The sequence below is a fragment of the Haloparvum alkalitolerans genome (genome assembly GCF_050122995.1).
Lineage (GTDB): Archaea > Halobacteriota > Halobacteria > Halobacteriales > Haloferacaceae > Haloparvum > Haloparvum alkalitolerans.
In genome coordinates this window covers 162,534-217,205 of the sequence record NZ_JBNLIA010000004.1, presented here as the reverse complement: position 1 = coordinate 217,205, position 54,672 = coordinate 162,534, and the positions used below count along the sequence as shown (strand labels likewise).

52 protein-coding genes and 3 tRNA genes (2 of these 55 running past the window's edge) are annotated in these 54,672 nt (G+C 71.9%); 23 read left to right on the top strand and 32 right to left on the bottom strand.

Annotation, left to right across the window (positions count from 1 at the left end; genetic code table 11):
- Both ACQE3L_RS06735 and ACQE3L_RS06730 read left to right on the top strand, forming a co-directional pair.
- Positions 1-34, top strand: the end of a protein-coding gene (locus ACQE3L_RS06735; RefSeq protein ID WP_058366132.1) for a DUF5785 family protein. It extends 284 nt beyond the left edge of the window; the window shows 34 of its 318 coding nt (coding positions 285-318); the start codon falls outside the window, past its left edge; it ends in the stop codon at positions 32-34.
- 136 nt (positions 35-170) lie between these two features.
- On the top strand, positions 171-908 hold the full coding sequence (locus ACQE3L_RS06730) for a methyltransferase domain-containing protein (protein ID WP_426962998.1): 738 nt from the start codon (positions 171-173) through the stop codon (positions 906-908).
- Between the two features lie 67 nt (positions 909-975).
- On the opposite strand, the gene ACQE3L_RS06725 is transcribed toward ACQE3L_RS06730, so the two are convergent.
- The gene (locus tag ACQE3L_RS06725; protein WP_426962997.1) at positions 976-2,259 is read right to left on the bottom strand and encodes an MFS transporter; all 1,284 of its coding nucleotides are present in this window, start codon (positions 2,257-2,259) and stop codon (positions 976-978) included.
- Between the two features lie 151 nt (positions 2,260-2,410).
- On the opposite strand from ACQE3L_RS06725, the gene ACQE3L_RS06720 reads away from it, so the two are divergent.
- Complete coding sequence (locus ACQE3L_RS06720) at positions 2,411-2,854, top strand: acyl-CoA thioesterase (protein WP_426962996.1); 444 nt, start codon at positions 2,411-2,413, stop codon at positions 2,852-2,854.
- 391 nt (positions 2,855-3,245) lie between these two features.
- Here ACQE3L_RS06720 and ACQE3L_RS06715 read toward each other — a convergent pair.
- Positions 3,246-3,319: transfer RNA gene (locus tag ACQE3L_RS06715), tRNA-Lys, on the bottom strand.
- Positions 3,320-3,524: 205 nt separating this feature from the next.
- Between ACQE3L_RS06715 and ACQE3L_RS06710 the strand changes: the two genes are divergently transcribed.
- Entirely contained in the window at positions 3,525-4,994 is a 1,470-nt protein-coding gene (locus ACQE3L_RS06710) for a DHH family phosphoesterase (protein ID WP_426962995.1), read from the top strand.
- A 35-nt stretch (positions 4,995-5,029) separates the two neighbouring features.
- Here the strand turns inward: ACQE3L_RS06710 and ACQE3L_RS06705 are convergent, their stop codons facing one another.
- The 5 genes from ACQE3L_RS06705 to ACQE3L_RS06685 form a co-directional block, all read right to left on the bottom strand.
- Positions 5,030-5,647 carry an RAD55 family ATPase gene (locus ACQE3L_RS06705; RefSeq protein ID WP_426962994.1) on the bottom strand — a complete coding sequence of 206 codons (618 nt, stop codon included), beginning with the start codon at positions 5,645-5,647 and terminating at the stop codon, positions 5,030-5,032.
- Between the two features lie 3 nt (positions 5,648-5,650).
- Entirely contained in the window at positions 5,651-5,947 is a 297-nt protein-coding gene (locus ACQE3L_RS06700; protein ID WP_058366126.1) for a PRC-barrel domain-containing protein, read from the bottom strand.
- Between the two features lie 84 nt (positions 5,948-6,031).
- Positions 6,032-8,287 (bottom strand): LUD domain-containing protein, encoded by a 2,256-nt coding sequence (locus ACQE3L_RS06695; protein ID WP_426962993.1) that lies wholly within the window; start codon positions 8,285-8,287, stop codon positions 6,032-6,034.
- Positions 8,280-8,840: an LUD domain-containing protein gene (locus ACQE3L_RS06690; RefSeq protein WP_426962992.1), complete on the bottom strand. Its 561-nt coding sequence runs from the start codon at positions 8,838-8,840 to the stop codon at positions 8,280-8,282. The genes ACQE3L_RS06695 and ACQE3L_RS06690 overlap by 8 nt, the downstream gene beginning before the upstream one ends.
- A 189-nt stretch (positions 8,841-9,029) precedes the next feature.
- Complete coding sequence (locus ACQE3L_RS06685; RefSeq protein WP_058366123.1) at positions 9,030-9,287, bottom strand: hypothetical protein; 258 nt, start codon at positions 9,285-9,287, stop codon at positions 9,030-9,032.
- A gap of 138 nt (positions 9,288-9,425) precedes the next feature.
- On the opposite strand from ACQE3L_RS06685, the gene ACQE3L_RS06680 reads away from it, so the two are divergent.
- Positions 9,426-10,229 carry an inositol monophosphatase family protein gene (locus ACQE3L_RS06680; protein ID WP_426962991.1) on the top strand — a complete coding sequence of 268 codons (804 nt, stop codon included), beginning with the start codon at positions 9,426-9,428 and terminating at the stop codon, positions 10,227-10,229.
- A 31-nt stretch (positions 10,230-10,260) separates the two neighbouring features.
- Here ACQE3L_RS06680 and ACQE3L_RS06675 read toward each other — a convergent pair whose 3' ends face one another.
- Positions 10,261-11,484: an HD domain-containing protein gene (locus ACQE3L_RS06675; protein ID WP_426962989.1), complete on the bottom strand. Its 1,224-nt coding sequence runs from the start codon at positions 11,482-11,484 to the stop codon at positions 10,261-10,263.
- 138 nt (positions 11,485-11,622) lie between these two features.
- On the opposite strand from ACQE3L_RS06675, the gene ACQE3L_RS06670 reads away from it, so the two are divergent.
- From ACQE3L_RS06670 to ACQE3L_RS06660, 3 genes are all read left to right on the top strand, one after another.
- Positions 11,623-12,225, top strand: coding sequence for a metal-dependent hydrolase (locus ACQE3L_RS06670; protein ID WP_426962988.1), 603 nt, complete (start codon positions 11,623-11,625; stop codon positions 12,223-12,225).
- A gap of 134 nt (positions 12,226-12,359) precedes the next feature.
- Positions 12,360-13,127, top strand: coding sequence for an archaeal proteasome endopeptidase complex subunit alpha (psmA, locus tag ACQE3L_RS06665; protein ID WP_426962986.1), 768 nt, complete (start codon positions 12,360-12,362; stop codon positions 13,125-13,127).
- Positions 13,128-13,204: 77 nt separating this feature from the next.
- Positions 13,205-14,056 (top strand): MOSC domain-containing protein, encoded by an 852-nt coding sequence (locus tag ACQE3L_RS06660; RefSeq protein WP_426962985.1) that lies wholly within the window; start codon positions 13,205-13,207, stop codon positions 14,054-14,056.
- A 154-nt stretch (positions 14,057-14,210) separates the two neighbouring features.
- On the opposite strand, the gene ACQE3L_RS06655 is transcribed toward ACQE3L_RS06660, so the two are convergent.
- Positions 14,211-14,945: an SDR family oxidoreductase gene (locus ACQE3L_RS06655; protein WP_426962984.1), complete on the bottom strand. Its 735-nt coding sequence runs from the start codon at positions 14,943-14,945 to the stop codon at positions 14,211-14,213.
- 120 nt (positions 14,946-15,065) lie between these two features.
- On the opposite strand from ACQE3L_RS06655, the gene ACQE3L_RS06650 reads away from it, so the two are divergent.
- From ACQE3L_RS06650 to ACQE3L_RS06635, 4 genes are all read left to right on the top strand, one after another.
- Positions 15,066-16,217, top strand: a complete 1,152-nt coding sequence (locus ACQE3L_RS06650) for a metal-dependent hydrolase family protein (protein ID WP_426962983.1) — start codon at positions 15,066-15,068, stop codon at positions 16,215-16,217.
- 96 nt (positions 16,218-16,313) lie between these two features.
- The gene (locus ACQE3L_RS06645; protein WP_426962982.1) at positions 16,314-17,645 is read left to right on the top strand and encodes a helix-turn-helix transcriptional regulator; all 1,332 of its coding nucleotides are present in this window, start codon (positions 16,314-16,316) and stop codon (positions 17,643-17,645) included.
- A 105-nt stretch (positions 17,646-17,750) separates the two neighbouring features.
- Positions 17,751-17,825, top strand: a tRNA-Glu gene (locus ACQE3L_RS06640).
- A 200-nt stretch (positions 17,826-18,025) separates the two neighbouring features.
- Positions 18,026-18,100 (top strand) — tRNA-Glu (locus ACQE3L_RS06635).
- A 60-nt stretch (positions 18,101-18,160) separates the two neighbouring features.
- Here the strand turns inward: ACQE3L_RS06635 and ACQE3L_RS06630 are convergent.
- Positions 18,161-19,195, bottom strand: coding sequence for a glycosyltransferase (locus ACQE3L_RS06630; protein ID WP_426962981.1), 1,035 nt, complete (start codon positions 19,193-19,195; stop codon positions 18,161-18,163).
- A gap of 46 nt (positions 19,196-19,241) precedes the next feature.
- Positions 19,242-20,195, bottom strand: a complete 954-nt coding sequence (locus ACQE3L_RS06625) for a glycosyltransferase (protein WP_426962980.1) — start codon at positions 20,193-20,195, stop codon at positions 19,242-19,244.
- A 128-nt stretch (positions 20,196-20,323) separates the two neighbouring features.
- Between ACQE3L_RS06625 and ACQE3L_RS06620 the strand changes: the two genes are divergently transcribed.
- The 5 genes from ACQE3L_RS06620 (at position 20,324) to ACQE3L_RS06600 (ending at position 26,065) form a co-directional block, all read left to right on the top strand.
- Positions 20,324-21,715 (top strand): sulfatase, encoded by a 1,392-nt coding sequence (locus ACQE3L_RS06620; RefSeq protein WP_426962979.1) that lies wholly within the window; start codon positions 20,324-20,326, stop codon positions 21,713-21,715.
- A 180-nt stretch (positions 21,716-21,895) separates the two neighbouring features.
- Complete coding sequence (locus ACQE3L_RS06615; RefSeq protein WP_426962978.1) at positions 21,896-22,897, top strand: lysylphosphatidylglycerol synthase transmembrane domain-containing protein; 1,002 nt, start codon at positions 21,896-21,898, stop codon at positions 22,895-22,897.
- 109 nt (positions 22,898-23,006) lie between these two features.
- On the top strand, positions 23,007-24,395 hold the full coding sequence (locus ACQE3L_RS06610; RefSeq protein ID WP_426962977.1) for a glycoside hydrolase family 68 protein: 1,389 nt from the start codon (positions 23,007-23,009) through the stop codon (positions 24,393-24,395).
- Positions 24,396-24,658: 263 nt separating this feature from the next.
- Complete coding sequence (locus ACQE3L_RS06605) at positions 24,659-25,138, top strand: redoxin domain-containing protein (RefSeq protein ID WP_426962976.1); 480 nt, start codon at positions 24,659-24,661, stop codon at positions 25,136-25,138.
- A 153-nt stretch (positions 25,139-25,291) separates the two neighbouring features.
- On the top strand, positions 25,292-26,065 hold the full coding sequence (locus ACQE3L_RS06600; RefSeq protein ID WP_426963106.1) for an aldo/keto reductase: 774 nt from the start codon (positions 25,292-25,294) through the stop codon (positions 26,063-26,065).
- 29 nt (positions 26,066-26,094) lie between these two features.
- Here the strand turns inward: ACQE3L_RS06600 and ACQE3L_RS06595 are convergent, their stop codons facing one another.
- The 11 genes from ACQE3L_RS06595 to ACQE3L_RS06545 all read right to left on the bottom strand — a co-directional run bounded on the left by ACQE3L_RS06595 (position 26,095) and on the right by ACQE3L_RS06545 (position 36,437).
- Positions 26,095-26,310, bottom strand: a complete 216-nt coding sequence (locus ACQE3L_RS06595; protein ID WP_426962975.1) for a hypothetical protein — start codon at positions 26,308-26,310, stop codon at positions 26,095-26,097.
- A gap of 57 nt (positions 26,311-26,367) precedes the next feature.
- Complete coding sequence (locus tag ACQE3L_RS06590) at positions 26,368-27,438, bottom strand: GNAT family N-acetyltransferase (RefSeq protein WP_426962974.1); 1,071 nt, start codon at positions 27,436-27,438, stop codon at positions 26,368-26,370.
- Positions 27,439-28,734: a Glu-tRNA(Gln) amidotransferase subunit GatD gene (gene gatD, locus ACQE3L_RS06585; protein WP_426962973.1), complete on the bottom strand. Its 1,296-nt coding sequence runs from the start codon at positions 28,732-28,734 to the stop codon at positions 27,439-27,441. It lies immediately after the preceding gene.
- A 187-nt stretch (positions 28,735-28,921) separates the two neighbouring features.
- Positions 28,922-29,257, bottom strand: a complete 336-nt coding sequence (rpl12p, locus tag ACQE3L_RS06580; RefSeq protein ID WP_426962972.1) for a 50S ribosomal protein P1 — start codon at positions 29,255-29,257, stop codon at positions 28,922-28,924.
- Between the two features lie 18 nt (positions 29,258-29,275).
- Positions 29,276-30,313: a 50S ribosomal protein L10 gene (locus ACQE3L_RS06575; protein ID WP_426962971.1), complete on the bottom strand. Its 1,038-nt coding sequence runs from the start codon at positions 30,311-30,313 to the stop codon at positions 29,276-29,278.
- A complete protein-coding gene (locus tag ACQE3L_RS06570; protein WP_426962970.1) occupies positions 30,310-30,948 on the bottom strand; it encodes a 50S ribosomal protein L1 in 639 nt (212 codons plus the stop codon). The genes ACQE3L_RS06575 and ACQE3L_RS06570 overlap by 4 nt, the downstream gene beginning before the upstream one ends.
- 245 nt (positions 30,949-31,193) lie before the next feature.
- A complete protein-coding gene (locus ACQE3L_RS06565; RefSeq protein ID WP_426962969.1) occupies positions 31,194-31,490 on the bottom strand; it encodes a DUF7976 family protein in 297 nt (98 codons plus the stop codon).
- 3 nt (positions 31,491-31,493) lie between these two features.
- Positions 31,494-32,531: an Mrp/NBP35 family ATP-binding protein gene (locus tag ACQE3L_RS06560; RefSeq protein ID WP_426962968.1), complete on the bottom strand. Its 1,038-nt coding sequence runs from the start codon at positions 32,529-32,531 to the stop codon at positions 31,494-31,496.
- A 98-nt stretch (positions 32,532-32,629) separates the two neighbouring features.
- Positions 32,630-33,427: an isopentenyl phosphate kinase gene (locus tag ACQE3L_RS06555; protein ID WP_426962967.1), complete on the bottom strand. Its 798-nt coding sequence runs from the start codon at positions 33,425-33,427 to the stop codon at positions 32,630-32,632.
- The gene (mvk, locus tag ACQE3L_RS06550) at positions 33,427-34,443 is read right to left on the bottom strand and encodes a mevalonate kinase (RefSeq protein WP_426962966.1); all 1,017 of its coding nucleotides are present in this window, start codon (positions 34,441-34,443) and stop codon (positions 33,427-33,429) included. The genes ACQE3L_RS06555 and mvk overlap by 1 nt, the downstream gene beginning before the upstream one ends.
- Positions 34,444-35,495: 1,052 nt before the next feature.
- Entirely contained in the window at positions 35,496-36,437 is a 942-nt protein-coding gene (locus tag ACQE3L_RS06545; protein ID WP_426962965.1) for an HFX_2341 family transcriptional regulator, read from the bottom strand.
- A gap of 152 nt (positions 36,438-36,589) precedes the next feature.
- Between ACQE3L_RS06545 and ACQE3L_RS06540 the strand changes: the two genes are divergently transcribed.
- The 3 genes from ACQE3L_RS06540 (at position 36,590) to mutL (ending at position 42,078) form a co-directional block, all read left to right on the top strand.
- On the top strand, positions 36,590-37,489 hold the full coding sequence (locus ACQE3L_RS06540) for a COX15/CtaA family protein (protein WP_426962964.1): 900 nt from the start codon (positions 36,590-36,592) through the stop codon (positions 37,487-37,489).
- 81 nt (positions 37,490-37,570) lie between these two features.
- On the top strand, positions 37,571-40,384 hold the full coding sequence (mutS, locus tag ACQE3L_RS06535) for a DNA mismatch repair protein MutS (protein WP_426962963.1): 2,814 nt from the start codon (positions 37,571-37,573) through the stop codon (positions 40,382-40,384).
- Positions 40,381-42,078 (top strand): DNA mismatch repair endonuclease MutL, encoded by a 1,698-nt coding sequence (gene mutL, locus ACQE3L_RS06530; protein ID WP_426962962.1) that lies wholly within the window; start codon positions 40,381-40,383, stop codon positions 42,076-42,078. Before mutS ends, mutL begins: the two co-directional genes overlap by 4 nt.
- A 400-nt stretch (positions 42,079-42,478) precedes the next feature.
- Here mutL and ACQE3L_RS06525 read toward each other — a convergent pair whose 3' ends face one another.
- From ACQE3L_RS06525 to ACQE3L_RS06505, 5 genes are all read right to left on the bottom strand, one after another.
- Entirely contained in the window at positions 42,479-42,862 is a 384-nt protein-coding gene (locus ACQE3L_RS06525; RefSeq protein WP_426962961.1) for a DUF7573 domain-containing protein, read from the bottom strand.
- Between the two features lie 6 nt (positions 42,863-42,868).
- Positions 42,869-44,557, bottom strand: coding sequence for a lysine--tRNA ligase (gene lysS, locus ACQE3L_RS06520; RefSeq protein ID WP_426962960.1), 1,689 nt, complete (start codon positions 44,555-44,557; stop codon positions 42,869-42,871).
- Positions 44,558-45,277 (bottom strand): UMP kinase, encoded by a 720-nt coding sequence (gene pyrH / locus ACQE3L_RS06515; protein ID WP_426962959.1) that lies wholly within the window; start codon positions 45,275-45,277, stop codon positions 44,558-44,560.
- Positions 45,278-45,373: 96 nt separating this feature from the next.
- Positions 45,374-46,033: an HAD family hydrolase gene (locus tag ACQE3L_RS06510; protein WP_426962958.1), complete on the bottom strand. Its 660-nt coding sequence runs from the start codon at positions 46,031-46,033 to the stop codon at positions 45,374-45,376.
- A gap of 106 nt (positions 46,034-46,139) precedes the next feature.
- Positions 46,140-47,873 carry a Rieske (2Fe-2S) protein gene (locus ACQE3L_RS06505; RefSeq protein ID WP_426962957.1) on the bottom strand — a complete coding sequence of 578 codons (1,734 nt, stop codon included), beginning with the start codon at positions 47,871-47,873 and terminating at the stop codon, positions 46,140-46,142.
- Positions 47,874-47,990: 117 nt separating this feature from the next.
- Here ACQE3L_RS06505 and ACQE3L_RS06500 point away from each other — a divergent pair, with 117 nt between their 5' ends.
- On the top strand, positions 47,991-48,899 hold the full coding sequence (locus ACQE3L_RS06500; protein WP_426962956.1) for a CehA/McbA family metallohydrolase: 909 nt from the start codon (positions 47,991-47,993) through the stop codon (positions 48,897-48,899).
- Between the two features lie 112 nt (positions 48,900-49,011).
- Positions 49,012-49,842 carry an alpha/beta fold hydrolase gene (locus ACQE3L_RS06495; protein WP_426962955.1) on the top strand — a complete coding sequence of 277 codons (831 nt, stop codon included), beginning with the start codon at positions 49,012-49,014 and terminating at the stop codon, positions 49,840-49,842.
- Positions 49,843-49,877: 35 nt separating this feature from the next.
- Here ACQE3L_RS06495 and carA read toward each other — a convergent pair whose 3' ends face one another.
- The gene (carA, locus tag ACQE3L_RS06490; protein ID WP_426962954.1) at positions 49,878-50,939 is read right to left on the bottom strand and encodes a glutamine-hydrolyzing carbamoyl-phosphate synthase small subunit; all 1,062 of its coding nucleotides are present in this window, start codon (positions 50,937-50,939) and stop codon (positions 49,878-49,880) included.
- Between the two features lie 96 nt (positions 50,940-51,035).
- Between carA and ACQE3L_RS06485 the strand changes: the two genes are divergently transcribed.
- Positions 51,036-51,449 (top strand): Lrp/AsnC family transcriptional regulator, encoded by a 414-nt coding sequence (locus ACQE3L_RS06485; protein ID WP_426962953.1) that lies wholly within the window; start codon positions 51,036-51,038, stop codon positions 51,447-51,449.
- Between the two features lie 67 nt (positions 51,450-51,516).
- Here ACQE3L_RS06485 and ACQE3L_RS06480 read toward each other — a convergent pair whose 3' ends face one another.
- The 4 genes from ACQE3L_RS06480 to ACQE3L_RS06465 form a co-directional block, all read right to left on the bottom strand.
- Positions 51,517-52,050, bottom strand: a complete 534-nt coding sequence (locus ACQE3L_RS06480) for a cob(I)yrinic acid a,c-diamide adenosyltransferase (RefSeq protein ID WP_426962952.1) — start codon at positions 52,048-52,050, stop codon at positions 51,517-51,519.
- Entirely contained in the window at positions 52,047-52,286 is a 240-nt protein-coding gene (locus tag ACQE3L_RS06475) for a glutaredoxin family protein (protein ID WP_426962951.1), read from the bottom strand. Before ACQE3L_RS06475 ends, ACQE3L_RS06480 begins: the two co-directional genes overlap by 4 nt.
- Positions 52,287-52,356: 70 nt before the next feature.
- Complete coding sequence (locus ACQE3L_RS06470) at positions 52,357-54,402, bottom strand: ATP-binding protein (protein ID WP_426962950.1); 2,046 nt, start codon at positions 54,400-54,402, stop codon at positions 52,357-52,359.
- Positions 54,395-54,672, bottom strand: partial view of a hypothetical protein gene (locus ACQE3L_RS06465; protein WP_426962949.1) — the 3' portion only. 2,389 nt of this gene lie beyond the right edge of the window; 278 of the gene's 2,667 nt are visible here — the last part of the coding sequence; its start codon lies off the right edge, out of view — the gene reads right to left on this strand; its stop codon occupies positions 54,395-54,397. The genes ACQE3L_RS06470 and ACQE3L_RS06465 overlap by 8 nt, the downstream gene beginning before the upstream one ends.

Genomic DNA, 54,672 nt, shown 5'->3' with positions numbered 1-54,672 from the left:
GGGCCCCGAACAGTTCGTCGACGGCTCGGCCTGAACGCGGCCGGCGTTCTCGACCGTTCTCTCGCGTGGACTTCCGATCGGCGAGCGGCCGCTCAGTCCTCGGTAGCGCCACTGCGTCTCGGTACCGCCTCTCACGCAGCCTTTTGGCCGCGGACGGCGACGCCTCCGACATGCCGCACGTCGGCCCCGACGCGTTCGGCCGCGCCATCCGCGACCACGGCCGCGGCGAGCGCGACGCGCCCCTGATCCACCGCGACGGCGACGAGACGCGCGAGCACCCCGTCGAGGCGTTCTACTTCACGCCGCCGGACCCCGACGACCCCGGCCAGCGGTGGCTCGACGACCGGCTTCGGGGACCGCTCGTCGACCTCGGGGCGGGGGCCGGGCGCCACGCGCGCTACTATCAGGAGCGGTTCGAGACGGTCGCGGTCGAGCCGAGCCCCGCCCTCGTGGAGACGATGCGCGAGCGCGGCGTCCGGGACGCTCGCGAGGGCGACATGTTCGACCTCCCCGCGCAGTTCCCGGCCGACCGGTTCGGCTCGGCGCTGGCCAACGGGACCCAGCTCGGGCTGGCGCCCTCACAGCGCGCGCTCCGGAAGTTTCTCGGCGACCTCGCGCACGTGACGACGAGCGACGCGACCGCGGTGGTCGACTGCTACGACCCGGAGTACGAGGCGACGCGCGAACTGCTCGGCTACCGCGCGGACCCCGAGCCGGGGGTCGGTCGCCGCGTCATGTGGTTCGAGTACGAGGGCGACGCCGACCCCGCGCTCGTCTTCCGGCTGTTCGCGCCCGAGAAACTGCGGGAGGCGGCGGTCGGAACCGCGTGGGCGGTCGCGGACGTGCGCCGCGGCGACGGCGAGAGCACCCACCACTACCGGGCGGCGCTGGCGAAGCGGGACGCCTGAACCGGCGGAGTCCCGCCGACGGAGCGGCCGGGCGCCGCTCACCGCGCGGATGGTCCGAGCCGCGCGCTCACCACGCCGTCAGCGCGCGCCGTCCGTAGTCGTTGAGGAGGATGGCGAGGAACGCGAGCACCCCGGTGATCGCGAACGCGCCGCCGACGTAGAACACCGAGTCCATGCTCACCTCGACCATGAGCCACCCGGCGAGCATCGGGCCGACGACCGACCCCGGCCGCCAGACCAGTTCTCGGATGCCGAAGCTGGAGGCGACGCCGCCGTCGTCGGTTCCCTCGTCCGCGAACAGCGCCATGCTGGCCGGCTCGCGGAAGGAGTCGACCACGCCCAGCAGCCCCGAGAGCCCCACGAGCGGGAGGTAGGCGGGCGGCGTCTCGCCCAGAAGCGGGAGCGAGGCGGGGACGCCGAGCGCGGCGCCGACCTCCGGCGCGAAGGGAATGGCGAGCGCGACGAGGCCGTACCCGCCGCCGCCACAGAAGACGAACAGGGCGCGGCCGTGGTCGTCCGAGAGCCGGCCGGTGAACAGCTGGCCGACCATGTTGGTCCCCTTCTCCATCGCGACGGTGACCGCGACCGCGAGGCCCGCGACGCCGAGCCCGCCGGCGGCCATCGTCGTCCCCGCGTAGATGGGGATCCACGTCCGGACCATCGTCACCGCGAACGCGTACTGGAACCGGAAGCTCGTGATCGTCAACAGCTTGCGGTTGAGCGCGAGGTCGCTGAACGGGAACCCCTCGACGCGGGTCTCGTCGGCGTCGAGGTAGACGTAGAGGCCGGCCCACGCGACCGCCATCATCGCGACGATGAGCGTGAAGATGGGGTCGAAGCCGAGGGCGTCGTAGATGGCGCCGGCCGACAGCGAGCCGAGGATCGAGGCGGCGAAGGACGCGGCGTTGGCGCGGCCGATGTGGTGCGCGCGCGTTCCCACGTCCGCGATCTGGCCCACCAGCGAGAGGCTCATCAGGCCCGCGCCGGTGACGGCGACGCCCTGCAAGGCCCTGACGAGGATAAAGGAGAGCGAGGAGTCGACGACCGGGAACAGCGCGTAGACGGCCGCGCCGACCCCGAGCGTCCACAGCAGCACCGAGCGCTTGTCGAAGCGGTCGCCGGCCCACGCCAGCGGGACGACGGCGACCGTCTGCGCGAACGTGAAGCCGGTCGTGTAGAGCCCGATGACGAACCCGGCGCTGATGGTGACGCCGAGGACCGTCGTCGCCTGCGGGTCGAGCGTGTTGATGTAGGTCGGCAGCAGCGTCAGCAGCGTGACGAACCCGAATCCCTCCGCGAAGCGAGTCAGGTAGAGCGCGTAGAACTGCAACCGGTCGTCGCGGTCGGTCACGTCCCAACCGGCGACGGGCGCCTGAAAAGGGGTTTCGGTTCGAAAGCGGAGCGCCCGGTCGGCGTCCGAGAGCCGCGGCCGCGACCATCGACCGACGCCGCCGGAGCGCCGCACGGCCAACGCTCAAGGCGGCCGGCCGCGACCATCGACCATGACGGACCTGGTCGACACCTACCTGGAGAACCGCTCGCGGATCCAGCCCAACCACACGAACAACTACGACACCGCCCACGGGGGCAACGTGATGAAGTGGATGGACGAGGTGGGCGCGATGTCCGCGATGCGCTTCGCGGGCGAGACCTGCGTCACCGCCAACATCGAGGGGATGGACTTCAAGCGCCCCATCCCCGTCGGCGACACCGCGGTGATCCGCGCGTACGTCTACGAGGCCGGCCGCACCAGCGTCCGCGTCCGCCTGCAGGCGTTCCGCGAGCAACCCCGCACCGGCGAGACCGAACAGACCACCGAGTCGACGTTCGTCTTCGTCGCGGTCGACGCCGACAACGACCCGACGCCGGTCCCCGAGCTCACCGTCTCCACCGACCGCGGCCGCCGACTCAAGGAGGCGGCGCTGGCGACCGACCAGGGGGAGTGATCGTCGGCGACTCGGGGGATCTCTCCGAGAACGCCGAAAGGCTCAGAAGCGTTCCGCGCCAACATGACCCATGGGAGACCGTAGCTGCAAGCGCGTGTTCTGTCCGGCGTGTGACGCCCCCGCGACGGACATGGACGAGGAGTGTCCGGAGTGTGGCGCGTCGCTGGAGACGGAACCAGCATAGCCTCGGAAGCGAGTGACAGAATTTTCTCAGAAGCGGCTGGCAAAAAGGGTCGGAAAAGGCCTCGCTGTCGCTCGACGATTAGTGTACGGGCCGGGGGGGAGTTGAACCACGGTCGTACCGCTCGCTTCGCTCGCTTTACTCTCTGGTTCAACGCCCTCCACTCCTCACACGGCCGCCGCTCGCGAACGTTGCTCGCGGCGACAGAAACGGGCCGGGAGGGAGTTGAACCCCCGACCGACGGATTAAGAGTCCGTCGCTCTCCCTGACTGAGCTACCGGCCCTCACTCCTTCGTACCGGCGTCGCCCTAAAAGGCGTTTCCTTTTGGCGGTCCCGCGTGGGTGGTCCGCACGCCACATCGCGGGACGGCACCGCGGTCGCCTTCGCCACGGCAAACAGAACGGAGGGCGCTCGCAACGGCGGATACGGGGCCGTCGGGGTCGCAAGCGCGCCTGTTAAGTGTCGGCCGACCCGAGACGCGACAACCAATGAGTGCAGGCTCCGGTGGTTCATCGCGGACGCGGTACGCGATACTCGGGTGTGGGAGCGTGGGCCATGCGGTCGCGGAGGACCTGACCGACCGCGACCGGGACGTGCTGATACTGGACCGCGACGAGAGCCGAGTCGAGGCGCTGCGCGACCAGGACCTCAACGCACAGGTACAGGACATCGCCGCTGAGGGCGTCGGCGAGGCGGTCGCGGACCGCGACATCATCCTGATCCTCGCCTCGGACGTGGAGGCGAACAAGGAGGCGGTGAAGGCCATCCGCGAGCGCGGCGGCGAACACTACGTGGTCGTGCGCGCTTCCGACCCCGTCAGCGAGGACGAACTCCGCGACCTGGGCGCGGACGTGGTGATCAACCCCTCGACGGTGATCGCCGACTCCGCGCTCCGCTCGCTGGAGACCGGCGAGTTGGAGTACATGGCCCGCCAGCTCGCGGACATCCTCCGCGAGACCGGCGAGTCCGACGGCCGGCTGGCGATCCTGACCCACGACAACCCCGACCCGGACTCAATCGCCTCGGCGACGGCCCTGCAGGCCATCGCGGAGGCGTACGACGTCGACGCGGACATCCTCTACACGGGCGACGTGGGACATCAGGAGAACCGCGCGTTCGTCAACCTGCTCGGGATCGACCTGCTCTCGCGCGAGGAGGCCGATCCGCTCGACGCCTACGAGACGATCGCCTTGGTCGACCACGCCAAGTCCGGCGAGCCGGAAATGGAGATCGACGCCGACGTCGACGTCTACATCGACCACTACGAGGCCGACGCGGAGGTCGACGCCCGCTTCGTCGACGTGCGCACGAACGTCTCCTCGACCTCCACGATCCTCACGAAGTACCTCCAGGAGTTCGACCTCTCGCCGTCGGAGGCGGTCGCCACGGCGCTGCTGTACGGCATCCGCGCGGAGACGCTGGACTTCAAACGCGACACCACGCCCGCGGACCTGACCGCGGCGGCGTACCTCCATCCGTTCGCGAACCACGACACGCTCGAACAGGTGGAGTCGCCGTCGATGAGCCCGGAGACGCTCGACGTGCTCGCGGAGGCGATCCAGAACCGCGAGGTGCAGGGGAGCCACCTCTTCTCGACGGCCGGCTTCATCCGCGACCGCGAGGCGCTCGCGCAGGCGGCCCAGCACCTCCTGAACCTGGAGGGGATCACGACGACGGCCGTCCTCGGCATCGCCGACGAGAAGATCTACCTCTCCGCGCGCTCGAAGGACATCCGGATCAACATCGGCAACGTGCTGCAGGAGGCGTTCGAGGACATGGGCGACGCGGCCGGCCACTCTACGCAGGGGTCCGTCGAGATCCCGCTCGGCATCTTCACCGGCATCGAGACCAGTGACGAGAACCGCGACACGTTGCTCCAGCTCACCGAGGAGGCGGTCCGCCGCAAGCTCTTCGACGCGATGGGCGTCGAGGGCTCCGAGGGATCGAACGGGTCGTAGAGCGGCCGTCGGGGACGCCGCGGTGACGGCCGCACTCAGGCGATGTCCCGGCTGGTGTCCACCTCGACCGCGTCGGCGAGCTTCACCTTTATCGGCTCGGTGAGCGCCGCGCCGTTCCGGAACTTCGTCACGTGGAGCCGGTTGTCGATCGACAGCGAAGTGTGGCTGAGCTCCAGCGAGCAGACCACGTCCGCGAGCGCCAGCGTCCGGACGCGACCGTCGTCGAGTCCCGGCTCCTCCAGGCAGTGTAACAGCGCCGCACCCCCCTCCGCCTCGACCGCGTCGCTCACGGCCGCGACGACGCCCGCCCCCCGCCGGCGTTCCATCCGTTCGAGCGGGTTCATCACGTCGATCACGACCCGGCCGCCGGTCGGCAGGTCGCGGAGGACGCCGGCGGGGTCGGTCGCGAGGGCCTCCGCGTCACACTGGCGGACAGTGACGTCCTCGACGCCGGCGGCCGCCAGCGACTCGCGGACCGACCGCTCCGGGCGCAGCGTCGTGAGGTACAGCGTCGGGCCGGCCGCCGCGAAGGCGGTCGCCAGGAGTTCGCTCTGGGACTCCGGCGGCGCGACGAGCGCGACGACGCTCCCCGACACCAGCCCGCCGTCGAGCCGCCGATCGAGGATCGGGACGCCGGTCGACAGTCGCGTCACGCGTCAGACGGCCGCTTCCTCGGACTCCTCCTCGCCGCGGTCGAGGCGCTCGATGACGTCGTTGACGAGGATCACGTCGCCGACCGCCCGAACCCACCGATACGGAACGATGACGCCGGTGTTGCGTCCGATGTCCGTCCCCGCGAACAGCTCGCCGTTCAACTCCGCCAGCGCGAGCCCGGTGACCGACTCGGCGTCGAGGTCGAGGCGCACGTCCTCGACCTCGCCGACGAACACGCCGTTGTTGGAGTAGACCTCGCGGCCGACGAGGCTCGTGATCTCCTCGGGAACTGCGTCCATACCCGTGTGGTCACGAGCGCGCCTAATAAGCGTTCGTTGTCCGCCGACGCGCGTCTGACGGTCGGACGGGAGAGGCGACTTCCCCTACGAGGTCGGCTGCTCTCGCGGTGCGATCAGCTCGATCGGATGCCGGGCCGGCCGGTCCAACAGCGCGTCGAGCTGTTCGCCGCAGGAGGTTCCGGTCGCGACCAGCGTCCGGTCGCTCCCCCCGAACTGCTCGACCAGCGGCTCGCCCACGTCCAGACTCAGCTCGTAGTAGTCGGCCTTGTAGCCGAACGAGCCGGCCATGCCGCAACACTCGGTGTCGGACTCCAGCACGTCGAAGCCGGCGCGCTCCAGCACCTCGGTCGCGTGGGCGGCCACGCCGACCGTCCGCGCCTGACAGTGCGGGTGATAGGCGACCTCGCGGTCGCGGCCTCCTTCGTCCCCCCCGCCGTGGACGAGCGCGTCGAGCCCGCCACCCGCGTCGTTGTCGATCAGGCCGTGCACGTACTCCATCGCGTCGTAGGTGCCCTCGGCGATCCGATCGAAGGCAGCCGGCGCCAGAAACTTCTCGTACTCCGAGCGGACCATCGCGAGGTCGCTCGGCTCCACGACCACCAGGTCGCGGCCGGCGTCGAGGTGCCCGGCGACCGCGTCCGAGAGGGCCTCCGCCCGCGCCTCTGCAGTCGCGACCATCCCCTGCGAGAGCGGCGGCCGGCCGCTCGGCGGCAGGTCCGGGACGCGGACGTGGACGCCGAGGGCTTCGAGGGTCCGAACGGTCGCCTTCCCGCGGTCCGGATCCACGTAGTTCGTGTACGTGTCGGGGTAGACGACCGCCTCGCGCTCGGCCTCGTCGGCGGCGACGGCGGGGCCGCCCCGCGCCGCGAACCACTCGACGAGGCTCTCGGACGCGAACTCCGGGAGATCGCGCCGGCGGTCGATCCCCGCGACGCGCTCCAGGACTGACCGGACCGGACCGGCGTTCGCGAGGCGGTTCGCGACGGGGGCGGTCCGGTGGCCCCATTCCGCCAGCGTCGCGTAGTTCCCGACGAGCCGCGTGCCCAGGTCCAGGCCCGCGGGCTCCTCGTCCGGCGTCAGCCCGTCGACGAGGTGGTCGAACTCGCCCGCGCCGGCCTCGCCGCGGTTGATCCGGTCGCGGACGACCGTGTTGATCCACGGGATGTCGATCTCCACCGGACAGCCCGGGACGCACCGCGAACAGCCGGTACAGAGGTCGTTGAACTCCGCGGCGGTGTCGAGCCCCTCGATGCCGGCCTCCCAGCCGCCAGCGATGCCGCCGGTGTACGTCTCGCCGCCGAAGACGTGGCCGCCGACGCTCCGGAAGTTGCCGCAGGAGTTCGCGCAGGCGCCACACCGGATGCAGTAGAGCGTCTCCTTCAGGTCCTCGTCGTCCCGCATCGCCAGTCGCCCATTGTCGATCAGGACGAGGTGGAACTCGCGGTCGGGGTTCGCTTCTCCGGAGGGGCCGGGTTCTTCGTCGACGAGCGGCGCGTCCGGGTCGGAGAAGTCCGGCACCGGGCTCGCGGTCGGCGGGGTCAGGAGGGAGGTGTAGACGGTCAGGTCCTGGCCGGTGCCGGAGCGACCGAGCAGTTCCACGAACGGCTCCAGGTCCTCGACGGTCGGGATCACCTTCTCGACGCCCGCGACGGCGACGTGGGTGTCCGGCGTCGTCGCGACCTTGCGCGCGTTCCCCTCGTTCGTCACGAGCGCGATGGAGCCGGACTCCGCGACGACGAAGTTCGCGCCGGTCATCCCCACGTCCGCGGTGCGGATCGTCTCCCAGAGCTTCTCGCGGGCGAACGCGGTCAGCTCCTCGGCGGTCTCGGGCGGGTCCGCGAGGTCGAACTCCGCGGCGATCAGCTCCGCGATGGCCTCGCGGGGCTTGTGCGCGGCGGGCCCGACGAGGTGGGAGGGGGACTCGCCCGCCAGTTGGATCACCCACTCGCCGAGGTCGGTCTCGACGGCGTCGACGCCCGCCTCGGCGAGCGCGTCGTTGACCTCGATCTCCTCGGTGGTCATCGACTTCGACTTCACGACGGTGTCGGCGTCGCCGACGGTCTCGGTGATGTACCGGTTCGCGTCCGCGGCGTCGTCGGCGACGTAGAGCGTGCCGCCGTTGGCCTCGACGCTCTCGCGAAGGTCCTCGATCAACTCCGGCAGGCGCTCGATGGCGTCCTCCTTCGTGGCGCGAGCGCGGCCCTTCAGCGTCTCGTAGTCGGGCAGGTCCCGCACCGCCTCCCGGCGGCCCTCCTCGTGGCTGCGCGCGTGGTGGCCCACGGAGTCGCCCTCCTCGCGCATCACCTCCCGGATGCGGGCCGCGCGGTCGGACTTACTCATCGTCGCCCTCCGCCCGGTCCGCGGCCGTCGCGTCGTCGCCGTCGTCGCGGTCGTCGCCGTCCTCGACGACCACGACGTGCACCTCGCCCGGCCCGTGCGCGCCCACGACGAGTTCGCCCATGTCCGCCGTCGCGCTCGGACCGGTGGCGAGCACGCCCGACCCGCCGTTCCGCAGGACCTCCCCGTACTGCGCCACGGCGGCCGGCACGTCCGGGAGGACCGCCGACTCCCGCACGACCGCGACGTGTCTGAACGGGTAGAGGCTCACGGGCTCGACGCCGGCGGCGTCCGAGGGGAGGTGGACGCTCCCGGTCTCCGCGACCGCGAACCCCGCGGGCGTGACGCCCGTGTCCGCAGCCTCGAGGTCGCCGTTCGTCGGCGCCGTCTCGACGGCGTCGGGCAGCGCGAGGCCGTCGCCGAGAGGGACGCCGACCGCGTCGCCCTCGACCGCCGCCGCGACCGCGTCCGCGCAGTCGGCCGGCGTCGCCCGCGAGTGCTCGACACCGAGGTCGTCGAGCGCCCCGACGAACGCCGGCGTGTGTGTCTGGCTCATACCCACACCTTCGGCCCGCGGTACAAGGATGTTCGCTCCGCGGCGGTCCGCGTCGGGACCGAGGGGACGGCAACACCGACCGCGGTGTTACATAAATGGCGGCGGAACGCAGTCCGGAAGCCTCACGACGCACAAAACCCGCTCGAAAAGGACGACGGATGACGAGAGCCGACCGCGCGACCGTCCTGATTACCGGCCGCCGTCGGTGTAGATCCGGTCGTCGACAACCCGGTCCGCCGCCGCGTTGGCCTCGGCGGGCGAGGGGCGGGTGCCGTCGGCGACCGTCTCCGCGAGCTCCGTCGCGAGCGCGTAGACGGCGCGGCCGTCCGCGCGCGTGGCGACGCGCTCGAACGTCGGCTTGTAGCTCGCCGCGCTGCGGGAGCCCTCCTCGTCGAGGCTGGCGTCGATGGCGTACTCGAGCTGTCGGACCGCTTCCTCCGGGCGCATGGGGAGACGTACCGGTTCGGTCCTCTTAAGGGTACCCTGATTCGGAACCGAGTTAATCGTCGGGGCGATCCGCGGCCGGCGAGCGCGGTCGCGTCACCGAACCGACGCGTATACGGGGCGCGGTCGCGCAGGGCGGGTATGAGCGAGGATCGGGCCGAGGACCGGGCGACGGTCGCGGAGCGCGCGGCGCGGGCGGGGTCGCGCGTGGCCCACGAGCACTTCCGAACGGACATCGCGGTGGAGACGAAGGCGAGCAAGACCGACGTGGTGACGGAGGCGGACCGGGCCGCCCAGCGCGAGGTGATCGACGTGATCCGGGGGGCGTTCCCGGAGGACGCGATGGTCGGCGAGGAGGACGACGAACTGAAGGCGGTCCCCGAGACCGGCGCGGCGTGGGTCATCGACCCCATCGACGGGACGAACAACTACGTCCGGGGGATGCGGACGTGGGCCACCGCGGTCGCGGCGGTCGCGGACGGGGATCCGGTGGCGGCGGCCTCGGCGCTCCCGGCGCTCGGCGACGTGTACACCGCCGACGAGTCGGGCGCGTACCGCGACGGCGAGCCCGTCGCCGTCAGCGACGTGAGCGACCCCGAGACGGCCGCCGTCGTCCCGACCATCTGGTGGCCGCGCGAGGAGCGCGACCAGTACGCTCGCGCCTGCGAGGCGATCGTCTCGCGGTTCGGCGACCTCCGGCGGTTCGGCTGCGCGCAGGCCGCGCTCGCTTCCGTCGCTGAGGGCGCCATCGAGGGCGTGATCACCAACGTCGACTGCAACCCGTGGGACTCCGTCGCCGGCGTCCACATGATCCGGCGGGCCGGCGGCACCGTGACCGACCTGGACGGCGACCGCTGGCGCCACGACTCGACCGGGCTGGTCGCCTCGAACGGCGCCCTCCACGACGAGGTGCTGGCGGCCGCCAACGAGATCGACCCGCGGTAGCCGTCTCGGCGCCGGCGCCGTCCCCGTCGGCCTACTTCCCGAACTCGTCCAGCGTGGTCGGCAGCCCGCGGCGCACGTCGCTAATCAGGGTGTCCGCCTCCAGGCCGAGGACGCTCGCGGCCGCCCGGCCGACGCGGTCGGTGGCCGGAGCGGGCGCGTAGACGCCGAGGCGCCACTGGTTGCGCTGGGCGGTCCGGAGCGCGGAGACGAGCGGCGACTGCTTCTCCAGCCGCCGGACCTCCCCGCCGACGACCACGCGCGCGGTGGACTCGCGCATCGACGGCTCCGACGGGACGTCGAGGATCACGTCGGCGTCCGTCACGCCCGCGGTCGCGGCGATCTCCGCCTCGAGGTCCCGCACCCGCTCGTGATCGGCCTCGCGGACCGACTCCGGCACGTCGCCGTACTCGGCCCACACCGCGCGCTTGTAGAGGTCGCGTCGGTCGTACCGGCCGACGAGGCCGCCGCTCTCCGGGTTCGTGCGCAGCGCGACGAGCAGTTCGTGGTCGTCCATCCGCCGCACCTGTCCGGCAGTCACGTCCGGCGCCTCCAGCAGGCGCTCGGCGGCGCGCCGAAGCATGGCCTTCGAGATCCGCGCGACGTGGTGGGTGTAGACGACAGGATTCATCAGCGCCCGCGCCAGCAGGAGGCTCTCGGCGGTCTGGACGTTCCCCTCGTCGAGGACGAGTTCGCCGTCGACGAACGTCAGCTCGCGGACCAGCCGCCCTGTGTCGATGGTGCCGTAAGGGACGCCGGTGTGGTGGGCGTCGCGCACGAGGTAGTCCATCCGGTCCACGTCGAGTTCCCCCGAGACGAGTTGGCCGAACTGTCCCTCGCCCGCGACGAGGTCCGCGACGCGGCTCGGGTCGAGGTCGTGCTCGCGCAGGACCTCGCCGACCGCCCCCTCCGCGAGCAGTCCGTCCACGTCGTCGTGGTACTTGCCCGTGTGACGGTGGGTGAGCTCCTCGATGTTGTGGCTGAAGGGTCCGTGACCAACGTCGTGGAGCATCGCGGCCGCCTCCACGCGGTCGGCCCGCTTGCCGTCGACGCCGAGGTGCGCGAGCGCCTCGGAGGCGAGGTGGTAGACGCCGAGGCTGTGCTCGAACCGGGTGTGGTTCGCGGAGGGGTACACGAGTTGGACCGTCCCCAACTGCTTGACGTGTCTGAGCCGCTGGACCGCCGGCGTGTCGAGGAGGGCCGCGGCGACGCCCTCGACCTCGATGTGGTCGTGGACGCTGTCCTTAATCGTCGTCATGGGCGCGCTTCGCGGCGGAGGACTAAAAGGAATTGCCGCACGGACCGGCCGTGACGCCCGGTCGCACGGCTCCCGTGACCCGGTCTTGAAGTCCGGGGACACCCTTATGCCCTTCTGTCGCCTCGGTTGGGACGAAACATGATGCAGACGACCCACGCGCTGGCGGGGATGGCGCTCGCGGTGCCCGTCGCCCTGCGGTCGCCCGAGCTTGCCCCGCTCCTTCTGGTGGCCGGACTCGTCGGCGGCGCCCTGCCGGACCTGGACCTCTACCGGGGGCACCGCCGGACGCTTCACTTCCCCGTCTACTACACGGTCGCCGCGGCGCTCCTCGCGGCCGCGGCGGCGGTCGCCGGCGGCCCGTGGCTCCTCGCGGCGGCGGTGCTGACGGCGGCCGCCGCGCTCCACTGCCTGATGGACGTGTTCGGGGGCGGGCTCGAACTCCGCCCGTGGGAGGGCCGGTCCGACCGCGCCATCTACGACCACGCGCGCGGCAAGTGGATCGCGCCCAGACGGTGGATCCGGTACGACGGCTCCCCCGAGGACCTGGCCATCGCGGCGGTCGCCGCCGCGCCGGTGCTGTACGTGGCGGATGGGCCGCTATGGATCGCGGCCGTCGGAATGCTCGCGGTCTCGGCGGTCTACGTGGCGCTTCGACGCCGTCTCCCGGAGATCGCGGCGGCGCTCGCGTCCCGGGTGCCGTCGCGCTTCCGGGAGTACGTGCCGCGTCGCTACTTCGAGTGACTGGGACGGGTCTCGCTTCGAGCGGGAAGAGGGCCTCGGCGGCCGCGGCGTGGGCCGGTTAAGGAGGGTTTTTCCCTGCCGGGCGTGTACGGGACGCTAATGAACGCACGCCGAACGACGCAGGACGGAGGGCGATGATGCAGGGCAACGACCAGCAGGCGTACGACCGCGGGACCTCGCTGTTCTCCCCGGACGGCCGGATCTACCAGGTCGAGTACGCCCGCGAGGCGGTCTCGCGCGGCGCGCCGAGCGTCGGCGTCCGTACCGAGGACGGGGTCGTCCTCGCGGCGATGAGCCGCGCCTCCTCCTCGCTGATGGAGGCGGAGAGCATCGAGAAGCTCCACAAGCTCGACGACCACGTCGGCACCGCGAGCGCGGGCCACGTCGCGGACGCGCGCCAGCTGATCGACTTCGCGCGCCGGCAGACGCAGATGAACCGGCTCCGCTACGGCGAGCCGGTCGGCGTCGAGACGCTGACCAAGCACGTCACCGACCACGTCCAAGAGAACACGCAGCTGGGCGGCACGCGCCCGTACGGCGCCGCGCTGCTCATCGGCGGCATCGAGAACGGCGAGCCGCGCCTGTTCGGCGCCGACCCCTCGGGCACGCCCCACGAGTGGAAGGCGACCGTCATCGGCGGCGGCCGGCAGGACATCCAGTCGTTCCTGGAGGAGGAGTGGAACGCGGAACTCACCGTCGAGGAGGGCGTCGAACTCGCCGTGCGCGCCCTTCGCGTCCACGAGGAGGACCTCGACGCGGACGACATCTCCGTCGCCACCGTGACCGAGGACGGCTACCGCGTCCTCTCGGAGGACGAGATCGACGACGTCGTCGCCGGCCTCCCGGACGAGGACGACGGCGAGGACGCGACTGACGACGACGCGACTGACGACGAGGAGTAACGCGACCGCCCCGCCGAGCCGGCGCGCATCCGGCCCGGCGACGACATTTCTTTCATTGCGCGTCCCCACCGGATCCCATGACACGCGTCGACCGGTTGATCGCCTATCCGGTGAAGTCGATGGACGGAGCCGACCGCAAACGGGCGCGACTCCCGGAGGACGCGCCGCTCGCGGGCGACCGCTCGTACGCGGTGCTCGAAGCGGACGCGGACCCCGAGACCGCCTCCGTCGGCGGCGGGGGCGGCTACGTGAACGGCAAGAGCGAGCGCCGCGTCCACGAGGTTCGCGCCTCCTACGACCTCCCGCAACCGGCCGACGCGACGCCCGCGAGCGTCACGCTCGCGACGCCGGACCGCGGCCCGCGGACGTTCGACCTGCCGGGCGGGACGGAGGCCATGGCCGCGTGGCTCGGTGAGCACTACGGCTATCCCGTGCACGTGGTCCGCGACGACGGCGGGTTCCCCGACGACGCGAGCGCGCGCGGCCCCACGGTCGTCTCGCGTGCGACGCTCGCGGAGGTAGCCTCGTGGTACGACGGCGTCGACGCCGACGAGATGTGTCGGCGACTGCGACCGAACGTCGTCCTCGCGGACTGCCCCGCGTTCTGGGAGGACCGCCTGTTCGCCGACCGCGCGTCGCGGGTCCGGTTCCGAGTCGGCGACGCCGAGCTGCTGGGCGTCAACCCCTGTCAGCGGTGTGTCGTGCCGAGCCGCGACCCGGACACCGGCTCCGAGACGCCGGGGTTCCGGGAGACGTTTCTGGAGCGCCGCCGCGCCACCATGCCCGAGTGGTCGGGCGGCGACTGGTTCGACCACGACTTCCGGCTGATGGTGAACACGGAGACGCCGGCGGCGACCGCGGGCGCCGAGATCGCGGTCGGCGACGAGGTCGAGGTGCTGGGGACCACGTCGGCCCCGGAGTCGGCGTAGCCGTCGCTGGCCGCCGCGAACTGGCGGGCCGTCAGTTCGCGGGCCGGGTCCACGCGGGCGCGGACCGTGGCTGGCCGGTCGCCGTCGCCCGCGACGCCCGGCCGTGGACCGATCGGCGCCGTCTCCCTTTTGAACGTTCGGCCGGCGCGAGGCGCTACAGGCCCGTCAGCTTGTCCCGGCGGTAGAGGTCGAGCTCCTGGACCGTTGAGCCCTCCTGGCCGGCCGCGAACGCGATCGCTTCGGCGACCTCCTCGGGTTCGGTGACCTCGCCGGGGTCGAAGCGCTCCTCGAACGCCTCGCCGTCCGCCTCGCCGAACCGCGTTCTGACCTCGCTCGGGTTGATCACGGAGACGCCGACGCCCTCGTCGCCGACCTGCGCCGCGACGCTGTGGGCGAACCCCCGGACCCACCACTTGGTGGCGGCGTAGACGGGGTTGTACGACCGCGGATACTGCCCCGCGAACGACCCCACGACGACGAGGTTCCCGGACGCCGCCACGAGGTGCGGCAGGGCCGCCCGCGTCAGGTAGAACGTGCCGTCCACGTTGGTCTCCTGCATCGCCTCGTAGGCCTCGTCGCTCATCGTCGCCACGTCGCTCCCCCGGCCGACGCCCGCGTTCGCCACGACGGCGTCGAGGCCGCCGAACCGGTCGACGGTCGCCTCGACGGCCGCGACCACCTCGGCGTCCCGGCGCACGTCGGCGGGGGCGACCAGCACCGCGGCGTCGTGCCGGTCGCGCAGATCGTCCGCGAGCGCGCGGAGGTCGTCCTCGCTCCGCGCGCAGAGCGCCAGATCCGCCCCTTCGGCGGCCAGCGTGCGCGCGGTCGCCGCGCCGATGCCCGAACTCGCGCCCGTGACGAGCGCCGTCGATGTGGACAGGTCGACCATGGTCCTCGGTAGCACCCGTATGCTCCTGGCTCCGCGTTCTCCGGCGATCTTCGCCGGCTGTTGACGCGTCGGAACTGCCGAGACCCCACGCTTTAGGACCGCAGCCGGCAAGGACCAGCCATGCACGTGTTACGAGGCGGACGCGTCGCGGACGCCGACGGCACCCGCGAGGCGGACGTGGCGGTCGAGGACGGCGAGATCGTGGCGGTCGGGGACCTCGGCCGCGGCGAGACCGAGACGGACGTCTCCGGGAAGGTCGTCGCACCGGGGCTGATCGACGCGCACGTCCACCTGATGATGGACGGCCGGCCGGACGTGGCGAGCGCGACCGACGAGAGCGCCTACGAGGCCGCGTATCGCGCGACGGAGAACCTGTCGGCCGCGCTGCGCGCGGGCGTCACGACCGTCCGCGACCTGGGCGCGCGCGACACGCTCGCGCTCGACGCCGCCCGCATGGTCGAGGAGGGCGTCGTCGACGGGCCGCGCGTGCTCGCGTGCGGACAGAACGTCATCATGACCGGCGGCCACGGCCACTGGTTCGGTCGGGAGGCGGACGGCCCCGCCGAGGTGCGGAAGGCCGCCCGCGAGCAGCTCCACCGCGGCGCGGACGTGATCAAGTGCATGGCGACCGGCGGCGTCCTCACCGAGGGCGCGGTCACCGGCGCGCCGGAGCTGACGCCGGACGAGCTGGAGGCCGTCGTCGACGCGGCGGCGCCGACGAACACGCCGACCGCGGCCCACGCCCACGGCGACGAAGGGATCCGAAACGCCGTCGAGGCGGGGATCACCAGCATCGAGCACGGCACCTTCATGAGCGCCGAGACGGCGGAACGGATGGCCGAGAAGGGGACCTACTGGGTGCCCACCGCGAGCGCGCTCCACGGCATCGTCGAGAACGGCGTCGAGGCGGGGATCCCGGAGTCCGCGGTCGAGAAGGCCGAGGTCTCCGCGGAGCACTTCGCGGACGCGTGGGACCGCGCGCTCGACGCCGGCGTGACGGTGGCGATGGGAACCGACGCCGGAACCCCGTTCAACGACTTCGCGGAGATTCCTCAGGAGATGGTCCACATGGTCGAGTACGGGCTGTCGCCGGCCGAGGCGCTGGAGGCGGCGACGGTCAACGCCGCCGACCTGCTGGGTCTCGACGACGTGGGGCGCGTCGCCGAGGGGCACCGCGCCGATCTCGTCGTGCTCGACGCCGATCCGAACGAGGACGCGACGGCCTGGCAGTCGCCCGAGTCCGTCTTCGCCGCGGGCGACCGCGTCGCCTGACCGGCCCCGGCCCCGACGGTGGGGACGGCCATCGTCGCATCCGCCGACCGGCCGCGGTCATAAGCGCTTTTTACTGCCGGAGCGGGCCTTCAGGTAATGGGCCGTCGGCCACTCCTCGCTATCGCGCTCGTCGTCGCCGTGTTCGCGGCGTCGGGCTGCGGCGCCGCGGCGGTCGCGGCCGCCGGTTCGGCGGGCGGCAGTTCGCCGGTCGCCGCCGCCGCGGGCGAGCGCCCGGCGCTGGGCGACTCGACGGCGCCCGTGAGCGCCGCGGCGCAGGACGGGAGCTTCGAGCGGAGCGTCGTCCGCATCAGGGTGACCGCGGAGGGCGACGGCGTCTGGACGTTCCGGTACGAGCGACCGCTGGAGACCGACGACGAGCGGGAGGCGTTCGAGTCGTTCGCCGCGGAGTTCCGCGAGAACGAGACCGACCGCTATCGGGCGTTCACGGAGGACGCGCGCGGGCTGGTCGCCGACGGCGAGGGGGTCGTCGACCGCGAGATGAGCGCCGGGAACTTCTCGCGTGACGCGTTCGTGCGCTCGAGCCTCGGCAACGACATCGGCGTCGTCGAGCTCTCGTTCACGTGGTCGGGGTTCGCGGCGGTCGACGGCGACCGCGTCGTGGTCGGCGACGTGTTCGAGGGCGGCATCTACGTCGGGCCGGACCAGGAACTCGTCGTCGAGCCCGGCGAGGGGCTCGCGTTCGCGAGCGTCGACCCGCAGGCCACCCAGTCGAACCCCGACTCGCTGACCGACAGCGACACGGTCACCTGGAGCGGCGAACGCCAATTCACCGACCGTCGGCCCCGGGTCGTCCTCCGGCCCGCAGCCGCGATGGAGACGACCGACGGGACCGACGGAGGGACGGTGGGGGGGACCGGCAGCGCGCCCGCGACCGGCTCCCCGGTGACGGGGGAGGACGGGCCGTGGAGCGATCGGCTCCCGCTGCTGGCGGCGCTGCTCGGGGTGCTCGCGGTGCTGTCCGGGGCCGGACTGCTCGCGTCCCGATCCGCCGGTTCCGGCCTTCCGGGACCGATCGGGTCCGGATCGGGGGACCACGGCGCCGGGAACACCGCGGACGCCGCGAACGGGGCGGACGACGGGGCGGACGCAGGGGCCGGCGACGAGGGGGCGACCGGGGGAGAAGCCGCGGCCAGCGGGGCCGCGGCGACCGCCGAGCCCTCGGTCCCGGACGAGGAACTGCTCTCGGACGAGGACCGCGTCGTGCGACTGCTCCGCGAGAACGGGGGACGGATGAAGCAGCACCGCATCGTCGACGAGACGGGCTGGTCGAAGTCGAAGGTGAGCGTCCTGCTCTCGGAGATGGAGGAGGAGGGAGCGGTCTCGAAGCTCCGCGTCGGCCGCGAGAACGTCGTCAGCCTCGACGGGTCCGAACCGTCCGCGGCCGGGTCGCCGTTCGACGAGGAGTGACCGCCACGTCGGCCGATCGGACCGCGTCACGGCGGCACAATGTGGGGGCGAAACGCAACTGTTTTACTCGGGACCGGCATACCGAAGGGTGTACGCGACACCGTCGCTCCGATGGTGTAGTCCGGCCAATCATATTGCCCTCTCACGGCAATGACCAGGGTTCGAATCCCTGTCGGAGCATTTCTCTCGACGCCGCCACGACTAGCCCCGGCCCTCCCTCGACGCCACGCCGACTAGCCTCCCCTCTCCCTCGACGTATCGCGCTCGGAACTCCCTCGCGGGGACGCACCGCGATCGTCCCGCGTCACGCCGTCGCACGGCGATCCGAGATCGGAGCCGTTTTACGGGCCTCCGGCCAAGCCGTGAATGCGAAGACGGACGCTCCGATAGTGTAGTCCGGCCAATCATATTGCCCTCTCACGGCAATGACCAGGGTTCGAATCCCTGTCGGAGCATTTCTCTCGACCCCAACCCGACAGCCGCGGCCCCGTGGAACGGGTTCGACCGCGGTTGGGTCACGCCTCGCCGCGGTAGATCGCTTCCAACTCGTCGACCGTCCGGTCGACGGAGAACTCCTGCACGGCCTCGCGCGTGTCGCGGCCCCCGGTCAGGCAGTCCTCGACCGCGTCCCGCATCGACTGCACGTCGCCGAACGCGAAGCGGGCACCGTTGTCCGACCCGATGGTCTCGTCGAAGGGCGCCACGTCCGCGGCCGCGACCGGCGTGCCGCAGGCGTTCGCCTCCAGCGTCGACAGCCCCAGCGTGTCGCAGGTCGAGGCGGTGACGAAGACGTCCATCGAGGCGTAGAACTCCGGGAGCCGCTCGCGAGGGAAGAAGTCCCGGAACTCCACGTTCGCGGGGGCGTCCCGTTCCAGCGACTCACGCTCCGGTCCCTCGCCGACGATCACGTATCGGTACTCCGGCATCGCCTCCGCCAGCCGGAGTATCTCGTCGACGTTCTTCTTGGCCGAGAGGCGGCCGCTGTAGCCGATCACGGTCTCGTCATCGGGGAACATGCCGTCCGCGCCGGGACGGAAGGTGTCCATCTCGATGCCGACCGGGAGCTGTCGGTGCTCCACGTCGCGCCGGATCCGGGAGGTGGAGGCCGTCACGCAGTCGAACGACCGCAGGAACCGGTTCTCGTAGGCCACGTAGAGTCGCCCCGCGAAGTCCGCGGCGGTCTCCACCTTGAGCCCCTGGATCAGGTAGTCCTCGATGGGCGTGTGGTGGGTGTACACGGACGCGGCCCCGCGCTTGCGCGCGTACCGCCGGCCCATCAGGCCGGTCGAGGCCGGACCGTGACAGTGGACCACGTCGAACTCGGGCAGCGAGGACAGCCGCCGGTACAGCGGGAGCCGGTACTGCTCGTAGAAGGGGTTCGGGAGCGACGGGACGGGGAACTCGTGTGGACCCGGCTCGTAGTCGCCGTCGGGGTAGACGACGGACACCTCGTGGCCGCGGTCCTCCAGGCGATCCCGCCACGCCTGAATGGTGTAGGTCACCCCGTCGATGCCGGGGAAGTAGCTGTCGGTGAAGAAGCCGATCCTCATGGCTGGTCGGTGTCGCACGGGGTCGTTCGGCGTCGGCGGTCCGGGCTCATTCGTCCACCACCGCGTCGACGAACGCTGGCGCGCCGTTCTCATACGTCGGGCGCTCGTCGAGCGCCCGGAGGCGTTTCGCCTGCGTCACGGCCTCGCCGACGGAGCTCGCCCGGGCGACGCCCTCGATCCCTCGCTCCGCGGCGCCGTCCGCGATCGCCTTCTGGAACGGCAGGAACGGGTAGATCACGCAGGGCGTCCCCGCGACCACGGTGTCCGCGATGGAGGAGAAGCCGGTACAGACCACCACGTCCGCGGCGGCGGTGTACGGCGTCATCGTGGGCTTGGTCTCCCAGTCGTCGTCGCCGACGGTCCGCACGTCGAGGCCGTCCGCCTCCAGTCGCTCGCGGATCGCGTCGAAGTCCTCGCCGTGCGTGCCGGGGCTGAGGAGGACGTCGTACGGCTCGACGGCGTCGTCGGGGTCGCCCTCCTGTGCCAGCGGGCCGACGCGGGTGATCCCCTCGGGGGCCGGCTCGTCGGGCCACAGCGAGGTGACGACGATCCCCTCCGCGAACCGGAGCGAGACCTCGTTGTAGACGGCGAGCGGGGTGCCCCAGACGGGCCCGAACAGGTCCGTCGTCAGGTGGTCGATGCGGTAGAAGTCGAGCCCCTTCCGCGCCGCGCAGACCGCCGCGAACAGGTCGTCGGTCACGAGCACGTCGGGGTCCTCCGCGTCGAGCCACGCGGACAGCTCCCGCGTCCGGCGGACTGCGGAGGGCGCCAGGTCGAACAGCGAGTGGCGCAGGAAGTCGACCGGCCCGTCCCCCTTCACCGCCACCGTCGTGAGGTCCGGGTGGTCGAAGCCGTTCAGCTCCACGAACGGCTTCCCCTGCCCGCCCCCGGCCATCGCCACCTCGATGCCCCGGGACTCGAACTCCTTGGCGACCGGGATGGCCCGGGCCGCGTGGCCCGCGCCGTCACACCAGTAGACGATCGCCACCTTGTCGGTCATACGTGGCCCGTTCTCGCGGCCCGTATAAATCGGCCGCGACATCGCCGCGGTCGTCGACGAGGGTGGAGGGGGACCCTCGCCGCTCCCGGACCGGAGTACCTAACAGGCCGCACGCCCGGAGTCGACCCATGGACGACGCCGGTTCCGAGGAGAAGAACGTGGTGTTCCTGGTCCTCGACTCGCTGCGCAAGGACCGGATCTCGCCGTACAACGGCGACGTGGAGTTCACGCCCCACATCGGCGACCTGGCGGACGACGCCGTGGTGTTCGAGGACGCGGTCGCGCAGGCGCCGTGGACGCTCCCGTCGCACGCCTCGATGTTCACCGGCGAGTACCCGTGGGAGCACGGCACCACCCACGCGCGGAGCTACTTCCCGGCCGACCGCGAGACGTTCGTCGCCCGGTTCCGGGACGCCGGCTACCACACCGCCGCGGTCACGCCGAACGTCTGGATCACCCCCCACAAGGGGATGACCGACGACTTCGACGAGGTGGAGAACTTCCTCGGGACGGCGGACAACCCCCTGAGCGTCCGGCTCTCGAAGCTCGGCGCGCGGGCGTTCCACGCGCTCGGGTCGGGCACGCGCCGCCTGATCGGGCGCCAACTCGACCGCGTCTTCCGCCTGTTCGACGTGGACGACTCCTGTAAGTCCGCGGAGACGGTCGAGGCGGTGGAGGACTTCCTCGACGACCGTGCGGGAGAGAAGGCGGAGCCGTTCTTCCTCTACACGAACCTGATGGAGCCGCACGAGCCGTATCACCCTCCCAAGCGCTACCAGGAGAAACACGGCGTCGACCCGGACGCGGCCATCCCCCACCGACAGAAGGACGTGTTCACGATGGACGACATCGACTACGACGCGCTCCGAAAGGTGTACGACGCCTCCGTCGACTACACCGACGACCTCGTCGGGCGGGTCCGCGACGCGCTCGACAGGAACGGGCTCGCCGAGGACACCGTCGTCGTCCTGCTGTCGGACCACGGGCAGGCGCTCGGCGGCGCGGACGGGAGCTTCGGCCACCAGTTCACGGTCTCGGAGCCGGTCACGAACGCGGTCCTGCTGGTCGACGACCCGGACCGCGATGCCGGTACCGAGCCGGGGCTGACGGAGCTCCGCCGCCTCCACGACCTCGTGCCGGGATGGGCGGGGATCGCGCCGGAGCCGGAGCGAGGGAGTGCGGTCGCGGAGGTCGCGCGGGGCGGCATCGAGTACCCCGAGAACTTCACGGGCTTCATCCCGAGCGAGGCGTGGGACGACTACTACTGCAAGTACCGGTACGTCGCGGACGCGGACCACAAGGTCGTCAAGCGGATCGACGCCGACGGCGCCGCGACCTACGCCGCGGTCGACCGCGGGAGCGGGGAGTCGGTCCCCGTCCCGGCCGACCTCCGCGCTGAGGTGGACGCGATCGGCGACGTGGACGTCGACGCGGACGCCGACGCGGACGCCGAGCGGGGCGGCGGCCCCGAGGCGGACGAGGAGATCGCGGAGCGGCTCGAAGCCCTCGGGTACAAATAAGCCGCGGCGACCCCCGCCGCCTGGCGAGGGAGCCGCCCCGGGCGGGCGAAACGGGCAACCCTTTTGCTCCGGGGGGCGAGGTGCCGACAACCACCGGGCGTCGCCCGCGGGACCGCGCTCCGTCGCGTCGACTCGCGAGCGGGGGAGCGCCGCCGCACGCCGTCCGGCACTCACGACGCTATGAACGTATCACGACAGGTCGGTCGGAAGGGGGTCTTCTGGTTCGCGGTCGCCACCGTCCTGTTTCTGGCGCTGGTGTACCTCGCGGACCTCGACAAGTTCCTCGGGTCGATCCGGGCGGCCGACCCGCGCTTCTTCGCGGTCGCGCTCGGCGTCGGCTTCTCCTCGCTTTTGGTGTGGGCATGGGTCTGGCACCGCTTCTTCGGGCAGATGGGGATGGAGACGACCGTCTCCCGCACCCTCCGGATGTTCATGACGGGCCACTTCCTGAACTCCATCACGCCGCTCGGGCAGTTCGGCGGGGAGCCGGTGATGGCGTACATCGTCTCGGACAACACCGGCACCGACTACGAGCGCAGCCTCGCGTGCGTCGTCTCCGCGGACCTGATCAACGCGGTCCCCTTCTTCACGTTCACGCTCGGGGGCGTCGTCTACCTCGCGCTGCGGGGCGCGCTGACCGGCTTCCTCGCGGACGTGGGCGCGGCCGCGGTCGTGCTGCTGCTCGCCGCGTCGCTGGTGGCGTACCTCCTCTGGTCCGACGACGCGACGCTGTCGGGCGCGGTCGTCGCCGCCGTCGACGCGGTCGAGCGCCGGGTCGACCGCGGGGAGGGGTTCTTCGAGTCGATCCGCGAGCGCGTCCGCAACATCGAGTCGTCGTTCCAGGAGGCGGGCAGCGACCGGCGCTTCCTCGTGACGACCGCGCTCGGCTCGCACCTCGCGATCCTCGCACAGATCGTCTCGCTGTACTTCGTCCTCCTCTCGCTGGGGCTGGAGCCGGCGTTCGTCCCGCTGTACTTCATCGTGAACCTCTCGGTGATCGCGACCGTCTCGCCGACGCCCGGCGGCTCCGGCACCTACGAGGCCGCCTTCTCCGGACTGGTGACCGTCTTCTACGCCGTCGACCTGTCGGTCGCGCTGACCGCCGCGGTCCTCTTCCGGCTCACGACCTACTGGCCCGGCCTGCTCGTCGGCTACGCCTCGATGCTCACGCTCCGGGACTGATCCGCAGCTCGCAGGGGGAGTACCGGCGGAACTCCGCCGGAGTGGTTCATTAACTACCGACCGAGTACATGAAGAAAGAGTTTTTCGCACGACCCTCGCAGACGTGCGTATGGATCACACCCCTCGACGCGAGGAGGACGTTCCTCGACGCGAGACCGCGGAGACGCCCGCGTGGACGCGCGAGCAGGCGGCGGGGCTGGATCGGGACCCGGACGCGGTCGCACCGGTCATCTACCCGCCCGAGCACGACACCTTCGGCGGCCTCCACGTCTGGGACACGTGGCCGCTCCGCGCCCGCGACGGGAGCCTCGCGGAGGTCGGCGGCTACCGCGTCCTGATCGCGCTCACGACGCCGGACGACCTGCTCCCGGGCAAGCGACACGACGTGGCGCGCCACCACTACTTCTACGCCGCGGACGGCGAACACTGGACCCACGGCGGGCCGGTGTTCGGGGAGTCGGACGATTCGGAGCCGAACGACCCGCAGCGCCCCGAGAGCGTCGACGACGAAGGCGCGTCCACCGCCGTCCCCTACGGCTCCCGCCAGTGGGCCGGCTCCGCGATGTACGACGCCGAGGCGGACGAACTCTACTGCTACTACACCGCGGCCGGCCGCCGGGGAAGCGACGAGTTGAGCTACGAACAGCGCATCGCGGGCGCCTCGGGGGGATCCATCTCCGCGACCGGCGACGGCGTGGAGATAGCCGGCCCGTGGGACCACGAGGTCCTGCTGGAACCGGACGGCGACCACTACGAGCGCGAGGCCCAGTCGCGGGGGATGACCTACACCTTCCGCGACCCGTGGTTCTTCGAGGACCCCGCGACCGGCGAGACGTATCTGCTGTTCGAGGCGAACACGCCGGTCCCGGAGGGGTCGGACGCCTGCGGCGGCGACCCCGCCCAGCAGGAGTTCAACGGCAGCGTGGGCGTCGCCCACTCCCCGACCGGCGACCCGATGGACTGGGAGCTCCGGCCGCCGCTTCTCGAGGCCGTCTGCGTGAATCAGGAACTGGAACGCCCCCACGTGGTCGTCCGCGACGGTCGGTACTACCTGTTCGTCTCCAGCCACCTCCACACGTTCGCCCCCGGGCTGGAGGGGTACGACGCCCTCTACGGGTTCGTCGCCGACTCGCTCGGCGGCGACTACGAGCCGCTGAACGGCCACGGGCTCGTCGCCACCAACCCCGCGAACGCGCCGTTCCAGGCCTACTCGTGGGTGGTCTACCCGCACGCGGACGAACTGCTCGCGGTGAGCTTCTTCAACTACTACGACTACGCCGGCGAGAACCTCGACGGGGTCGCCCACCTGCCGGAGGAGGAACAGCTCCGCCGGTTCGGCGGCACGCTCGCGCCGACGCTCCGCCTCGACGTCGCGGACGCGGAGACGCGCATCGCCGGCACGCTGCGGCACGGTCACCTGCCCCTCCCGGACGAGGACCTGGAGCCCGTCGAGCGGCGGCTCGGGGCGACGAGCGCGACGGGCGCCTATCGGCGGTAGCTCCCGGTCGCTGGGCCGGAGACGACGGAGGTCGCCGCTGACTCCCCCTCGGACGCGTGTCCCGTGTCGAGTGTCGGAACCCGCCGAACGGGGCTGCAGCACTCGACCGTTCCTCCCGGAACCGCGACCGCACCGCGACCGCACCACAGCACCGTGGTCTCCGCTTCACTCCTCGGCCCCCTCAGCGTGCCAGCCCGGTTTCTCCCTTCGGAAACGCGGTCGGGCGCCCGCCATTTATGTCACTCGCGGGCCAAGTGTGGCCGATGTCAGCACCCGAGACCGGCGACGACGCACCGCGGTTCGAAGCGACGCTCGGCACGAGCGACCACGAGGCGTTCGCGCTCGCGGACCGCCTCGGGGACGGGCCCGTCGTGCTCGCGTTCTTCCCGGGCGCGTTCACCCCGCCGTGCACGAACGAGATGGTGGCGCTTCAGGAACGGCTCGGCGACTTCGAGGAGGCGGGGGCGACCCTCCTCGGGGTGAGCGCGGACTCGCCGTTCTCGCAGGGCGCGTTCCGCGACGAACACGGGATCGAGTTCGACCTCGTCAGCGACATGGCCGGGGACGCGATCCGGGCGTACGGACTGGAGATGGACATCGCGGAGCTCGGACTGTACGGGATCGCCAACCGCGCGGTATTCGTCCTCGACGCCGACGGGGCGGTGACCTACCGGTGGATCGCCGACGACCCGACGAACGAGCCCGACTACGGCGCGCTACTGGACGCCGTCGAGGCGGCGTAGGACCTCGCTTCGACCCACGACGGCCGACATAAGTAGCTCCCGCGCCGAGCGGAAGCCATGACCGACGAGAGCCGAGCCGCGACGGACCGTGTGCCGACCGACCGACCGCCGGCCGACCACCCCCTCGACCTTCCTCGAGTCGGACTCGGCACGATGGGCATCGAGGACCCCGCCGCCGTCCGGGCGGCGCTGGACCTCGGCTACCGCCACCTCGACACCGCACAGATCTACGAGAACGAGGCGGTCGTCGGCGAGGGGCTGGCGGCCGCGCTCGGTGGCGCCGGCGATTCCTCCGCTCCCGCCCTCTCCCGGGCGGACGTGACCGTGGCGACCAAGCTCTGGATCGACGCGCTGGCTCCCGACGCGGTTCCGGAGAGCGCCCGCGCGAGCGCCGACCGGCTGGGCGTCGACGCCATCGACCTGCTGTACGTCCACCGCCCGCGCGGCGGCTACGAGCCCGAGGGGACCCTGTCGGCGCTGGCCGACCTCGTCGACGAGGGGCTCGTGCGCCACGTCGGCGTCAGCAACTTCGAGCGCGACCAGCTCGACCGCGCCGTCGAGGTCCTCGCGGACCGCGGGCTCCGGCTCGCGGCCCACCAGACCGAGTTGCATCCGCTGTATCACCGGCCTGAACTGCTCGACCACGCCCGCGAGCACGGCTACCCGGTGGTGGCCTACTCGCCGCTCGCGGGCGGCCGCGCCGGAGAGGTCGAGGCGCTCCGGACCGTCGCGGAGAAACACGGGACCACGCCCGCGGCGGTGTCGCTGGCCTGGGTCCTCGCGAAGGACCCGGTCGTCGCGATCCCCAAGGCCTCGAGCGAGGCCCACCAGCGCGCGAACCTCGCGGCCGCGGCGCTCGAACTCGACCCGGAGGACGTGGCTCGGATCGACGCGATCGACCGCGAAGAGGAGCTGTATCCGGAGTAGCGCCGGGCCGATCCCGCGTCGGCGACCGATCAGGCCCCGTCGCGCCGCGACTTCACGAGCATGTACGCGACGACGGGGACGATGGTGAACACGAGCGTCGCGAGCGCCCAGACGGCGGGGTAGCGGACTCCCTCGGAGCGCGCGTCGCGGTAGATCCAGACCGCGAACCCGACGACGACCGCGTAGAGCACGCCGTAGTACGTCAGCGTCCGAGCCGTCGCCAGGTCCACGAACAGCGGGTCCATCGCGTCCCCGTTCGCGCGCGGGGCGAATGAGCGTGACGGTCGGGGGCCCGGACCGCGCTACGCGTCCCCGTCCGGGATCCGGCCGACGGCGGGGTCCGTGAGGTCCGCGGCCATCACGAAGTCCGGTTCGTCGGCCACCGGAACGCGGGCGGCCGCCGCGTCGCTGACGACCGCCGCCGCCTCCGGCACCAGCACGCGCGTCCGGTCGGCGCCGGCGGCCGCCGCGTCGCGAGCGATCCCCGCCAGCAGCGCCGCGGCCGCCTCGGCGTCGCGCCACGCGGCGACGCCGTAGATGGCCTCCGTTATCGTCTCCGCGTCCGCTCCGTCGTCCGTCTGGCCGTCCGTCTCGCCGTCCCCCGCCTCGCGCTCGTGGGTGTACGACCGGTAGCTCATCCCCGCGACGCCGCCGTCGTGGACCGCGAGCAGGCGGTCGTCGGCCGCGGCGGCCGCCAGTTCCTCGCGCGTCAGCGCCGAGAGCGCCCACGACTCCTCGGCGTCCATCGACAGCCCGCGAAGGTGCTCGCGGGCGGCGCTGTCCGTCCAGAAGCTCCAGGCGGCGTCGGGATCGGGCGCCCCGGCGGTCCCGCTCCCGGTTCCGGCGACGGGGAGGTCGGGGGTCGCCTCGGCGTCCGGTACCGGCTGAAGGAACCGGAACTCCGTGCAGGGGTCGAAGCCGACCGCGCGCGACTGGCCGAGGCCGGCGACGTTCCACGAGAACACCATGTTGCGGCAGACCGTCGCGCCGCGCTCGCGGCCCCAGTCGAAGACCGCCCGCGAGAGGTGTCTGGAGACGCCGAACCCGCGGGCGGCGGGGTCGACGCGGATCGCCTGCCCCCACGCCTCCCACTCCGAGAGCAGCACGCCCTGGATACAGCCCACGACGCGCCGCCCGTCGACAAGGTTCGGGTCCGCCGCCGGGTCACCCTCGACGGCGTCCGCCACGGCCGCCGGCGGCAGCGTGACGACGAACGTGCGCCGGTCGGGGTCGTCCGCCTCGACCCACCGCGGGAACGCCTCCGGGACGTAGTCGCCGTGTCTCTCGCCCCAGGTGTCGCGGGTGAAGGCGGCGACTGCGTCGGCGTCCGCCGCGCGGGCCCGCCGGACGGAGACGGGGTCGTCGTCGGTCATCTATCGCCAGGGCTGGGACTCCTCGGTCAGCTCGCCGGCCAGGTTTCGCCCCATCGCGTCGGCCGGGTTCTCGGCGTTCGCCAGCGCCCACATCAGCTTCACCTTCGCGGTACCGGGGAGGGTGTCGCCCGCCTCCACGACGCCGGCGTCGAGCAGGTCGCGGCCGGTGTCGTAGACGCGGTCACAGACCCGGCCCGCGAGACACTGGCTCGTCATGACGACGGTCGTTCCCGACTCGACCAGCTCCTCGACCCGCGGGATGAGGGCCGTGTGGACGTGGCCGAGTCCGGTCCCCTCGATCACCACGCCGTCCGCGTCGTCGAGGTAGTCCCACGCGGCCGGGTCCATCCCGGGCGTGAACTTCACGAGCTCCACGTCCGCCGCGAGGTCGGCCGCGAGCGCGAGGTCGGTCGCGCCGCGCTCGGCGTGCTCGCGCCGGAAGGAGACGCCGGCGCCCCCGTCGGCCGCCCCCTCGTCCGACCCGCCCGCCTCGCTGGCGGCCGCGTAGTCGACCTCGCCGAGCGGCTTCGCGCCGACCGTCTCGAAGGCGTCGCGGCGCGAGGTGTGGTTCTTGCGGACGCGCGTGCCGCGGTGGAGCGCGCAGCGGTCGTCGCTCTCGGTGGCGTGCATACAGACCAGCACCTCCGAACAGTCGGCCTTCGCCGCCTCGACGGCACACACCGCGTTCATCACGTTGTCGGAGGAGGGGCGGTCGGCCGAGCGCTGCGACCCGGTGAAGACGACCGGGACCGGCGTGTCGAGCATGAACGACAGCGCGGACGCCGAGTACTGCATCGTGTCCGTCCCGTGCATCACGACGACGCCGTCCGCGCCCGCCTCGATCTCCTCGCGGACCGCCTCGGCGAGGTCGACCCAGATGGAGGGGTCCATGTTCTCCGAGAGGATGTTCGCGACGACGCGGCCGCGGTAGTTCGCGCGGCCGGCCAGGTCCGGGACGGCCCGGAGCACGTCCTCGGCGTCGAAGCGCGCGGTCACCGCACCGGTTCGGTAGTCGACGGTCGAGGCGATGGTGCCGCCCGTCGAGATGAGCGACACCGTCGGGAGCTCCTCGTCGAAGCTGATCTCCGAGACCTCGCCCGGCTCGTTCGCTCCGCCCTCGTCGACCTCGTGGACGCCCGACTCCAGCACCTCCACGTCGGCGGCCTCGCGGTCGATCCCCACGTTGTAGCCGCCGTCGAGCTTCACGACGAGGTGGTCGCTCGTCGAGGAGGGCATCAGCACGCCCTCGTTCGTGACGTCCGCGCGCTCGACGCGAACGCGATCTCCGGGTTGCATGTGGCGGAATTCCCCGCGGTCGGACTTCAATCCAACCGTTCGGGGCGGCGGGCCGCCGACCGCGACCGCCGGCGCCGTCGCTCGCGGTCGCGGAGCGGCCGGTCAAAAAATCGCGGTTCGCGAGTGAGGAACGCGGCTGCGTTCGGGCGCCCCCGCGGGCGCGGAACGCGGCTGCTCTGTCGCCGACTCAGCCGAAGAGCTCGCCGAGCCCTTCGCCCTCGTCGCCGTCTTCCTCGTCCTCGTCTTCCTCGGCTTCCTCGGCGGCCTCCTCCTCGGCCTCCTCGGACTCCTCGGACTCTTCCTCGCCACCGGCGGAGCCGCTCGCGGCGGCGCCCGCGGCGGGCGCGGCGGCGGCCGTCTCGATGGCCTCCTCGATGTCGACGTCCTCCAGCGCGGCGACGAGCGCCTTGACGCGGGACTCCTCGACGTCGACGCCGGCGGCTTCGAGCACGCCGGTGATGTTGTCCTCGTTGATCTCCTCGCCCGATTCGTTCAGGATGAGCGCAGCGTAAACGTATTCCATTGTTGTGATCTCCGTTGGTTATCCGAACATCGCTCCGAGGCCATCGCCGCCGTCGCCGTCCTCCTCGTCGTCGGAGTCGTCGGCCTCGTCGGCGTCCTCGGATGCGGTCTCTTCTTCGTCAGCCTGTTCCTCCTCCTGCTCGTCGGCGGCCGGGGCGGGCGCGGCGTCCACGCCCTGCAGCTCCTCCGGCAGCGCCTCCTCGTCGTCGATCTGCGCGGCGAGCGCGCGGAGCTGGGCGTCGGCCTTCCCGACGAGGTCGGGCACGACGTCCGGGCTCTCGACCTCCGCGTGGAGCGCGACCGACTTCGCCTCGCCGGAGCCCTTCGCGAGAAGGGTGCCGACGGTGGCGGCGGTCGGGTACTCCGCGTTGAGCGAGAGGTTGCGGCCCGCGGCCGCGGCGGACTGGATGTCCGCGCGGTACTCGTCGACGTCGATGGCGAGCTCGTCCGGCTCGAAGAGGACGCCTTCCGAGAAGACGCCCTTCAGGTCGAGCCCGACTTCCTTCGGCTCGATGCCGAGTTCGGTCAGGACGTTGGCCAGGTCGTCGGAGACGACCTCGCCCTCCTCGAGGACCTTCGAGTCCTCGGTGACCTGGATCGAGCCCTCCTGGATGCGCGCGGCGGCGCCGACGGTCTGCAGTTCGCCGACGAACGGACCGGGGTCGACCCCCGTGTCACCCTCGGGGATGACGATGTCGTTCGGGGCGACCTCGCCGGCGTTGATCGGGGCCGGCGTCTTCGAGGCCTCGAGCTGCTTGTAGAGGCCGAACGGGTTGTCGTTGGTGCCGATGAGCGCCACCTGTCCGGCGACGTACTGGGTGAGCTGCTCGACGCCCTCGTCGACTTCCTCCAGCGCGCGGACGACGAGCGTGTTGCGGCTCATCCGGACGTCGGCGGAGCCGTGCAGCTCGCGGCGCATGGCCTGGAGCTGACGGCTCGGGATGCCGGCGACGCCGACGATCCCGACGGACGCGAACGAGTCGATGAAGTCGACGAGCTCGTCGACCTCCTCGCGCTTCCACTCGGGGATCGTGTCGGTCTGGCGGACGGAGCTCATACCGGGACCTCCTCCGCGGGACCCATCGTCGTCTTGACGTAGATCCCGTCGATGTTGAGCGGGCCCTTCTCGAGGTCGGCCTCGAGACGGCGGATGATGACGTCGATGTTGCTCGCGATGTCCTCCGCGTCCATGTCCTCCGCGCCGACGCGCGTGTGGAACGTCCGGCGGTCGCGGGACCGGAGCTGCACCGTGTTCTTCATCCGATTGACTGTGTCGACGATGTCGTCGTCCGGCTGCAGTGGGGTAGGCATCTTCCCGCGCGGACCGAGGACGGTACCGAGGTACCGACCGATGTCCTGCATCAGGCTGGCTTCGGCGATGAAGAAGTCGGTCTCATCGGCCAGGTCCTTTGCGCGGTCGTCGTCGTCTCCGAGGTCTTCGAGGTCGTCGCTGTCAAGCACTTCGTCAGCGACATCCTCTGCGCGGACGGCGGTTTCGCCCTCCGCGAAGACGACGATCTGTGTCTCCTGCCCCGTTCCAGCCGGCAGCACGACGGACTCGTCGATGCGGTTCGACGGATCGTTGAGGTCGAGATCTCGAAGGTTGATCGCGAGGTCCACCGTTTCACGGAAGTTCCGCTCGGGGGCCTCGTCGAGAGCCTGAGATACTGCCTCCTCTATTGTGTCTGCCATTTTTCACCTCCGTAGTACGCAGGTAGCTCCTACGGGTCAGTGAAACAGGCGAAGCCTGTCTCATCGGATAGTGGCCCATGCCGCCCTTAAAGCCGTCGAAGGGGGGTCGGGCGTGTGACCGCTTCACGCGCCTGCTGGCGGGGTCCTCGGACGGTTTCTCTCCCCCGGACGTGCGGCCGTCCCGCGCGTCGCGGCGACGGTGTTGGCGGCGACGGTGTTGGCGGCGCCGGCGGCGGACGGACGCCCTACCGGTCGATGCCGCCCTGCGCCTTGATGTCCATGATGTGGCGGACGTTGAGGTAGATCTCCTCGGGTGAGGTGTCCTCGTCCGGGTCGTACAGGTCGGAGACGCGGTAGAGGATCGCCGCGACCTGCCTGCTCTCGGAGCTGTCGCCGCGGACGTCCTCGGCGACCGCGCGGAGCAGCTCCCGCTTCTCGTCGTCGGGGGAGAACTCGGCGTCGGAGTCCGGCGCCATCTCCCAGTCCGGATCGTCCTCCGCCTCGGTGGCGTCGCCGTCCGTTCCGGTGCCCTCCTCGCTCATCGCTTACCTCCGGCGGCTCACTTCGCGCCGGCGGACGACGCCGGCGTTGTTCGCGACGTTCTCGGTTATCACCTTGAACGCGTCCGCGGTCTCGCCGCCCTCCAGTACCACGGGCTCGCCGCCGTCGCCGCCGGTTCGCACGTCGGGGTCGAGCGGAACGCCCCCGAGGAACGGGAGGTCCTGCTCCTCGGCGAGCTGCTTGCCGCCACCCGCGCCGAAGATCTCGTGGAAGCCGCCGCAGTCGGGACACTTGAAGCCGGACATGTTCTCGGCGATGCCGAGGACGTTCGTGTCGTGTTTGCCGAACATCCGGAGCCCCTTCGTGGCGTCGTCGAGCGCCACGTCCTGTGGCGTGGTGACGATGACCGCGCCGGTCAGCGGGAGCGTCTGGAGGATGGTGAGCTGGGTGTCGCCGGTGCCCGGCGGGAGGTCCATGATCAGGTAGTCGAGCTCGCCCCACTCCACGTCCTCGACGAGCTGCGTGATGATCTTGTGAACCATCGGGCCGCGCCAGATGACGGGGTCGTCCTCGCCGGTGAGGAAGTCCATGCTCATCAGGCGCATCCCGTACTGCTCGGGCGGCGTGATGGTGTCCCCGTCCGTCCGCGGTCGCTGGTCGGCCGAGACCATCCGCGGGACGTTCGGGCCGTAAATGTCCGCGTCGAAGAGGCCGACCTTCGCGCCCATCTCCGAGAGCCCGGCCGCGATGTTGACCGCCATCGTCGACTTGCCGACGCCGCCCTTCCCGGAGGCGACCGCGATGACGTTTTTCACGCCCGGCATCACCTGCTCGGCGGGCGAGAACTCCTCGGGGACCGACGCCGAGAGGCGCGGTTCGAGCCCCTCCGCGGTCAGGACCTCGCGTACCCGCTCCGCGATCTCGGTCTCGTGGGGAGCGTACGGCGCACCGAGCGCCAGCGAGACCGAGACGGCGTCGCCGTCCACCTCGAGATCGTTCACCAGCCCGAGCGAGACGATGTCGTCGCCCAGGTCCGGATCCTCGACCTCCCGAAGGAGGTCACGTACCGCGGCTTCGTCCATGTCCGAGGCGAGGGGAGTGAGCCGAATAAGGGTTCTGTAACCGGGCCTTCGGGCGGGAACGGGCGCAGTTTCGGGTCGGCGGACCGCCGCGCCGACAGTTACTCGATCCGCGTTCCGGGGTCGCCGCCCGACAGGAACGCCGACAGCTCGTCGGGGCCGAACACGAACGCGGGCGCCTCGAGCGCGAGCAGCTCCCGCACCTTCGCGGCCATCCCGCCGGAGACGTCCGTCGCGTCGCTGGCGCCGAGCACGTCCGCGACCGCGTCGAAGTCGTCGATGACCGGGATCACCGCGTCGTCGGCGTCGAGCACCCCGGGGACCGTCGAGCAGACCCCGACGCGGTCGGCGGCGAGCCCCTCCGCGAGCGCCACGACTATCTCGTCGCCCGACAGCACCGTGACGCCCTCACCGGCCGTCGCGATCCCGTCGCCGTGGAGCACCGGGACGAACCCCTCCCCCAGCAGCGTCGCGGTCGCGTCCAGCGGGAGCGTCAGGTCTCCGTTCGCGTCCCGAGCACCGGCGGAGAGGGGATGGACCGGCACCGCGGGGACCCCCCGCTCGCGGAGGCGCTCGAGGACGTGCGCGTTGAGCCGCTTCATCGCGCCGTGGATGTCCGCCACCGCCGCGGCGTCGCGCGTGCCCGCGGTGGTGGAGACGCCGTGTGCGCTGGCGTGGTGGTGGCCGAAGCTCCCGCCGCCGTGGACGACGACGAGCCGGTCGACCGCGCCGTCCGCGAGCGCGCCGGCGACGGCGTCGCAGGCGGCGTCGAGCGCCGGTTCGTCCAGCGTTTCGGGGCTGTCCTTCTCGGTGATCAGGCTCCCGCCGAGCTTGAGGACGACGGGGGCGTCCGCGGGCGGTGCGGAGGAATCGCCGGCGGCCGCGGCGTCGTCGGCCATCACTCGCCCTCCACGCGGACGCCCTCGGTCGCCAGTTCGGCGCGGAACGACTCCTCACAGCCCTGCGTGAACGAGAGCGCGGTCTCGGTCCTGTCGGTCGAGTCGAGCGCGACGATGCAGCCGCCGCCGCCCGCCCCGGTGAGCTTCGCCCCGTACGCGCCCGCCTCGCGGGCCGCCCACACCATCGCGTCCAGCGAGCGCGAAGAGACGCCCAGCGCCGACAGCAACCCGTGATTGAAGTCCATCAGCTCCCCGAGCTCGTCGAGCAGGTCCGGCGAGGGGCGCTTCTCGGGCGCTGCATCCGCGAGCAGGCGTTCGCCCTCGCGGGTCACGTCGCCGATCGCTTCGACGGTGTCGGCGGCGAAGCCGTGGCGCTCCTTCAGTTCGCGGACGCCCGCCACGAGCGCGCCGGTGTCGCCCGCGCCGCCGTCGAAGCCGACGACGAACGGGAGGTTCGGCGCGTCGATGCGCTCGCAGTCGTCGCCCTCGACGCGGACCGCGCCGCCCATCGCCGAGCAGAAGGTGTCCGCGCGCGAGGCCTGCCCGTCCTGCACCTCGAACTCCGCGCGGTAGGCGCGCTCCGCGACCTCCCGCGTCGGGAGGGGCTCGCCGAGCGCGCGCGTCGCGGCGTCGATGCCCGCGACGACGACCGCGGCCGAGGAGCCGAGGCCGGCCCCGAGGGGGATCGCGCTCTCGACGGTGATGTCGAAGCCGGCCCCGGGCGCGTCCGCGGCGTCGCGCGCCTGCGCGACGGCGGCGTCGATGTAGCCCATCGCGGCGTCGACGAGCGACCGCTCGACGTCCACGTCCGGGCGCCCCTCGGAGGAGCCGTCGTACTCGACGGTGAACCCGTCCAGCGAGAGGTCCTCGGCGGTGACGCGGACGTGGTCGTCGTCGCGCGGTTCCACGGTGACGGTCGCGCGCCGCTCGACGGCACACGGCACCGCGGGCTCACCGTAGACGACGGCGTGTTCGCCGAAGAGATAGACCTTCCCCGGCGCACTACAGACGGTCATACGCGGTCTCACAGCCCCCGGGGTAACAGGCGTTGCGCTTGGACGTGAGCGGATACTGACTGTTCGATGTGTCAGACGGCGATGCAGCGTGGCGTTCTGGTGTTGATCCTGCTGTTCTGGACTGCAACAGCTCGAAAGCCCCAGCCGGCTCTCTCTACTACTGATCTTTCTCGGTTATGGGTCCTGCTGCTCTGAACGGTAACACCCAGAAAGCCCCAGCCGGCTCGACCGGCCGCGACACACTCTGCGCTCCTCGCTCTCCGCTTGGCGAGACAACCCGCGTCTCGCGAGCCTCCAGCGTGCAGTAGCGCGCTGGAGACACCGCTCGCTGCGGTGCTTGAGGCGTCGGGGCCGGATCGAGCCGACTGCCCCTTTCAGTCCCACCCCGCCCCGCGACAGCACCGCACAGCACCGCGACCGCACAGCAGCCTCACACCTCCCCAACCTCGGCGGCGGCGCGGCCGCGAAACCGCAGCGCGGGACAAACCGCGTCCCGCTGGCCTCCGGCGTGCAGTGGCGCGCCGGAGACACCGCAGGCGGCCGCGCCGCCGCCTCCACCGAAAATCGGAGATTTTCGAGCAGCCAGCGTGCAGTAGCGCGCTGGCGACCTCGCGCGGTCGCGGCGACACGCTCCGCGGTCGCCGCAGCGCGCGCCAACAGCACAGCAACTGCACCGCCGTCGAACGAACGTTTTTCGCGGATCGGGCGGAACTCCCGCCGTGAGTGCAGCCTAATCGGCCTCCTCACAGCGCATCGCCTCGCCGGCTGTCCACCGTCTGGCGCGCGCGAATAACGCCGCGAGAGAAGCCCGACCGCGGCCGGAGCAACGCGGAGGCCGCGGGCGGCTGAGGTTGGGGGGTCAGAGGCTACGCTTGTCTCGACAGCCGGTGTAGAGAATCACCGAGAAACCGGTCGCGACGACCGACTCGCCAAACCGGGTCCTGGCGGATTGAAAGGGCAAGGCCGGTCGCGGGCTTTCTGGCTGTTGGAAACAAGCACAGCAGCACGCTTGATCGCTCTAAAAGCAGCGTATGGCGAGCGACGTCACCACCTCATTCAGCCGTCTCTCGCCGATTGTCGGCGTGTGAGCGGACCCAGAGCTCGCCGATCCGGGAGAGCGTCGTCCGGTGGGACTTGCCGTGTGCCTCCTGTTCGATGTAGCCCTTCCCGCCGGGGCCGAGGCGGTCGACGTTGTAGATGACCTTCGAGCGGAACGAGTCGGTGTACTCCTCGTTGAGGTCGGCCGCGAGCGTCTCCGCCAGCTCGGAGACGGAGTCGAACTCGCCGTGCTCGCCGAGCGTGAACAGGATGAGCTCCTCGAACGGCTTGACGTTCTGGAAGGAGGCGACCGGGAGCTCCACGATGTGGTTGTCGCCGATGCGCTTCGCGCCGATAGTGGTGCCGCGCTCGTCGAACTCCTCCAGAAGCGACGTGGTGCTCGCGAGCCGGCGCTCGATGCGGTCGCGGTCGACGGCGGCGTCCGCTCCCTCCGCTCCGTCCGCGCCCTCGGCCGCGTTCCGGAGCTCCTGCAGGAGGTCGCGGCTCTCGCGCAGCTCCTCGGCGAGCTCGGTCTCGAGGTACTTCTCGGGGGCGGTGTAGTAGGTGTGGATGCGGTCGCGGTCCGCCTGTCGCTCGACCATGATCGAGTGGGCCGCGGTCGCGAACGCGAACGAGACCGGGCGCGGCATCGAGCAGACGTTCACCCACACGTCGCCGCCGTCGTCCAACTCCGCGTTGATCAGGTCGAACGCGCGCTCGAAGGCGGCGTCGTAGTCGTACACGTCTGCGATGGACTCGCGGACCGTCTCGGCGCCGAGCAGGTTCTCGAAGTCCGTCTCCAGTTTGCGCGCGATGTTCCGCGAGTACTCGACGTTCGCCTCGCTCCCGACCGACCCCTCGAGCAGGATCACGCGGTCCACGTCGAACTGGTCCCGGATGAGCGGGGCGATCAGCCGGTCGTAGTCGAAGCCGACCGGGACGACGTGCGTCTCCATGTCCGTCCGGTACGACGGCGGGGGTTAAAACCGCGTCCGTCCCCCGCGTGCCTCGTTCGTCCGTGTTCTCTCGCACGAACGCCTTCGGTCCCGTTCCCGCGCGTCGGCCATCCCCGAACGGTCTAAGTGCGCGCGCGCCCGACCCCGAACCAATGAGTCTACGGCCCGCGTGGCTGACCTTCCGGCGGTACGCGGCGGCGACGACCGCGGTCACGCTGACGCTCGTGAGCCTCGGCGTCTACACCGCGGCGACGGGGTCGGGGCTGGCCTGTCAGGCGCAGTGGCCGCTCTGCTCGGACCAGCTCATCCCCGCGCTGACGATCAACCCCGACTTCATCGAGTGGTTCCACCGCGTCTGGGCGATGGGCACCGGCTTCGCGATCATCGGCCTCGCGGCGTGGTCCTGGCTCGGCGACCGGGAGCGGCGCGTCCGGCTCGCGGCGACGGCCGCGGTCGCCATCCTCCCCCTGCAGATCACCGTCGGCGCGGTGACGGTGACGGTCGGCGGGCTCGTCCCCGGCGGCTACACGGTGTCGACGCACGCCGCCCACCTGCTCGTCGCGCTGACCATCTTCACGCTGCTCGGGCTGGCGACGCTGTGGGCGTTCCTCGACGAGCGCGCCGTCACGGCCGCGCACCTCCGGCGCGCGCTCGGACTCGGCGTCGGCGGCCTGCTCGTCACCGCGCTGCTGTCCCGCGCCGTCCCCCTCCTGACCTACTCGCCGGGGGCGCAGGGGTGGTTCTACGCGGCCGGCCTGCTGGCGCACATCGGGCTGCTCTCGGCGGTCGTGCTGACTCCGCACGCCGCGGTCCGGGAGACGGTCGCCCGCCGGACCCGCGGGCTGGCGGGCGCCGCGCTCGCGCTGCTGTTCCTCACGCTGCTGCTCGGCCGCGACCTCGTGCTCTACACGGCGACGTGGCGCCTGATCAACCAGGTCGCGCTCGTCGGCGCGCTCGTCGGCGCGGTCGCCGCGCTGCTCGTCGTGCGACGCGGAGCGGCGACGCCGGACGCCGCGGCCTCCGAGCCCGGTGCCCCCGCGAGCGACGACTGAGAAACGCGCCTCGCCGCGGGTCCGCGGTCGCGGGGTGGCCGGTCCGTGGCGTTTATTTCCGTCCGCCGCCCGGTTGCTGGCATGCAAACGGCGGACCACGCGACGGTTACCGGGCTCCCGCCCGGGATGGCGGCCGCCCGGGACGAGCTGACGCCGATGCTCTCCCAGTACGCCGACTGCTGTGCCGCCCACGAGGACGCCCTCGTGCTGTTTCAGGTCGGCGACTTCTACGAGGCCTTCTGCGAGGCCGCCGAGGAGGTGGCTCGCGTCTGCGAGGTGACGCTCACCCAGCGCGAGGACTCCACCGGCGAGTACCCAATGGCGGGCATCCCCATCGACAACGCCGCGGGCTACCTCGATTCGCTTTTGGAGGCCGGCTACCGCGTCGCGCTCGCCGACCAGGTCGAGGACGCCGAGCAGGCCTCCGGGCTGGTCGACCGCGCGGTGACGCAGGTGATCACCCCAGGGACCGTGGTCGAGGACGAACTGCTCGCGTCCGGGACGACGAACTACGTCGCGGCGGTCGCGCGGGACACGGCGGAAGACCAGAACGGCGCCTACGGCCTCGCCGCGGTCGACGTGGCCACCGGCGAGTGTCTGGTCACCGGCGGCGACCGCGAGACCGTGGCGGAGGAGCTCGACCGCGTCGATCCCGCGGAGCTGCTGACCGGCCCCGGCGTCGAGCCCTTCTCGGACGCGGAGACGGAGGCGGACCCGATGACGACCGCGGCACCGGGCGACGCCTTCGCGCGCCGGACCGCCCGCGATCGGTTGGAGCCGTACGTCCCCGGCCCGGAGAACCGCTTCGCCGGCACGGCGGAGCTCCGCGCCGCGGGCGCGGTGCTCGCGTACGCCGAGTACACCCAGGGCGACGACGGCCCGCTGGAGTACGTCACGCGCGTCCGGCGCTACGACCCGCGCGACCATCTCCGGCTGGACGCGGCCGCGCGCCGGAGCCTCGAACTGTTCGAGAACCGCGGGCTCGGTGCGAGCGACACGCTGTTCGACACGCTCGACGAGACCGCCTGCGCGCTCGGCCGGCGGTGTCTGGAGCGCTGGCTCCGGCGCCCGCTCGTGGACGTCGACCGGATCGGCGCCCGGCACGACGCAGTCGCCGACCTCGCGGACCGGTCGCTCGACCGGGACGCGGTGAGGGAGGCGCTGTCGTCCGCCTACGACCTCGAACGCCTCGTCGGGCGGGTCTCTCGCGGCCGCGCGAACGCCCGCGACCTGCGCTCGCTGGCGGCCACGCTCGCGGTCGTCCCGGAGATCAGGGCGGCGATCGCCGGCGGCGAGGGGGGAGCCGGAGGCGGAGACGACGCGGCCTCCGCGCTCGACGAGCGCCCCGACCACCTCCGGGACCTCCGCGACAGGCTCGACCCCCTGACGGACGTGCGCGACCTGATCGAGGAGGCGATCGCCCCGGATCCGCCACAGGAGATAACCGAGGGCGGCGTGATCCGCGAGGGGTTCGACGCGGAACTCGACGACCTGCGCGCGACGGAGCGCGAGGGGCGAGAGTGGATCGCCGACCTGGAGGCGGCCGAGCGCGAGCGGACCGGCATCGACTCGCTGAAGGTCGGCCACAACCAGGTCCACGGCTACTACATCGAGGTGACCGACGCGAACCTCGACCGCGTGCCGGACGACTACCGCCGCAGACAGACGCTGAAGAACGCCGAGCGCTACTACACGCCCGAGTTGAAGGAGCGCGAGGAGGAGATCGTCGGCGCCGCCGAGCGCGCGGACGCGCTGGAGTACGAACTGTTCGCGGAGGTGCGCGAGTCGGTCGCGGCGGAGGCCGACCGGATCCAGGCCCTCGCGGACGCGCTCGCGGAGACGGACGCGCTGACCTCGCTCGCGACGGTCGCGGTGCGGCACGACTACGTCCGTCCGGAGGTCGTCGCTGATCCGGACGCGGGCATCGAGATCGAGGGCGGGCGGCACCCCGTCGTGGAGCGGACCGGCGAGTTCGTCCCCAACGACGCCGACCTCCCGCGGGGGAGCGTCGCGCTGATCACCGGCCCGAACATGAGCGGCAAGTCGACGTACATGCGGCAGGTCGCGCTCGCGGTCGTGCTCGCGCAGGTGGGGTCGTTCGTCCCCGCGCAGGCGGCCAGACTGCCGGTGCTGGACCGCGTGTTCACGCGCGTCGGCGCCTCCGACAACATCGCCGGCGGCCAGTCGACGTTCATGCGCGAGATGAGCGAGCTGACGGAGATCCTCCACGACGCCACCGGCGACGCGCTGGTGTTGCTCGACGAGGTGGGCCGCGGGACCGCGACGACGGACGGCCGCGCCATCGCCCGCGCCGCCGCGGAGTTCCTCCACGACGAGCTCGGCGCGACCACCCTCTTCGCCACCCACTACCACGAACTGACCGACCTCGCGGACGGCCGCGAGCGCGTCTGCAACCTCCACTTCACCGCCACCCGCGAGGACGGCGACGTGACGTTCCTCCACCGGGTCGCCCGCGGCGCGTCCTCCTCCTCGTACGGCGTCGAGGTCGCGGAGCTCGCCGGCGTGCCGCCCGCGGTCGTGGACCGGGCCCGCGACCTCGTCGACGACTCGGACCGCGGTGGGTCGTCGGCACCCGAGGAGCCGGTCGGGTCGGCGGACTCGACGGACGAGGGCGAGCGGACGGGGCCGCCGGAGCCGCCGGAGCCGCCGGAATCGGCCGCGGACCCCGCCGACGCCACGCTGGACGCGTTCGCGGAGAGCGACGGTCCCGACCGGCCGGCGGACGCCGGCGCCGGGAGCCCCGACGCGGACGGCGACCGCGACGAGGCGGCCGCCGAGGTGCTGGCCGCCCTCCGGGAACTGGACCTGGCACGCACGACGCCCATCGAGGCGCTGAACGCGCTCCGCGACCTGCAGGAGCGCGCGGAGCGATGACCGGACGGTCGGGCGGCGGGCCGGCCGACCCCTCCGAAGAGCCCGGCGACGCCCGCGTCCGTCGGCTCGGCGACGCGACCGTCGACCGCATCGCGGCGGGCGAGGTGGTGACGCGCCCGGCGCGGGTCGTCGGCGAACTCCTCGACAACGCGCTCGACGCGGGCGCGGGGCGGGTCGAGGTCGCGGTCCGGGGAGACGGCACGGAACGGGTCCGCGTTCGCGACGACGGCAGGGGGATGAGCCGCGCGGACGCGGAACTGGCCGTGGAGCGCCACGCGACGAGCAAGCTCCGGGACGGCGAGGATCCGGTCGGCGTCACCTCGCTCGGCTTTCGGGGCGAGGCGCTGCCGGCCATCGCCAAGGCCGCCCGGCTCGAACTCGTCACCGGCGACGGCGGCGCGCAGGGGACGCGGGTCGTCGTGGACGGCGGCGAGGTCGCGGTGTCGGACGCCGGCCGCGCCCGCGGCACCACCGTGACCGTCGAGGACCTGTTCCGCGACCGTCCAGCCCGCCGGGAAGCGCTCGCGGGGCCGGAGACGGAGTTCGCGCGGATCTCCGACCTCGTGGCGGACTACGCGCTCGCGCGGCCGGACGTTGCGTTCACGCTCGTTCACGACGGCCGCGAGACGCTCTCGACGCCCGGGACGGGCGCGAGCGACGCGCTGCTCGGTGTCTACGACCGCGACGTCGCCAGCCGGTCGACGGCGCTGGACGCCAGCGTCGCGGTCGCGGACCTCGACGGAAAAGTCGGCGTGTCCGGCGCGCTGGCGTACCCCTCGGTCACCCGGGCCTCGCGCGACCACGTCCGCGTCGCCGTGAACGGCCGACCCGTGGAGAACGCGCGCCTCGCGCGGGCGGTTCGAGCCGGCTACGGGCGCCTGCTGCCGGACGGACGGGAGCCTGTCGCGGCGGTGTCCGTCTCCCTCCCGCCCGAGGCGGTCGACCCGAACGTCCACCCCGCGAAGCGCGAGGTCGGCCTGCGGGCCGGCGACGCAGTCGCCGACGCCGTCGAGACCGCGGTCGGCGACGCGCTGACCGGCGCGGACCTCCGACGCAAGGCGGAGGTGGCGACCGGCCTCGACGCCGCGCTCTCGCCGATGGACGGCGCCGACCCGTTCGCGGCGTTCGAGCCGATCGGCCAGTACGCGGACCTCTACCTGCTGTGTGACGCCGGCGAGGAGCTGGTCGTGATCGACGTCCACGCCGCCCACGAGCGCGTCAACTACGAGCGTCTGCGGCGGGCGTTCGACGGCGAGGCGGTGCCGACCGCGGCGCTGGACCCGCCGGTCACGGTGTCGCTGTCGGCCCCGGCGGTCGCGGCGGTCGAGGCGCACGGCGACGCGCTCGCGCGACTCGGCTTTGACGCCGAGGCGTTCGGCGGCGGGACGGTTCGGCTCCGCTCGGTCCCGGCGCCGTTCGGCCGGGCGGCGGACGCCGACGCCTTCCGGGACGCGCTCGACGCGCTCGCCGACGGCGAGTCGCCCGCGGACGCGCGGGACGCGCTGCTGGCGGACCTGGCCTGTCACCCCTCGCTCAAGCGCGGCGACGCGCTCGACGGCGGGGACGCCCGCGCGCTGCTCGACAGACTCGGCGAGTGCGAGCGCCCGTTCGCCTGCCCGCACGGCCGGCCGACGACGCTGTCGGTCGAGGAGGCGACGCTCGCGGAGGGGTTCGAGCGACGCCCGCGGCGCTGAAGGGGCGGTCGGCCGGAGAAAACGCCGCGCGGTCGGCGGGGGGCGCGGCGCGGTCGGTCCGTCGCGATGCGGGCTCTGCCGTGCGGTTGTCGCTCGATGCGTCCGCCGGGTCGGTCGGCGGGCGGTGCGTCTCGCGTGCGGTCTCCGTTCGGTGCGTCTCGCGTTCGGTCGCCGTTCGATACCGTTCTCGAGTCCTGTACGGCTCGCGGGATCGGCTGCCGATTCCGTCCGTGTCCCCGTTCAGGGCAGTCGGCGGGCGGTGCGCGTGCGTCGTCCGTGTGTCGAGCGTCGGTTCAGTTGGGCACCACCTCTCGACCTATGGTAACAACCCGCATGATAAGAACCTTGTGGCGCCGGCTCAAAAAACCACAAGAGGATTGTCACGTTCGCGGGCGTCGACCTACCACGCCTTGCAGTCGGCACAGACGCGGTCGCCGTCGTCGAGCCACCGGCGCTCGACGGTCGCGCCGCAGCGCTCGCAGGCGACGCCGTCGGTGGTCCAGTCGGCTGTCGGCGTCGCCGGGTCCGGATCGACCGCCGCGTCGCCCGGGTCGGCTTCCGGGTCTTCGGCCGCGTCGACGCTATCGGTTTCCGAGTCGGCGGCGGCATCGCCCGAGTCCGTATCGGTCCGCTCCGACTCCGAACCGTCCTGCGTCGACTCCGCGGGCGCGTCCGACGACGCGTCGGCCTCCTCGGCCGTCTCGTCAGTCTCGCCCGCCTCGTCAGTCTCGCCCGCCTCGTCAGTCTCGCCCGCGAAGTCGTCCAGCGAGCGGTCCTCGGGCACGGTCGATCAGGCCTCCCGGCGCAGGCGCTCGACGACGAAGTCGGTCTCCAGTTCGCCGAGGAACTCGCCGAGCCGCGGGCCCTGCGTCTCGTCGAAGAAGAGGCGGTAGCCGGCCGCGAAGAAGTCCGAGACCTCGATGTCGTGTCTGCGGGCGGTCTCGTACATCTCGCCCTGGATCGCCTCGCCGTCGTGGCCCGCCGCGACGAAGTCGGCGAGGTCGTCGAGCGCGGCCGCCACGTCCGCGTCGAACTCCGCCGCCGGGAGCTCCGTCTGCAGCCGGTAGTTGTACTCGTTGTCCATGCGCTCGGCCCACGCGCGGGCCTTCTCGACGCGCTTGAGCGCGTCCGCGACCGCCCAGTCGGGCGTGTCCGCGTCGAAGTGCCCCTCGTCGCGGGCCAACTGCTCGCGAAAGTCGAGGTCCTCGACCATGCCGAGGACGGCCGCGAACGTGTACGGGAGCCGGACGCGCTCCTCGCGGACCTCCTCGACCACGAAGGGATAGGCGCGCTCAGCGAAGCGCGTCAGCTCCTCGTCGTCCACCTCGCCGAAGTAGGCGCGCTCGAAGCGGTCGAAGCGGTCGACGAGCTGGTCGAGCCGCTCCAGGTTCAGGTCGCGCGCCTTCTTCGGGTCGAGCGCGAAGAAGTAGCGCAGCACCTCCGGCTCCAGCAGGTCGAGGATCTCCGGGACGGTGACGATGTTGCCCGCCGACGAGGAGAGCGCCTCGCCGTTCAGCGTGAACCACTCGTACACCATCGGCACCGGCGGCTCCACGTCGAGGACGTTCTCCGCGATGTCGACGCCGGAGGGCCACGACCCCTCGGCGTGGTCCTTGCCGAAGGGCTCGAAGTCGACGCCGAGGACGCCCCACTGGCCGGGCCACTCGAAGCGCCACGGGAGCTTCCCCTCGCGGAACGTCGCGGTGCCCGCGTGGCCGCAGCCCTCGATCTCGTTGCCGCCGGCCTCCATGCCGGTGCACTCGTACTCGACCGTGCCGGCCTCGAGGTCGACCGCGGTCACCGCCTCCGTCACCTTGCCGCACTCCGCGCACACCGGGTTGAACGGGACGTACGTCTCGTCGACCTTGTCCTGGTACTGTCCCAGGACCTCTCGGGCGTCGTCGACGCGCTCGAGCGCCTTGCGGACCACCGGCTCGAAGGTGCCGTCCGCGTACAGGTCGGTGTTCGAGACCATCTCGACGGGGACGCCGAGCCGGTCGGCGTCCGCCTTGAGGAGGGACGCGAAGTGGGCCGCGTACGACTCCTTCTCGCCGAACGGGTCCGGGATGTCCGTGTACGGCTTGCCGAGGTTGCGCCCGAGCGCGCCCGCGTCGACCTCGCCGAGACCGACGATGTTGCCGTCCGGGTCCGCGAGCTTTCGCGGCACCTTCCGGAGGGGGTCCTTGTCGTCGGAGGTGAACACCTGCCGGACCTCGTGACCGCGCTCGCGCAGGACCTCGGCGACGAAGTAGCCGCGGATGATCTCGTTGAAGTTGCCGAGGTGCGCGACCCCCGAGGGCGAGACGCCGCCCTTGATCACGACCGGATCGTCGGGGTCGCGCGCCTCCACGGCGTCCGCGACCGCGTCCGCCCAGAAGGCGTGATGGGTCGGCTCGCCCTCGCCGTCCTCCGCTCCCGGCTCGCTCGCATCGTCGCCCGTCGGCAGCGTGTGGGGGTCGCGGCGGTCGTCGGCGCTCATCTATTCCTCCTGCGCCCAGTAGGTCGGCTCGGCGGTCCCCTCCGGCACCACGTCGGTACCGCTGTGCTCGCCGCGGAGGACCGCGTCGACCAGCACCTCCGGGTCCGTGCCGTCGAGCACCAGCGACCGGATGCTCGCCCGGTCGATGAGCTTGGCCGCGAGCAGGTCGACCGGCGCGGACGCGCCCGCGTCCCGGCTCATGGGGACGACGATGTCGACCAAGTCGGCGGGCGACAGCGACGCGAACTGCTCGGCGTCGGAGGTTTCGTTGGGGTCCGCGTCGTAGACGCCGTCGGCGCTGGTGGCGTACACGAGCAGGTCGGCGTCGACCGACTCCGCGAACGCAGCCGCCACGGCGTCGGTCGTCTGTCCGGGCATCACGCCGCCCATCACCGCCACCTCGCCGCGGCGGAGCGCCGCCGCCGCGTCGTCGTACTCCTCCGCGGGCGAGAGGGTCGCGCGCTGGCCCAGCGCCGCGATCAGGAGGCGGGCGTTGAGCCGCGTGACCCCGATGCCGAGCTTGTCGAGCTGGACCTCGTTGGCGCCCAGCTCGCGGGCGGCGCCGATGTAGTCGCGGGCGACGCCGCCCCCGCCGACGACGACGCCGATCTCACACCCCTCGTCGGCCAACGTCCGGATCGCGTCGGCGTGGGCCGCCACGCGGTCCGAATCGAGATCCGGCGCGAGCACGCTCCCGCCGATAGAAACGACGACTCTCATTACGGATGAGTTCCGCCGTGCCGCTCTTAAGGATTATCAAGCCCCGCCGAGCGCGACGGGCGGTTGCGGGACGGTGCGGGAGCGACTCCGGCCGCCCTACCGTCGGCCGCAGATGCTCACCAGGTCGTGGAGGTCCGTCACCTCGTAGGTGGGCTGGCGGCTCAACTCGAAGTCCCGCCGGTGCGGCCGTCGGATAAATGCGGAGTCAACGCCCGCGTTGTCGGCCGCCTCGATGTCGGACTCGTTGTCGCCGACGAACAGCGCGGTGTCGGCCTCGAGGTCCTCCAGCGCGCGCTCGATGTAGTACGGCGAGGGCTTCTTACGCGAGAGACTGGCGATCGTCGGCTCGCGGCCGTAGGCCGTCCCGAAGTGGGCGTCGAGCCCGAAGTGGTCGAGCAGGAAGTCCACGGTCGCCTGCTGGTTCGAGGAGACGACGCCGAGTTCGGCGTCGAACTCCCGGAGCACGTCCACGTCGTCGTAGGGCGTCTTGCGGCCGGACCGGGCGTCGCGCACCTGCGCCTCGCTCGCCACCCGGTCGCGGAGGGTCCAGAACTCGCCGGGGTCGAGGTCGTACCGGTCGCATAGGGACGCCAGGTCGCCCGGCGTCACGCCCGCGGCCACGTCGTCCACGTGGGCCAGGTCCGGGTCCTCCACGCCGGCGCTCTCGAAGGCGTCCCAGGCGGCCTCGCGGAGCGTGTCGAACGGCGTCCGACCGACTAACACCCCGTCGTTGTCGAACACGACGGCGTCGTACATGGCCGTACGTCGGCGAGGCGCGCGGAAAAAGGTTTCACCGGCCGGGTCACCCCGGTTCGGGCCGGAACGAGGCCGTGACGGGCGCCTCCGCACCGCGCACCGCGCCCTACTCGTGGACCGACTCGCCGCGGTGGAGCCGCGTGGCGATCGAGAAGGTCCCCTCGCGCTCGCGGCGGGTCGGGAAGTGGGCGGCCATGTACCGAGCGAGCGCGACGAGCAGGAGGCGGCGCTCCGCGGGGTCGTCGCGGCGGTCGTACTGCGAGAACGCCGCCTCCAGCGCCTGGAACGTGTGGAAGTTCGCGTCCTCGACCAGCAGCGCGTTGCCGAGTTCCGCCTTCAGCCGGTCCGGATCGCCGCCGCCGTCGAGGTAGCGGGCGGTCGCCCGCGCCGCCGCGTCGACCTCGCCCTCGGTCTCGAAGCACAGCCGGAGGTCAGAGAGCGCCTCCTCGGGGTCCGCGTCCGGCGCCGGGTCGGGATACGGCGCGGGCGGCGTGTTGAGGAACCGGTCGAGGTAGACGTTGACGGCCGCGTCGACGACGCCGCGGTAGAGCTCGGGGGCGTCCACGCGCTCGCTGGTGCGGTGGACCGCATTCGCGTAGGTGAACGTGTGGTGGACGGTGTTCCAGTCGACGAACTCGTTGCTCGTCCCGAACCGCGCGACCCGCGTCGCGGCCGCGTACGCCACCGCGCCCGCGAGCTGCTCCACGGTCGCGCCGTTCCTGATGGCCGCCGCCAGCGCGTCGAAGATCGGTTCCGGCTCCGATCCGCGGAGCGTCTCGGTGAAGTCGTCCGGCTCGGTCCATTCTTCGCCCTCTCCGGCCGCGACGAGGTCGTCGAGGCGGTCGAACAGGTCCTCGCACATGCCGGCGAGGTCGTCGGGGCGGCGCCACTCGGCCAGCTCCTCGCTGCGCTCGGCGCCCGTGAGGTTCTCCACGAGGCTCGACAGCACCGCGTCCGCCTCGTCCCAGCCGATCCGGTCGAGCGCCTCGGTCGCCTTGTTGAAGTGGTCGAACGCGTGACCCGTCGAGAGGTAGCGGTGGTCGGTCGCCGCCGCGGCGACGATCTCCGCGAGCTCGGCGTCGTCGTAGCCGCAGGCGACCGCGGTGCGCAGACACCGCTCGGCGCCGTCCGGGTCGCGGACCTCGACGCAGTCGCGGAACCACTCCTTCAGGCGGTCGTAGGGGACCTCGCGCGTGTCGAACTCGTCCTCCTCGAACTTCGGCGGCTCGTCGGCGCAGTCGCTCGCCACCTCGGTCAGCCCCTGATACATCGCGCGCTGGCGGTCCTGCGGGTCGAGGTCCCCCGCGACGTTCGACAGCGCCGTGAAGATGGTGAGCCCGGACGACCAGCCCCCCTGCCGGTACCGCGTGCCGAACGCGACGCCCGCCTCCAACTGCTCGGACACCGGCACGCCGGCGTCCGCCAGCCCGACCGCGGACTTGGCGATCACCAGCCGAATGTTCCGCTCGAGGCCGTCCTCCAGCCGCTCCCGCCAGTGTTCGGCCGGGGGACGGTCGCGCTCCGGGTTCGGGTTCACGTAAACGGTGCCGTCCTCGACCAGGGTGGGGTACGTCTCCACGTCGTCGGCCCACGGGTCGAAGGTGTTCCCGCAGGAGAGCTCGAAGCGCGCGTGGTGCCACTCGCAGGTGAGGATCCCCTCGTCGACGGTCCCCTCGGTGAGCGGGAACCCCATGTGCGGACACCGGTTGTTCACCGCGCGGACCTCGCCCTCGTGGTGGAACACCGCGATCGGCACGCCGTCGAGCGCGACCAGTTCGCGGCCCGACTCCCGCAGTTCGTCCAGCTCGACCGCCGCCTCGTGCGTCTCGGGAACGCTCATGATCGTTCGTACTGGATCCCGGGCCATAACCGTTCCCTGAAGCGCGTTCTTGTAGTTTATCTTATGTATCTGCCGCCGGCGGACGGTCTTATATAGCCGAGCGTCCTATCGGTCCCCGTGCAGCGCGCCACCGTCCGCATCGACCCGCACGTCCACTCCGAGGACAGCTACGACGGCCACGAGCCGGTGGAGCTGATCTTGGAGCACGCGGCGGACATCGGCCTCGACGCGGTGGTCATCACGGACCACGACACGATGAGCGAGTCGCTCCGCGCGGCCGAGTTGGCCCCGGAGTACGGCCTGATCGGCATCCCCGGCGTGGAGGTGTCGACCGCGCACGGCCACCTGCTCGCGCTCGGCGTCGAGGAGATGCCGCCCCACCGCGCCCCCTACGACGAGACGGTCGCGTGGATCCACGACCACGGCGGCGTCGCGGTCGTTCCCCACCCCTTCCAGCGGTCGCGGCACGGCGTCCGGCGCAGACACGTCCCGGTTCCGAGCGACGAACCAGACGGGGCGGCAGGAGACGCCGCCGGCGGGGACGGCGACGCCGACGCGGAGGCCCCCGACCGCGTCCCCCCGCGGCGCGGCGTCGACGCGGTCGAGGTGTTCAACGCCTGGCTGTTCACGGGCTACCGCAACCGCAAGGCGCGGCGGTTCGCGACGGTCCACGACCTGCCGGGCGTCGCCGCCAGCGACGCCCACACACTCCAGTACGTCGGCCGCGCGTTCACGGAAGTGGAGATCGAGGGCGCGGCGTCCGCGGCCGAGGTGACCGCCGACGAGGTCCTCGACGCGGTCCGCGCGGGCTCGACCACCGTCAGCGGCAAGCGCGCGCCGGTCCCGATGGCGGCGCGCCACTACGCCATCGCGGCCGCGCGCAAGTCGGGTTACTACGCGAAGACGGGCGCGGTCAGAAGCGCCGCGACTGCCAAGTGGGCGGCGTTCCGCGCCGCCTCGACCGCCCGCGTGGGCGCGCTCCAGGGCGCACACCGGCTCGCGCGGATCGCGTCCTGGCTGCGCTGAGCGTCGGTTCCGTCACCCCCGTCGGTCCCGTCTCACTCCTCTCGTCGACCGGTCCGCGTCCGCCCGATCGAGACCGCAAACCCATTTATGGGGCGACACGAAGCGCTGGACGATGCCCTCCACGACGGATCCGCGAGAAACCCTCGCGACCGACGCGTGCTCGCTCCCCGACGGCCGGACGCTCGCGTACGCCACCTGCGGCGCGCCGGACGGCGCCCCGGTCGTCGCCCATCACGGCACGCCCGGGTCGCGGCTGTTCGCCGCGCTGTTCGACGAGGCGGCCGCCGCGGCGGACGTCCGGCTGATCGTCCCCGACCGGCCGGGAGCGGGACGCTCGTCGCCGCCGCCGAGCGACTGGACGTGGCGCGACTGGGGCGCTGACCTGACGGCGCTGCGCGAGGCCGCGTCGATCGACCGCGCGGCCGTCCTCGGGTTCTCCGGCGGCGGGCCTTTCGCGGTCGCGGCGGCGGAACGCGACTGGGCGACTCGGCTCGGGCTGGTCAGCACCGTCGTCCCGCCGGCCGACAACGGCCTCGTCACGCTCTCCCGGGTCCCGTACGCGGTCCCCCTTCTCTTCCGACTCTCCGCCGCAGTCGCCCGGGTGGTCGGATCGGACGCCGTCGTCGGCCAGTACACCGATCGCGACGTGCCGGAGCCGACCGCCGCGGCCGTCGCGGCGGACTTCCACGAGGCGCTGCGGCAGGGACCGGGCGTCGTCGCCCGCGAGACGCGGGCGTTCGGCGACCGCTCGCTCGATCCCGGCCGACCGAGCTGTCCCGTCCGCGCGTGGCACGGGACGCGCGACGAGAACACGCCGGTCGGCCCCGCGCGGGAGTTCGTCGAGGCGACGGGCGGCCGACTCGTCACGTCCGAGACCGACCACCTCGGGACGCTCCTCGACCGCCGTCGGGACGCGCTCGCGTGGCTCGGCGGGGAAGAATAGTGGAGGAATAGCCGCCGGAAGCGGACCGACCGCGTTCAGTCGGCCGTGACGGGCGAGCGCGAGGTCGCCAGGTCCAGCACGTCGTCGAAGAAGTCGAGGCTGTCGTTCGGGCCGGGGTTGGCCTCGGGGTGATACTGGCGCGTGATGATGTCGAGGTCCTCGCTGTCGAGCCCCTCGGGGGTGTCGTCGTTGACGTTCACCTGCGTCACCTCGAGCGGGCCGGGGTCCGCGACCGTGTAGCCGTGGTTCTGGGTCGTCATCACGACGCGGTTCGTCTCCAGGTCGCGGACGGGCTGGTTGACGCCGCGGTGGCCGAACGCCATCTTCTCGGTCGAGCCGCCGAGCGCCGAGGCGACGATCTGCTGGCCGAGGCAGATGCCGGCCAGCGGCACGTCGCCGGCGAACGCCTCCGCGACCGCCTGCGCGGCCTCGAAGTTCTCCGGGTCGCCCGGGCCGTTGGAGACGAACACGATGTCGGGGTTCACGGCTTCGACCGCCTCCGGCGTCGCGTCGTACGGGAGCACGTGCACGTCCGCGCCGCGGGCGGTGAGGTTCTCGATGATCGAACCCTTCGCGCCGCAGTCCAGCAGCGCGACGGTGTAGTCGCCGCCGCCGTCGTGGACTTCGGGTTCGTCGACCGACACCTCCGCGCCGATGTCGGTGTGGTCGCTCATCGGCACGCAGGCCTCCATCTCCGCGACCGCGTCCTCCGGCGTCGCGTCCTCGCCCGCCGCGATCCCGCAGGCCATCGCGCCCTCCTCGCGGACGCTCGTCACGATCTCGCGGGTGTCGAGGTGGTCGATCGCCGGGACGCCCTCGCCGGCCAGCCACTCCGCCACGTCGTCCGTGAACTCGCGGGCGATGGCGGCGCTCGGCTGGACGGTGTCGGACTCGAACCGCTCGGCTCGGACGCCGTAGTTCCCGATCAGCGGGTAGGAGAAGGTGAGCACCTGCTGGGCGTAGGAGGGGTCGGTGAGCGACTCCTCGTACCCCGTGTACGCGGTCGTGAACACCAGTTCGCCGCGGGTCTGCCCCGGAGCACGCGCGCGCGCCTCGAACACGCGGCCGTCCTCCAGCGCGAGGTAGGCGTCCGTCATTACGAGATACGTACGGAGGAAGCGTAATAAGTGCGTCGTTCGAAGTAGAGTTACGATATTCGTAACGAGTAAGTGGCGGGGGGCGTACACTCGGGCATGGACGACCTCGACCGGCAGATCCTCTCGATCCTCCGACGGGACGCACGAACCCCCTACACGGAGATCGCCGAGCGCGTCGGCACCTCGGAGGGGACCGTGCGGAACCGCGTGGACAGGATGACCGAGGAGGGGGTCATCGAGCGGTTCACGGTGACGACGCGAACGGGGAACGTGAAGGCGATGATCGAGATCTCGGTGCAGATGAACGTCGACACGAGCGCGGTCGGCGAGCGCATGACCGACTGGGAGGAGGTCGACTTCGTCTGGCAGGTCTCCGGCGAGGAGGACATCGTGCTGATCGTCGACGCGGTCGACACCCGCGCCGTCAACGACCTGATCTCGCAGGCGCGCGAGATGGAGGAAGTCAAGTCGACGAAGACGCGGCTGATCCTCGACGAACGGCTCGGATGACTCCGATCGAGGCTCCGTCTCGGCCACGGTCCTGACGGTCGCGATCCGCCGGTCGGGCGACTGAATCTCAGTAGCTCGGCGATTCCTCGACCTCGCCGTCCCGCGCGTTGACGACGCGCCCCAGCGTGAACAGCGCGTCCGAGAGCCGGTTGAGGTAGGCGACGACCTCCTCGTTCGTCTCCTCCGCGCGGGCGAGCGCGACCGCGCGCCGCTCCGCCCGCCGCGTCACCGCGCGGGCGTGGTGCAGCGCCGCGCCCCCCTCGCCGCCACCGGGGAGGATGAACGACCGGAGCGGCTCCAGCTCCTCGTCGAAGCCGTCGATCCAGTCTTCGAGCTGTTCGGTGTGCTCCGGGCGCACGCGCGGGTCGTCCTCGTCCGGGTCGGGATTCGCGAGGTCCGCCTGGACGATGTGGAGGTGGTTCTGCACCGCCTCGAGCACCTCGTCCACGTCGTCGTAGCCGGTCGGGCGGACCGTTCCGAGGAGCGCGTTCGCCTCGTCGACGGTGCCGTAGGCTTCGATCCGCGGGTCCGTCTTAGAGACCCGCTCCATCGTCCGCAGGTCCGTCTCGCCGGCGTCCCCGCGGCCGGTGTATATCGTCATGCCAGCGTGCGCTCCACGTACTGCACGATGTTGGCGCTCTCGCACATCGTCACGCCGCGGTCGCCGTCCACGAGGACCGGGACGCCGCGCTGCCCGCTCACCCGGCGGACCTCGTCGCGGTCGGAGTGGAGCGCCTCGACCCACTCGGTGTCGTAGTCGACGCCCGCCGTCTCGAGCGCGTCGTGGACCTTCTCGCACCACGGACAGCCGTCCAGCGCGTACAGAGTGATCGCCATGCCTGACGTTGGGCCAGCGTCGGCATGAAGGTTGGCCACGGGCGCGGCCGACGGGACGAACCCGGTGCCGTCAGGGCTCCCCGCCGCCCAGTTCGCGTCGCCGCTGCTTGTACCGGTCCGGGAGGAGGTCGACCGCGGTCACCTCCTCCAGGGCCTCGTCCTCCATCCGGCGGTACTCGGACCGGTTCGCGGGCGGCTGGTACGTCTCGAGCGCGTCGAGGACCGCCTCGGCGGGGATCGTCGACCCCTCCCCGGTGCCGTTCGCGGCCAGGTGGTTCCAGACGGCCTCCTTGGCGACCCGCTCCAGCTCGGCGCCGGTGTACCCCTCCGTTCGCTCCACGAGCTCCGCCCAGTCGCTCTCGTCGAGGGCCGGCGTCGCCTCCCGCCGCCCGAAGTTCACCTCCAGGATGGCGCGCCGCGCCTCGGCGTCCGGGCGGAGGAACGGGATCGTCAGGTCGAACCGCCCGGCCCGCTTGAGGGCGGGGTCGATCTTGTGCGGCTCGTTGCTGGCGCCGATCCAGATCACCTCGCCCTCCAGTTCCGGGTCGGACATGAACTGCAGGATGCGCGCGAACAGGCGCTGGTCGACGCCGCTGCCGGTCCCGTCCCCGCGCTGGCCGAGGCTCTGGTCGATCTCGTCCATGAACACGACGACCGGCTTCAGCGAGCGGATCAGCTCCAGCGCCCGCGAGAGGTTCCGCTCGGACTCGCCGACCCACATCGACCGGATGTCGCCGAACTCGGCGAAGTTGACCCCGCAGGCGTTCGCGAACGCGCGGGCGACCATCGTCTTCCCGGTGCCCGGCGGACCCAGGAACAGCAGGCCGTTCGGAAGCGAGCGCCGGACCATCTCGGAGTCGCCGGCCTCGTCGAGCAGTTCGGAGATCGTCAGCAGCTTCCGGCGGACCGGCTCCAGCCCGCCGACGGCCGCGAACGCCTCCTCGGGGTCCGTCGACGGGTCGGGCTCCGTGACCTGCAACAGCCCCCCGCTCTCCTCGGAGAGCAGGTCCCGCTTCGCCTCCGTCACGTACTCCATCGTCAGCTCCCCGTCCCGTTCGGAGCGGGCCTGTAAGACGAGGTTCTCGAGGCCGACCCTGTCGAGGCCCGACGTCCTGTTCGCCAGCGTCGCGAGCTTCTCGTCGATGCGGTCGCCGAACTCGTCGCTGAACCGGACCGGTTCGCCGGCCGCGTCGAGGCGCACGCCGGGCATGTGGTCGACGCGCGACCCCGTGAAGAGGGTCGTCAGGAACTTCAGCCGGGCCTCGGCCGTCTCGGGACGCGGGACCTCGATCGTGTCGACGTGGCTCGTCCCGGACCGGAGGTCGTCGTTGAGGGAGTCGGTCCCGTCGGCCAGGAGGACCACCTGGTTCTCGCTCCGGAACATCTCCGGGGACTGGGCCCACCGCTGTATCGCGTCGGTCAGGACGTTCCGGTTGACGTTCGTGGAGTCGGGCGGGACGAGCAGCTGCAGGTTGTCCACGATGACCGAGACGCCACCGTCGTAGCCCGCCCCGAGCAGTCGTTCGATGACCTGCAGGTCGCGGTCGAGGGCCTCCTGCGGGCTCCGGGCTCGCCCGTCCCGGAGGTCGAGGTCGTCCTCCTCCAGCACCTCGAACGGCGTCGGGTCGTCGGCCGGCGTCGAGTCCCCCCTGATCGGGTCGGAGAAGCCGTTCGAGAGGGAGTAGCGGACGACCCAGTCCTTCCGCGCGGCCGCGCTCCGCTCCAGCCGGTCGATGACCGGCGTGAACCCGCGGTGCGGGGAGAACGCGTAGTCGTGGACGTTGCCGACGAGCATGAACACGCGGGCGACGTCGGCACGTTCGTGCTGGTGGAGTTCGGCCAGCCACTCGGGGTCGGGCCCCAGGAACCCCTCGTCCATCCACAGCCGCTGGAGGTCGGGGTTCCCGTCCATGAGGAAGCTGTCCAGCCAGTCGGGCGGGCTCCCGTCGCCCCCGTCGTGATCGCCGCGGAGCCAGGGCGGGGCCTCCCCCCGCGGGAAGTTCTTCTCGGCGCGGTCGCCCGACAGGACACCGAACCGATCGTCCAGATCCCGAACGAAGCGGTCCGCCCAGTCGGGGAGAGCGGAAAACTCGACGCCGTCGGCTGGCTCACTCATAGTACTCCTCCACGTCGGCCTCGATCTCCCGTATCGAGTCGGCGTACTGGTCCGCGAACCGCCCGGACCCGACGGCGTCGAGCCGCGACTCGTAGTACCGCCTGATGAGCGCCAGGTACTCCTCGTGGTGTCTGTGGAACTCCGACTCCGCGACCGCCGCGTCGTGGCGCTGCTTGGCCGCTCCGCGGGCGCGCGGCTCGATCCGGCCCAGCACCGCCTGGTCCTCGCGGCTCAGCTGGGAGCGGTGTTGTTGGGCCAGCCTGTCGTCGC

Coding starts and splice junctions, on each gene's coding strand:
- ACQE3L_RS06730 (WP_426962998.1), top strand. CDS start 171: ATGCCGCACGTCGGCCCCGACGCGTTCGGCCGCGCCATCCGCGACCAC.
- ACQE3L_RS06720 (WP_426962996.1), top strand. CDS start 2,411: ATGACGGACCTGGTCGACACCTACCTGGAGAACCGCTCGCGGATCCAG.
- ACQE3L_RS06710 (WP_426962995.1), top strand. CDS start 3,525: ATGAGTGCAGGCTCCGGTGGTTCATCGCGGACGCGGTACGCGATACTC.
- ACQE3L_RS06700 (WP_058366126.1), bottom strand. CDS start 5,947: ATGGACGCAGTTCCCGAGGAGATCACGAGCCTCGTCGGCCGCGAGGTC.
- ACQE3L_RS06695 (WP_426962993.1), bottom strand. CDS start 8,287: ATGAGTAAGTCCGACCGCGCGGCCCGCATCCGGGAGGTGATGCGCGAG.
- ACQE3L_RS06690 (WP_426962992.1), bottom strand. CDS start 8,840: ATGAGCCAGACACACACGCCGGCGTTCGTCGGGGCGCTCGACGACCTC.
- ACQE3L_RS06685 (WP_058366123.1), bottom strand. CDS start 9,287: ATGCGCCCGGAGGAAGCGGTCCGACAGCTCGAGTACGCCATCGACGCC.
- ACQE3L_RS06680 (WP_426962991.1), top strand. CDS start 9,426: ATGAGCGAGGATCGGGCCGAGGACCGGGCGACGGTCGCGGAGCGCGCG.
- ACQE3L_RS06675 (WP_426962989.1), bottom strand. CDS start 11,484: ATGACGACGATTAAGGACAGCGTCCACGACCACATCGAGGTCGAGGGC.
- ACQE3L_RS06670 (WP_426962988.1), top strand. CDS start 11,623: ATGATGCAGACGACCCACGCGCTGGCGGGGATGGCGCTCGCGGTGCCC.
- psmA (WP_426962986.1), top strand. CDS start 12,360: ATGATGCAGGGCAACGACCAGCAGGCGTACGACCGCGGGACCTCGCTG.
- ACQE3L_RS06660 (WP_426962985.1), top strand. CDS start 13,205: ATGACACGCGTCGACCGGTTGATCGCCTATCCGGTGAAGTCGATGGAC.
- ACQE3L_RS06655 (WP_426962984.1), bottom strand. CDS start 14,945: ATGGTCGACCTGTCCACATCGACGGCGCTCGTCACGGGCGCGAGTTCG.
- ACQE3L_RS06650 (WP_426962983.1), top strand. CDS start 15,066: ATGCACGTGTTACGAGGCGGACGCGTCGCGGACGCCGACGGCACCCGC.
- ACQE3L_RS06645 (WP_426962982.1), top strand. CDS start 16,314: ATGGGCCGTCGGCCACTCCTCGCTATCGCGCTCGTCGTCGCCGTGTTC.
- ACQE3L_RS06630 (WP_426962981.1), bottom strand. CDS start 19,195: ATGAGGATCGGCTTCTTCACCGACAGCTACTTCCCCGGCATCGACGGG.
- ACQE3L_RS06625 (WP_426962980.1), bottom strand. CDS start 20,195: ATGACCGACAAGGTGGCGATCGTCTACTGGTGTGACGGCGCGGGCCAC.
- ACQE3L_RS06620 (WP_426962979.1), top strand. CDS start 20,324: ATGGACGACGCCGGTTCCGAGGAGAAGAACGTGGTGTTCCTGGTCCTC.
- ACQE3L_RS06615 (WP_426962978.1), top strand. CDS start 21,896: ATGAACGTATCACGACAGGTCGGTCGGAAGGGGGTCTTCTGGTTCGCG.
- ACQE3L_RS06610 (WP_426962977.1), top strand. CDS start 23,007: ATGGATCACACCCCTCGACGCGAGGAGGACGTTCCTCGACGCGAGACC.
- ACQE3L_RS06605 (WP_426962976.1), top strand. CDS start 24,659: ATGTCAGCACCCGAGACCGGCGACGACGCACCGCGGTTCGAAGCGACG.
- ACQE3L_RS06600 (WP_426963106.1), top strand. CDS start 25,292: ATGGGCATCGAGGACCCCGCCGCCGTCCGGGCGGCGCTGGACCTCGGC.
- ACQE3L_RS06595 (WP_426962975.1), bottom strand. CDS start 26,310: ATGGACCCGCTGTTCGTGGACCTGGCGACGGCTCGGACGCTGACGTAC.
- ACQE3L_RS06590 (WP_426962974.1), bottom strand. CDS start 27,438: ATGACCGACGACGACCCCGTCTCCGTCCGGCGGGCCCGCGCGGCGGAC.
- gatD (WP_426962973.1), bottom strand. CDS start 28,734: ATGCAACCCGGAGATCGCGTTCGCGTCGAGCGCGCGGACGTCACGAAC.
- rpl12p (WP_426962972.1), bottom strand. CDS start 29,257: ATGGAATACGTTTACGCTGCGCTCATCCTGAACGAATCGGGCGAGGAG.
- ACQE3L_RS06575 (WP_426962971.1), bottom strand. CDS start 30,313: ATGAGCTCCGTCCGCCAGACCGACACGATCCCCGAGTGGAAGCGCGAG.
- ACQE3L_RS06570 (WP_426962970.1), bottom strand. CDS start 30,948: ATGGCAGACACAATAGAGGAGGCAGTATCTCAGGCTCTCGACGAGGCC.
- ACQE3L_RS06565 (WP_426962969.1), bottom strand. CDS start 31,490: ATGAGCGAGGAGGGCACCGGAACGGACGGCGACGCCACCGAGGCGGAG.
- ACQE3L_RS06560 (WP_426962968.1), bottom strand. CDS start 32,531: ATGGACGAAGCCGCGGTACGTGACCTCCTTCGGGAGGTCGAGGATCCG.
- ACQE3L_RS06555 (WP_426962967.1), bottom strand. CDS start 33,427: ATGGCCGACGACGCCGCGGCCGCCGGCGATTCCTCCGCACCGCCCGCG.
- mvk (WP_426962966.1), bottom strand. CDS start 34,443: ATGACCGTCTGTAGTGCGCCGGGGAAGGTCTATCTCTTCGGCGAACAC.
- ACQE3L_RS06545 (WP_426962965.1), bottom strand. CDS start 36,437: ATGGAGACGCACGTCGTCCCGGTCGGCTTCGACTACGACCGGCTGATC.
- ACQE3L_RS06540 (WP_426962964.1), top strand. CDS start 36,590: ATGAGTCTACGGCCCGCGTGGCTGACCTTCCGGCGGTACGCGGCGGCG.
- mutS (WP_426962963.1), top strand. CDS start 37,571: ATGCAAACGGCGGACCACGCGACGGTTACCGGGCTCCCGCCCGGGATG.
- mutL (WP_426962962.1), top strand. CDS start 40,381: ATGACCGGACGGTCGGGCGGCGGGCCGGCCGACCCCTCCGAAGAGCCC.
- lysS (WP_426962960.1), bottom strand. CDS start 44,557: ATGAGCGCCGACGACCGCCGCGACCCCCACACGCTGCCGACGGGCGAC.
- pyrH (WP_426962959.1), bottom strand. CDS start 45,277: ATGAGAGTCGTCGTTTCTATCGGCGGGAGCGTGCTCGCGCCGGATCTC.
- ACQE3L_RS06510 (WP_426962958.1), bottom strand. CDS start 46,033: ATGTACGACGCCGTCGTGTTCGACAACGACGGGGTGTTAGTCGGTCGG.
- ACQE3L_RS06505 (WP_426962957.1), bottom strand. CDS start 47,873: ATGAGCGTTCCCGAGACGCACGAGGCGGCGGTCGAGCTGGACGAACTG.
- ACQE3L_RS06495 (WP_426962955.1), top strand. CDS start 49,012: ATGCCCTCCACGACGGATCCGCGAGAAACCCTCGCGACCGACGCGTGC.
- carA (WP_426962954.1), bottom strand. CDS start 50,939: ATGACGGACGCCTACCTCGCGCTGGAGGACGGCCGCGTGTTCGAGGCG.
- ACQE3L_RS06485 (WP_426962953.1), top strand. CDS start 51,036: ATGGACGACCTCGACCGGCAGATCCTCTCGATCCTCCGACGGGACGCA.
- ACQE3L_RS06480 (WP_426962952.1), bottom strand. CDS start 52,050: ATGACGATATACACCGGCCGCGGGGACGCCGGCGAGACGGACCTGCGG.
- ACQE3L_RS06475 (WP_426962951.1), bottom strand. CDS start 52,286: ATGGCGATCACTCTGTACGCGCTGGACGGCTGTCCGTGGTGCGAGAAG.
- ACQE3L_RS06470 (WP_426962950.1), bottom strand. CDS start 54,402: ATGAGTGAGCCAGCCGACGGCGTCGAGTTTTCCGCTCTCCCCGACTGG.